The following is a 56,734-nucleotide window of genomic DNA, read 5'->3' as shown; positions in this document are numbered from 1 at the left end:
GGAAGCGAACAGAGCTGTCTCTTGTCATTCATTTCTTTAAGACCTGGTTCAACACCGAGCATATCGATCGCGGCATTCTCGTTCGCGAATGGGCTGCCGGTAACCGAATTAGCAGCGTGCAGCGTACTGATGTCGGCACAAATGCAGGTGGCGGAAATGAGACAGATCGTAATTCAGGCTATACACATACGCTCGATACACTCGACAGTGAAATAGCTCTGGCCACCCTGCCTGATGATTTCAATATCTACGATATCCCCGGATCTGTTTACCGTAGGGCGAAAGAAATCGTCGCAGCTAAAGAAAGCCCATTCAAGGAGTGGTCTGCCGCTCTTCGCAATACCCCTGGCATTCTCGACTATTCACGCGCATCAATCTTCGCGCTTATCAGAAGCGCACACCCGGAATATTACAAAAACCCGGGGCGCCTCAGCGGATACATCAGTGCCAATCTGACTGAAAGCGATCATGGAAAACCAACAGCCGAAACGCTGGCTGCAGCGCGGCACAATCCAGAGGAGAGCTGGGAAAGTGAAGTTAACGAGCAGATTGAAGCGGAAAAAGCATCGTTAGCAACGCAGCCGCAGGTCACGAACTTTGGCGATGACATGTTCACTATCGATAACCTGATGAACGAAAAACAAACACAGAACGATGACCGTTCACCGGTTACAGCGGAGACCACCAGCGATGTGCAGATGGAAACGACTCAGCCAGAGAAAGTCGAAAATACTGATCCGGTACAACCAGGCGAAGGCGCTGATGCAGCTAATACGCAAGCAGTTACCTTAGCGCCGGAAGAGCAGCAGTCAGAGCCAGTAATCGAATACCCGGCTTACTTCGAGCCTGGCCGCTACGAAGGTCTGCCGAATGAGGTTTATCACGCAGCAAACGGTATTAGCTCAACCCAAGTAAAAGATGCCCGCGTCAGCCTGATGTACTTCAACGCGCGCCATGTGGCTAAAACTATCCCGCGCACAACATCTAAAGTGCTGGACATGGGGAACCTGGTGCATGCCCTTGCATTGCAGCCGGAAAACCTCGAAGCAGAATTCAGCGTAGAACCTGAGATCCCGGAGGGAGCTTTCACCACCACCGCAACTCTGCGCGAGTTCATCGAAGCGTACAACGCCAGCCTGCCGGCGCTGCTAAGCGCTGACGAGATTAAAGCGTTCCTTGAAGAACATAACGCGTCCCTTCCCGCTCCAGTGCCGCTTGGCGCCAGCCTGGAAGAAACGGCTCAAAGCTATATGTCTATCCCCGCTGAGTACCAGCGTATTGAAGAAGGCCAAAAACAAACAGCAACGGCAATGAAGGCATGCATTAAAGAGTACAACGCTACCCTGCCCGTGCCGGTTAAAACCAGCGGCAGCCGTGATGCGTTACTTGAGCAATTAGCAATCATCAATCCAGACCTGGTGGCGCAAGAAGCGCAGAAACCGACACCGCTGAAAGTGTCAGGCAGCAAAACGGACATGATCCAGGCTGTTAAGTCGGTTAAGCCCGATGCCATATTCGCCGACGAGCTGTTGGATGTCTGGCGCGACAACCCCGGCGAAAAGATTCTGGTTACCCGCCAGCAGTTGGCCACAGCGCGAGCAATTCAGTCCGCACTACTGGCGCACCCGACCGCGGGCATGCTGCTGACACATCCAAGCCGCGCCGTTGAAGTGAGTTACTTCGGCTTTGACGACGAAACCGGATTGGAAGTGCGTGTACGCCCGGATCTCGAAATCGAATTGGATGGCGTGCGTATCGGTGCTGACCTGAAAACCATCAGCATGTGGAATGTGAAGCAAGAAAGCCTGCGCGCCAGGCTGCATCGGGAAATCATTGACCGGGACTACCACCTCAGTGCGGCTATGTATTGCGAGACCGCGGCGCTGGACCAGTTCTTCTGGATTTTCGTCAACAAAGACGAGAACTACCACTGGATCGCCATCATTGAGGCGTCCACCGAACTACTGGAACTGGGCATGCTTGAGTACCGCAAAACAATGCGCGCCATTGCCACAGGTTTCGACACGGGCGAGTGGCCAGCACCAATCACTACCGATTACACAGAAGAACTGAACGATTTCGACCTGCGCCGCCTCGAAGCGCTGCGCGCTCAGGTTTAAGGGGGATTTATGCATAACACAAACGTTACCGTTGCTGACCAGAATACCGTTATTAACTCCAACGTGGCTTTGTTCGATTCCCAGTATCTGAACGCCATCAGCACGTTCGCGCAGATCATGGCCCAAGGCACCGCTACTGTTCCTAAGCACCTGCAGGGCAATCAGGCCGACTGCATGGCAGTTGCGATGCAAGCGGCACAGTGGCAGATGAATCCCTTTGCCGTGGCGCAGAAGACGCACCTGATTAACGGTGTGCTCGGGTATGAAGCTCAGCTGGTTAATGCCGTCATTTCACGAAGCGGCGTGCTGGCCAGCCGCTTTGAATATGAATGGTACGGGCCATGGGAAAAAGTAGTTGGAAAATTCCACATCCGTAAAGGCGACAAAGGCGAGTACCGCGTCCCGGGCTGGACCCTGGCTGACGAGGCTGGGATCGGCATCATTATCCGCGCAACGCTTAAAGGTGAAGATCAGCCGAGGGAACTTGATTTACTGCTGGCTCAGGCCCGAACCCGAAACTCTACCCTTTGGGCTGACGACCCTCGCCAGCAGCTGGCGTACCTGGCCGTCAAACGCTGGGCGAGACTGTTCTGCCCGGATGTGATTCTGGGCGTTTACACCCCTGATGAGCTCGATGATCGACGAGAAGAACGAGAGGTAAACCCGGCACCGGCGCAGCACGTTAGCCTCGCAGACATTTCAGGTGACAACGTAACTACCACTCAAACGGCTCAGGAATCTGCTCAAAACATCGATGCTCTTGCTGATGATTTTCGTGACCGCATCGAGGCGGCTCAGGATGTGGATAGCGCTAAAGCTCTTCGCGCAGATATTGAAACCGTGAAAGCAACCCTGGGTTCTGCCCTGTTCACTGAGCTGAAAAACAAGGCCGTGAAGCGTTATTACCTGGTGGACGCACGCAACAAGGTTGAGGCCGCTATTAACTCCCTGCCCCAGCCTGACGAGCCGAATGCCGCCGAACGGTTCGCGGAAGCCGAGCGCGTACTGGCATCTTCAAAGCGTCACCTAGGCGACGAGCTGCACGATCAATTCAGCATCACCCTGGCGGATATGAAACCAGAATACGTGGACTAACGAGATCGGGAGGGGAAACCCTCCCTCAAGGAGAAGAAATGCGACTGATTAATCGAGGCAGTAAGCAATCCCCTTTAGCTCGCCAGGCATGTGAAATCGCACTCGCAGCCCACCAGCAAAGATATGGTGACTATGGGCGCAGCAAGATGAAAGAGACCTATACGGTGAAAGTGGAAGGCGTGAAGGTCTGGGTTGAAGTGGTCAACTGCAAGGCAAGCTACGTGGCCACAGCAATGACCGGCATGCGCCGACTGCGTTCCCTGCCCGGCCAGGCAAACTGAAACTGAAATATCAACGACTAAAGACCGGCATATCTATACTCATGCCGGTTACCTGAGGTGAACCATGTCGCAGGTAATTTACGATTCAGAATGGGGCGTTGCTTCAAAACTAAAAGAGAAGACAGGCCTTACCGATCGTCAGATTAAAAGCTATCGCCAAACCTCCTGGGTAGAAGGTGTTCATTTTAAGAGAATCCCATTGGATGGAAGCAGCTCCGAAGAGCGAGGACTTGTCTGGTACAACATCCCAAACATTAATAGGTTTGTGAAGGAGGCATAATGGCTGTAATGCCAACGGGTGTTGAGATCCACAACAATAAAATACGAATTAGTTTCAAGTTTAAGGGCGTTAGATGCCGAGAAACATTGAAAGGATGGATCGTAAATGCTTCGAATCTCAAAAAAGCCGGGAATCTAAGGGCCAAAATTGTAAGCGAGATTCAGTTGGGCACTTTTGACTACCGGGGCGTGTTTCCGGAGTCAAAGGTAGCTGCAAAGTTTTATGCATCTAAAAATATTACGACTTTCGCCGAACTTGCATCAACCTGGTATGAAAACCATAAAATCGATCTCTCGCCTAATGCCACAAGAAGCTATGGGATAGCTGTACGAACGTTAACAAAACTAATTGGCCCTGAAACGCTGGTTGCATCCATCACCAACAGCGACATTCTGGGCTGGAGAAAAGAATTACTGACTGGCGAGACTAACTATGCTCCCGAAAAGAGGAGAAATAAAACCGGCCGCGCTGTTAGAACAGTAGATTATTATCTGGCCATCCTGCGACAAATCCTCGACTATGCGGTTAAAAATAAAGTCATTTCATATCAACCATATGTCGGGATAAAAAGGCTTCGCAAAGGGCAAACAAAACCAGATCCGCTTCTGAGACATGAGTTTGAGCAGTTGAAAGAGACTGCTCCGGCTCAGCAGAAAAACATGTGGCAATTTTTCGCTTATACCGGCGTTCGGCCCGGGGAGCTTTGCGCTCTTGCCTGGGAGGATATCGATCTTAATTCCGGCGAAGCTAACATCGCGCGCAATCTAACTCAGGAAGGCTTGTTTGGACCACCCAAAACCGAAGCTGGATACCGGACGATAAAGTTACTTGAGCCGGCTCTGGAAGCTTTGCGAGCTCAAAAGGAACTTACCGGGAGTGCCCCTAAGGTACCAATCACTTTTCACCACCGGGAGTTCGGTAAAACGGAAACGCAGAAACTGCACTTTGTGTTTATGCCTCGACCTCAGAAAGGCAAGCAAGCTGCGTACTATTCAGTCAGCTCAATTGTGTCACTATGGGATATTACCGTAAGACGATCGGGCATTCGCCGCAGACGCCCCTATCAGCTGCGTCATACATACGCGTGCTGGATGTTGTCGGCAGGTGCTAATCCTGCTTTTATAGCGAATCAGATGGGTCATGAGAATGCAGAGATGGTCTTCCATGTATACTCTGCGTGGATAAATGCTCTCGATAGCGATCAGGTATCATTTTTGAATCAGCGCTTTGGCGGATATGCAAATGCCCCTATAGTGCCCCTGAAGGTAAAAACAAAGTAGTTAATTACTTGATTTTACGGTGATATTTAATGAAAAAGCTGTTTGTGCAGTTTTATCTTTTGCTGTTTGTCTGCTTCCTGGTCATGACCATGCTGGTCGGGCTGGTCTATAAATTCACCGCCGAACGTGCGGGCAGGCAGTCGCTGGACGATCTGATGAAAAGCTCGCTCTATCTGATGCGCAGCGAGCTGAGAGAGATCCCGCCGCACGACTGGGCGAAAACCCTCAAAGAGCTCGATCTGAACCTGTCGTTCGATTTACGCATCGAGCCGTTAAAAGATTTTGAGCTGGACCCGCCCGCCATGCAGCGTCTGCGCGACGGGGACATCGTCGCGCTGGATGAGAAATACACCTTTATCCAGCGTATTCCGCGCAGCCATTACGTACTGGCCGTCGGGCCGGTGCCCTATCTCTACTATCTGCACCAGATGCGTCTGCTGGACATGGCGCTGATGGCTTTTATCGCCATTTCGCTCGCGTTTCCGGTCTTTATCTGGATGCGCCCGCACTGGCAGGACATGCTGAAGCTGGAATCCGCCGCGCAGCGTTTTGGCGAAGGGCATTTTACCGAACGCATTCACTTCGACAGCGGTTCCAGCTTTGAACGTCTGGGGGTGGCCTTTAACCAGATGGCCGATAACATCAATGCCCTGATCGCCAGTAAAAAGCAGCTGATCGACGGGATTGCCCACGAGCTGCGCACGCCGCTGGTTCGCCTGCGCTATCGCCTGGAGATGAGCGAGAATCTGACGGAAGCGGAGTCTCAGGCGCTTAACCGCGACATCGGCCAGCTTGAGGCGCTGATTGAGGAGCTGCTGACCTACGCGCGCCTCGATCGTCCGCAAAACGAACTGAACCTCAGCACGCCGGACCTGCCTGCCTGGCTGCAAACCCACATCGATGACGTTCAGAGCGTGAACCCGCAGCGCACGCTGTTAACGCGCGTCACGCCGGGTGATTACGGCGCGCTCGATATGCGCCTGATGGAGCGCGTGCTGGACAATCTGATGAACAACGCCATGCGCTACAGCGAAAGCACGCTACAGATTGGGCTGGATTTGGAGGGCAATCAGGCCAGCCTGACGGTGGAGGATGACGGTCCGGGGATTGCCCCGGAAGCGCGAGAAACCGTGTTTGAACCGTTTGTCCGACTCGACCCCAGTCGCGATCGCGCCACCGGCGGATGCGGCCTGGGGCTGGCGATTGTTTACTCTATCGCGCAGGCGATGGGCGGCACGGTGCATTGCGAAGAGAGCGAGCTCGGCGGCGCGCGCTTCTGCTTTAGCTGGCCGGTATACCATAACATCGCCCTTCCCGTCCCTGCCTGACTTCAACCGCACGCTGGCCTGACCCGGCGTGCTGTGCTATATGATAAGTATGTTGTAACTAACGAGAGTGCTTATGGCGACCTACGATCTCCTCGAACGGCTGAACAGCACGTTTCGGGAAATAGAACACGAGCTCCTGACCCTGACAGAACGTTTGCAGAGCTGCCGTCTGCTGGCCGCGCGCGTCTTTACCCTGCCCGAGGTTGCCAAAGGGGCCGAGCACGACCCGCTGGACACCATCGCGGTTGAACAGCACATCGGCAGCGCCGCCCTTGAGCTGACGCTGAAGCACTATCGCCGCCTGTTTATCCAGCAGCAGTCAGAAAACCGCAGCAGTAAGGCCGCCGTGCGTCTGCCCGGCGTGATCTGCCTGCAAACCGATGCGACAACGCGCGACGCGCTGGAAAGCCAGATTACCCACATCAACACCCTGAAAGCGGCCTTTGAAAAGATCGTTACCGAAGAGTCCGGCCTCGCCCCTGCCGCCCGGTTTGAATGGGTGCACCGTCAGCTTCCGGGGCTGATTACCCTGAACGCCTATCGCACGCTGACGGTACTGCGCCACCCCGCCACGCTGCGCTTCGGCTGGGCGAATAAGCACATCATTAAAAACTTCACCCGGGATGAGATTCTGGCGCAGCTGGAAAAAAGCCTGAAGACGCCGCGCACCGTCGCGCCGTGGTCGCGCGAGCAGTGGATTGAGCGCCTGGAGCAGGAGTACCACAGCATCGCCTCACTCCCGGCGGACGCGCGCCTCAAGATAAAGCGTCCGGTGAAGGTACAGCCTATCGCCCGCGTCTGGTATTCCGGCCAGCAAAAACAGGTTCAGTATGCCTGCCCTACGCCGCTGATTGCGCTCTATGATGCCGATCGGGGGGCCATCGTGCCGGATATTGGTGAGCTTTTGAATTACGATGCGGACAATGTCCAGCACCGTTACAGACCTCAGGCGCAGCCGCTGCAGCTGATTATTCCGCGGCTGCACCTGTACGTGGCGGGATGACTATTTCAGGCTGCCGACCATCGCTTCCGGGCGAACCCAGGCGTCGAACTCCGCCTCCGTCAGATAGCCCAGCACCAGGGCGGAGGCTTTCAGCGTCAGCCCCTCTTTGTGCGCTTTTTTAGCGATCTCGGCGGCCTTGTCGTAGCCGATATGGGTATTCAGCGCCGTCACCAGCATCAGGGATTCATTGAGCAACTGGCTGATACGTTCGCGATTCGGCTCAATCCCTACCGCGCAGTGCTCGTTAAAGCTCTCCATTCCGTCCGCCAACAGACGAATCGATTGCAGAACGTTGTGGATCACCATCGGGCGATAGACGTTCAGCTCGAAGTTGCCGGACGCACCGCCCAGGTTGACGGCTACGTCGTTGCCCAACACCTGACAGCAGAGCATGGTCATGGCTTCGCACTGGGTCGGGTTCACTTTACCCGGCATGATGGAGCTGCCCGGCTCGTTTTCCGGAATACTGATTTCACCGATGCCGCAGCGCGGACCCGAGGCCAGCCAGCGCACGTCGTTGGCGATTTTCATCAGCGAGGCCGCCAGCCCTTTCAGCGCGCCGTGGGTGTGGACCAGCGCATCGCAGGTCGCCAGCGCTTCGAACTTGTTGGGCGCCGTGACGAACGGCTGCCCGGTGATGTTTGCCAGCTCCTCCGCCACGCGCACCGCGTATTCTGGATGGGTGTTTAACCCGGTCCCGACCGCCGTCCCGCCGAGCGCCAGCTCCGCCAGGTGCGGCAGGCTGTACTCAATATGCTTCAGGTTATGTTCCAGCATCGCCACCCAGCCGGAAATCTCCTGGCCGAGCGTCAGCGGCGTGGCGTCCTGCAGGTGCGTACGGCCAATTTTGACGATGTCGCGGAAGGCCTGCGCTTTCTCGTTGAGCGTGGATTTCAGCACGTTGAGCTGCGGGATAAGCTGCTCGCGGATAGCAATCACCGCCGCCACGTGCATCGCCGTCGGGAAGACGTCGTTAGAACTCTGGCTTTTGTTGACGTCATCGTTCGGATGGACCTTACGCTCCATGCCGCGCACGCCGCCCAGCAGTTCGCTGGCCCGGTTCGCCAGCACTTCATTCATGTTCATGTTGCTCTGGGTGCCGGAACCGGTCTGCCAGATGGCGAGGGGGAATTCGTCGGGATGCTTGCCCGCCAGCACTTCGTCGGCGGCGTTGATGATGGCGGTCGCTTTGTCTGCCGTCAGCAGGCCTAAATCCTGGTTCACTTTCGCGGCGGCGCGTTTGGTGAGCGCCAGCGCCTGAATCAGCGAGACGGGCATTTTTTCGGTCGAAATACGGAAGTGCTCCAGCGAACGCTGGGTTTGTGCGCCCCAAAGCTTGTCGGCCGGGACGTCGATGGCGCCCATCGAGTCTTTCTCATGGCGTACCGTGGTCATTACTTTCTCCTTGATAACAAAAGAGGGATTGCTCACATGCTTAAGGGATAAGTATTGATGACTTCTGAGAAACGATATGGCGCTTTGTGCGCTCTTTTTGATATAGGGTGGCGCAGCCGCCACCCGTCAATTTACAGAATTACTTCACGCACGCCGAACACTGGGACGACTGGATCTGCTTGAAGAAGTCGTTGCCTTTGTCATCCACGAGGATAAACGCCGGGAAATCTTCCACTTCAATTTTCCAGATCGCTTCCATACCCAGTTCCGGGTATTCCACGCACTCCAGGCTCTTGATGCTGCCCTGCGCCAGAACCGCAGCCGGGCCGCCGATGCTGCCGAGGTAGAAACCGCCGTGCTTGTGGCAGGCGTCCGTCACCTGCTGGCTGCGGTTGCCTTTCGCCAGCATGATCATGCTGCCGCCGTTGGCCTGCAGCTGGTCAACGTACGAGTCCATGCGCCCTGCCGTGGTTGGGCCTAACGAGCCGGACGCGTAGCCTTCAGGCGTTTTCGCCGGGCCTGCGTAGTAGATCGGATGATCTTTAATGTACTGCGGCAGCCCTTCGCCGTTGTCCAGACGCTCTTTCAGCTTCGCGTGCGCGATGTCGCGACCCACGATGATCGTGCCGTTCAGCGAGAGACGGGTCGAGACCGGATACTGCGAAAGCTGCGCCAGAATCTCCTTCATCGGACGGTTCAGGTCGACGCGAACCGCTTCACCCTCACCCGCTTTGCGCAGCTCTTCCGGGATGTATTTGCCCGGATTGTTTTCCAGTTTTTCGATCCACACGCCTTCGCGGTTGATCTTCGCCTTGATGTTGCGATCCGCGGAGCAGGACACGCCCATCCCGACCGGACAGGAGGCACCGTGACGCGGCAGACGGATCACGCGCACGTCGTGGGCAAAGTATTTGCCGCCAAACTGCGCGCCGAGGCCCAGGTTACGCGCTTCTTCCAGCAGTTCCTGCTCAAGCTGCACGTCGCGGAACGCCTGGCCGTGCTCGTTACCTTCGGTAGGCAGGCCGTCATAATATTTGGTTGAGGCCAGCTTGACGGTTTTCAGCGTGCTTTCCGCCGACGTACCGCCAATCACAAACGCGATATGGTACGGCGGGCACGCCGCGGTGCCGAGGGTGCGCATCTTCTCAACCAGGTAATTTTTCAGCTTGCCCGGGGTGAGCAGCGCCTTGGTTTCCTGGTAAAGATAGGTTTTGTTGGCTGAACCGCCGCCTTTGGCGATACAGAGGAATTTGTACTCGTCACCGTCGACGCTGTAGAGATCGATCTGTGCCGGCAGGTTGGTGCCGGTGTTGACCTCTTTGTACATATCCAGCGCCGCGTTTTGCGAGTAGCGCAGGTTATCTTCGGTGTAGGTGTTGTAGACGCCGTGCGCCAGGGCCGCTTCGTCACCGCCGCCGGTCCAGACGCGCTGGCCTTTTTTACCGACGATGATCGCCGTGCCGGTGTCCTGACAGGTAGGCAGAACACCTTTCGCCGCGATGTCTGAGTTACGCAGGAACTGCAGGGCAACGTATTTATCGTTTTCGCTGGCCTGCGGGTCGCTGAGAATATCGGCAACCTGCTGCTGGTGCGCTGGGCGGAGCATAAACGAGGCGTCGTGGAAAGCGTGCTGCGCCAGCAGCGTCAGCGCCTGCGGATCCACCTTGAGGATCTCTTGTCCTTCAAACTCAGAGACGGAGACGTGATCGCGGGTTAACAGGTAATACTCGGTCCGATCCTTACTGAGGGGGAAAGGATCCTGATAATGGAAGGGTTTATTCGACATTGGTCTCTCACTTACTGCTTCGGTCTGTTTATTCAGGGCAGATGTTCCGCTGCCCGGCTTAAAAGCGAGTCAGCTTATCCTACACAATTTTTTAACAAAAACTGAGACTAGTACGACTTTTTACATCCACAGGTTACTTCCATGAGGTTTATTGCTTTAATACCTGGAGTTAATTCCACAATTGAATCAGGGCTTGATAATGCAAAAACTCATTAACTCAGTGCAAAACTACGCCTGGGGAAGTAAAACTGCGTTAACGGATCTCTACGGTATCGCGAACCCGAACAACCTGCCGATGGCAGAACTGTGGATGGGGGCGCACCCGAAGAGCAGCTCAAAAATTGAAGACGCCAGCGGCCAGGTTCGCAGCCTGCGTGACGTGATTGACGCCGATAAAGCCGCGCTGCTGGGCGACAAGGTGGCTCAGCGCTTCGGCGAACTGCCGTTCCTGTTCAAGGTGCTGTGCGCCGACCAGCCGCTCTCCATCCAGGTTCACCCGAACAAGAAAGCCTCTGAAATCGGCTTTGCCAAAGAGAACGCGGCGGGAATTCCTTTAGACGCCGCCGAGCGTAACTACAAAGATCCTAACCACAAGCCGGAGCTGGTCTTTGCGCTGACCCCGTTCCTCGCGATGAACGCGTTCCGCGAGTTTTCAGAGATCGTTTCCCTGCTGCAACCGGTCGCGGGTGCCCACAAGGCTATCGCCCACTTCCTTGAAAACCCGAACGCGGACGCGCTGAGCCAGCTGTTTGCCAGCCTGCTGAATATGCAGGGTGAAGAGAAATCTCACGCGCTGGCGGTGCTGAAAGCGGCTCTGGGCAGCCAGCAGGGTGAACCCTGGGAGACTATCCGCCTGATCTCCGAATTCTACCCGGACGACAGCGGCCTGTTCTCCCCTCTGCTGCTGAACGTGGTGAAGCTCAACCCGGGCGAAGCGATGTTCCTGTTCGCTGAAACCCCGCACGCCTACCTGCAGGGCGTGGCGCTGGAGGTAATGGCCAACTCCGATAACGTGCTGCGCGCGGGCCTGACGCCGAAATACATCGATATTCCTGAGCTGGTTGCCAACGTGAAGTTTGTGGCGAAACCTGCCGCGGAGCTGCTGACTCAGCCGGTGAAAAACGGCGCAGAGCTGGACTTCCCAATTCCGGTTGAGGATTTTGCTTTTTCCCTGCACGACCTGAGCCAGGCCGAAACCGTCATAGCGCAGGAAAGCGCGGCGATTCTGTTCTGCGCCGAGGGCGAAGCGACGCTGCGCAAAGGCGAACAGCGTCTGGTGCTTAAGCCCGGTGAGTCAGCATTCGTTGCAGCCAATGAATCTCCGGTCAGCGTAAGCGGCGCCGGTCGCCTGGCGCGCGTTTTCAATAAGCTTTAAGCACTTACTGAATTTTTTAACAACTCTTGCTAAGCTAGTTGCAGGCTTAATATCTCCAGGCGGTTTTTACCGCCTGGTTTCATTTTAGGGATAGTCGCAATGAAAAAATCGGTCGTAGCGGTTGGAGTGATTGTAGCGTTAGGCGTGGTCTGGACGGGGGCCTCCTGGTTTACCGGGAAACAGCTGGAAGGCCGTCTGGCTGAGATGGTGGCGCAGGCTAACGGAGAGATTAAGCGCAGCGCGCCGGAGGCGGGCCTGGAGCTGAGCTACCAGAATTATTATCGCGGCGTGTTTACCAGCCGTATGCAGCTGGTGGTAAAGCCAGTGGCCGGTGCTGAAAACGGCTGGCTGAAACCGGGTCAGAGCGTGGTGCTGGACGAGGTGGTGAGCCACGGTCCGCTGCCGCTGGCGCAGCTGAAGTCCTTTAACCTGATCCCGTCGATGGCGTCCGTTCATACCGTGCTGGTGAATAACGACGTCACCAAACCGCTGTTTGACCTGGCAAAGAATGAATCGCCATTCGACATTAATACCCGCATCAGCTATGCCGGTGACACGAGCTCCGATATTGCTCTGAAAGCGCTGAACTACGAGAAAGAGAATGAGAAAGTCGCCTTCAGCGGCGGTCACTTCAAACTTGACGCTGACCGCGACGGAAACGTGTTCTCCCTGACGGGTGAAGCGGAAAGCGGCCTGGTCAATGCCGTGAACGAATATAACCAAAAGGTTCAGCTCACCTTCAGCAACCTGAAAGCCGACGGCAACAGCCGAATGACCGATTTCCAGGAGCGTATCGGCGATCAAAAACTGTCTCTCGACAAGGTTGCCATTGCGGTTGAAGGAAAAGAGATGGCCGTGCTGGAAGGTATGGACGTCAACGGCAAATCCGACGTTTCCAAAGACGGTAAAAGCATCAACACGCAGCTGGATTACACGCTGAAGAGCCTGAAAGTGCAGAATCAGGATCTGGGCACCGGCAAGCTGTCGCTGAAGATCGGCAATATCGACGGCCAGGCGTGGCACGAGTTTAGCCAGAAATACAGCAAAGAGAGCCAGGCGCTGCTGACCGATGCCGCACTCCAGCAGAACCCTGAAGTGTACCAGCAGCAGGCGATGGCGGTGCTGTTCAACAACCTGCCTGTCCTGCTGAAAGGCGAGCCGGTGATCACCGTTGCGCCACTGAGCTGGAAAAACAGCAAAGGCGAAACCAGCTTTAACCTGTCTCTGTTCCTGAAAGATCCGGCAACCGCAACGGGCGAGCCGCAGACGCTGGCCCAGGAAGTGGATCGCAGCGTGAAGTCGCTCGACAGCAAGCTGACCATCCCGATGGATATGGCGACCGAGTTTATGACCCAGATTGCGAAGCTGGAAGGCTACGGCGATGAAGACGCTGGCAAGCTGGCGAACCAGCAGGTGAAAGGTCTGGCGGCCATGGGCCAGATGTTCCGCATCACCAAAGTGGAAAACAACACGATTTCCACCAGCCTGCAGTATGCCAACGGCCAGGTAACGCTCAACGGCGACAAGATGCCGCTGGAAGACTTCGTCGGCATGTTTGGTATGCCGACGCTGGGGATGCCGGAACCGGCTGAACCGGCAGCGCCAGCCGAACCGGCGGCACCGCAGCAGTAAACGGCAAAACCCCTCGCATGAGGGGTTTTTTATTGCCGGGTGGTGCTGACGCTTACCCGGCCTACGATCCCGAGCCGTTGTTGGCCCGTGCAAGCGCAGCGCCGCCGGGCGATGTGCAGCGGAGATTATTTCACCGTCACCAGCCGCGCCGCCACAATCTGGTGTCCGGCCTGAACGTCCGTGTTGTCGATGCGCTGCATGATCCTGTCCGCCAGCGTGTAGCCCATCTCTCGCGCAGGGGTGGTAGCCCATACGATCGGCAGATCGTCGAGCGCGTTTTCACCGACATCGGCGAACGCTCCCAGCGCCACCTGATGGCCGAAGAAGGTTTCCACCCCGCCCTCGCCGCTCTGACGCCCGGCGCGGATCAGGCCAAACCAGGCGCCCATAGCAATCACGTCGTTGTAGCAAATCACGGCGCTGATCGTCGGACTGCTGCGCAGCAGCGCGCCTATCGCTTCCGCCGCTTTCTTCTGGCTGGATTCACATTCCACGACCCATTCGCTGTGGAACGGCAGGCCGTATTTTATTAGCGTCGCGCAGTAGCCGCCGACCCGTTCGGCGCGCGTCAGGGACGAGCTTTTCCCACCCAGCCAGGCAATGCGCTGATGCCCGCGACGAATAAGATGCTCGGTCAACATTTGCGCGGCCTGCATGTTATCCGGTCGCAGCGTATCGGCCTCGTCCAGATAGCTGGCACGCGAAGCAAACACCAGCGGCACGCCTTTTTCGGCGGCGCGCTCGCACAGCTCGCTGCCCACGCCCGACGCTCCGGCGACGATTACCCCGTCAACACCCTGATTCAGCAGCATATCGAGCCGGGAGAGAAGCTGATCGGCCTCGCGACCGCCGTGCAGAAGAAAGACCATCCGCCCCTGCGCTTCAAGCGCTTCGGTTAACCCGGCGGTCAGCTCCGCATAGAAAGGTGACGTCAGGTCGCGGACAATCAGGCCAATCACCCCGCTTTGCCCGCCGCGCAGCGCCGACGCCTGACGGTTACGGACAAAACCCAGCTGCTCAACCGCCTCGTTCACCCGCTGACCGGTCGCAGGAGAGATGCGCCCTTTTCCGCTTAGCACCAGAGAAACGGTGCTGACGGAAACGCCCGCCGCCAGCGCGACATCGTTGATGGTGATTTTTTTCGCTACAGCCATGTGTTGGCGTGACTCCCTGAAATGAGATCGGTAAAACGTTTTATCAATACGTTATCTTTATACTACCAGTCAAAGCCTGAGAATGTGATTTAGCGCGCACTAAACTTTGATAAAACGTTTTATCTTCTCGCAGCATTGAAGCAGGCAAACTGATTTTAACAATAAAGGAGTCGTTTTATGACGGCGAAAGCAGCACAAAAAATATCGCTGTGGGAATTTTTCCAGCAACTGGGCAAAACCTTTATGCTGCCCGTGGCACTCCTCTCGTTCTGCGGGATTATGCTCGGGATCGGCAGCTCGCTGAGCAGTAAAGACGTCATCACGCTGATCCCGTTCCTCGGTGCCCCGGTGCTGCAGGCGATCTTCATCTGGATGAGTAAAGTCGGCTCCTTTGCGTTTAGCTTCCTGCCCGTCATGTTCTGTATCGCTATCCCGCTGGGCCTGGCGCGCGAGAACAAAGGCGTCGCGGCGTTTGCCGGGTTTGTGGGCTACGCCGTGATGAACCTGGCGGTTAACTTCTGGCTGACCGCGAAAGGCATTTTGCCGACCACCGACGCTGCCGTACTTAAAGCCAACAACATTCAGAGCGTGATCGGTATCCAGTCTATTGATACCGGGATCCTCGGGGCGGTGATCGCGGGTGTGATTATCTGGATGCTGCACGAGCGCTTCCACAATATCCGGCTGCCGGATGCCCTGGCCTTCTTCGGCGGTACCCGCTTTGTACCGATTGTTACCCTGGTAGTGATGGGTCTGTTCGGTTTAATCATTCCGCTGATCTGGCCGGTCTTTGCGATGGGCATCAACGGTATTGGCCGCATCATCAACGGCGCGGGAGATTTCGGTCCGATGATCTTCGGCACCGGCGAGCGTCTGCTCCTGCCGTTTGGCCTGCAGCATATCCTGGTGGCCCTGATTCGCTTCACCGAAGCGGGCGGTACGATGGAGGTGTGCGGTCACGACGTGAGCGGCGCGCTGACCATCTTCCAGGCGCAGCTGAGCTGCCCGACCACACACGGCTTCTCCGAAAGCGCCACCCGCTTCCTGTCTCAGGGTAAAATGCCTGCCTTCCTCGGCGGCCTGCCGGGTGCCGCGCTGGCGATGTACCACTGCGCGCGCCCGGAAAACCGTCATAAAATTAAAGGTCTGCTGATTTCCGGCGTGATCGCCTGCGTCGTGGGCGGTACCACCGAACCAATCGAATTCCTGTTCCTGTTCGTCGCACCGGTGCTGTACCTCATCCACGCGGTGCTGACCGGTCTGGGCTTTACCGTGATGGCGGTGCTGGGCGTGACCATCGGCAACACCGACGGCAACGTGATCGACTTCGTGGTGTTCGGGATCCTGCACGGCCTGTCCACCAAGTGGTACCTGGTGCCGGTCGTGGCGGCTATCTGGTTTGCGGTTTACTACGGCATCTTCCGCTTCGCCATCACCCGCTTTAACCTGAAAACGCCTGGACGCGATACCGATACGGCGAGCAGCGTTGAACAGGCGGTTGCCGGGACCGTGGGCAAATCCGGCTATAACACACCGGCCATTCTGGCGGCGCTGGGCGGCGCGGATAACATCACCTCGCTGGATAACTGCATCACCCGCCTGCGTCTGTCGGTGGCGGATATGTCAAAAGTGGATACCAACGCCCTGAAAGCCAACCGGGCCATCGGCGTGGTACAGTTAAATCAGCACAATTTGCAGGTGGTTATCGGCCCGCAGGTCCAGTCGGTGAAGGATGAGCTGGCAACCCTGATGCGAACAGTTGAAGCCTGATGCCTCAGCCCCCTCTCATGAGGGGGTTTTACTTTAAGGACTCACGTCATGTTTGATTTTTCTACCGTCGTGGATCGACACGGCACCTGGTGTACGCAGTGGGACTACGTCGCCGACCGCTTTGGCGCGGCCGATTTGCTGCCTTTCACCATCTCGGATATGGATTTCGCCACCGCGCCCTGCATTACCGACGCGCTGCATCAGCGCATCAATCACGGCGTGCTGGGCTACAGCCGCTGGAAGAACGATGAGTTTCTCGCCGCCGTCGCACACTGGTTCCAGCAGCGCTTTAACAGCCAGATTGATACGGAAACCGTCGTTTATGGTCCTTCCGTTATCTACATGGTGTCAGAGCTGATTCGTCTCTGGTCACACCCCGGCGACGGCGTAGTGGTGCACACCCCGGCATACGACGCGTTTTACAAAGCCATTGAAGGGAATGCGCGTCATGTGGTGCCCGTGGAGATGGAAAAGCACGCAGCAGGCTGGCAGGGAAATATGGTGGCGCTGGAAGCGGCCCTGGCGAAACCTGAAAACAAAATTTTACTGCTTTGCAGCCCGCAAAACCCAACCGGCAAGGTCTGGACGCGGGACGAGCTGACGCACATGGCTGGACTGTGCGCACGCTATGACGTGGCGGTTATCAGCGATGAAATTCATATGGATATGGTGTGGGGAGAGCATCGTCACACGCCGTGGAGCGCGGTGGCGCGCGGCAAATGGGCGCTTCTCACCTCCGGCTCGAAAAGCTTTAATATTCCGGCGCTGACGGGCGCTTACGGACTGATTGGCGATGAACAGAGCCGTAACGGTTATCTCAGCGCGCTAAAAGGCCGGGACGGACTCTCTTCCCCTTCCGTGCTGGCGCTGACGGCGCATATTGCCGCCTATCAGCATGGAGCGCCGTGGCTGGATGCCCTGCGGGGGTATCTGGAAGAGAATCTGTTGTATATCGCGCAGGAAGTAAACCGCGCCTTTCCAAAACTGAACTGGCAGCCGCCCGAAGCAACCTATCTGGCCTGGATTGACCTGCGCCCGCTGAATATTGACGATCGGGCGCTGCAAAAAGTACTGATCGAGCAGCAAAAAGTCGCCATCATGCCGGGATATACCTACGGCAAAGAGGGAAATGGCTTTGTTCGCCTGAACGCTGGCTGTCCGCGCAGCAAGCTTGAACAAGGGGTGCAACGCCTCATTGCCGGGATTAACACGCTCCTGTAATCAATTTGCGCAACGGAATATTCCCTTGCGCAAATAGCTTTTTACCCCGTTTTGTTTTTATAATATGGCGCACTTTAACCAGAAAAGAGTGCGACCATGATTGATACACGCCTGCCTTTAACTGATATTCATCGTCACCTTGACGGTAACATTCGTGCCCAAACCATCCTCGATCTTGGCCGCCAGTTCAATTTAACGCTTCCTGCGCAGACGCTTGAGTCGCTGATCCCTCACGTACAGGTAACTTCCAATGAACCGGACCTGGTCAGCTTCCTGAGCAAACTCGACTGGGGCGTGAAGATGCTGGCCTCGCTGGATGCCTGCCGCCGCGTGGCGTTTGAGAACATTGAAGATGCGGCCCGTAATGGCCTGCATTACGTCGAGCTGCGCTTCTCGCCGGGCTATATGGCGATGACCCACAGCCTGCCCGTTGCAGGCGTGGTGGAAGCAGTGATTGAAGGCGTGCGCGAAGGGTGTAAAACCTTCGACGTTCAGGCCCGTCTGATTGGCATTATGAGCCGTACGTTCGGCGAAGCCGCCTGCCTGCAGGAGCTTGAAGCGCTGCTGGCCCATCGCGATGCCATCACCGCCGTCGATCTGGCCGGTGACGAGCTGGGCTTCCCGGGCAGTCTGTTCCTCTCCCACTTCAACCGCGCGCGCGATGCCGGCTGGCACATTACCGTGCATGCGGGCGAAGCGGCTGGCCCGGAAAGCATCTGGCAGGCCATCCGCGAGCTGGGCGCCGAGCGTATCGGCCACGGCGTGAAGGCGGTAGAAGATCGCGCCCTGATGGATTTCCTGGCGGAGCAGCGTATCGGGATTGAGTCGTGCCTGACGTCTAATATTCAGACCAGCACCGTGGCAACGCTGGCGCATCATCCGCTGAAAACGTTCCTCGAGCACGGCGTGCTGGCCTCGCTGAACACTGACGACCCGGCGGTTCAGGGCGTGGATATCATCCACGAATACAACATCGCCGCACCGCAGGCGGGTCTGAGCCGCGAACAGATCCGTCAGGCGCAGATCAACGGGCTGGAGATCGCCTTCCTGACGCCCGAAGAGAAGCAGGCGCTTAAAGATAAAGTGGCTCGCGGTTGAGCATTTGCCGGGTAGCGGCTACGCCTTACCCGGCCTACAACAGCCCTTAAAGCTTATGCCAGACAGAGCGTGGCGCGATGTTTGGCAGATTCAATACCCAGCTCAATCAGCTCCATAATCTGAATCGCCTGGCTGGCCGGAACCGGATTTTCGCCCGTGCCGTTCAGCGCATCGCGAATGCCCGCATAATAGGCCGGATAGTTGCCCGGGATCGTCAGCAAGGTCTCCTCTACCAGTTCCTCACCTTCCACCCGCGTGACCACGCCGTCGCGCATATCATAGCCCCAGTCTTCCTGCGGCAAACGTTCACCGCTTTTCAGCCGGTCCTCCTGCGGATCGAGGCCAAACTTCACGTAGCTCCCGCGCGTGCCGTGAATGATGTAGCGGGCAGATTCCGCGGCCGCGACCATCGTGCCGTGCAGCACAATCCGCCGCTGCGGGTAGCTGAGCACCGCGTGGAAGTAATCGGTCGTCTGCGCTCCGGGCCGGAGCTGGGCCAGATCGACCGTCATGCTCACCGGCAGACCAAAAAGATTGACGGCCTGATCCAGCAGATGCGGGGCTAAATCGTACCAGATGCCGCTGCCCGGACCGGCCTGCTCGCGCCAGCGGTTTCGTACCTGCGGACGGAAGCGGTCAAAGTGCGATTCAAAAAAGAGGATCTCCCCTAGCGTGCCTTCACTGAGAAGCCTTTTTACCGTCAGAAAGTCGCTGTCCCAGCGGCGGTTATGGAACACCGACAGCAGCCTGCCCAGGCTCTTTGCCAGCGCATCCAGCTCGCGAGCCTGAGACAACGTGACGGTAAAGGGCTTATCGACCACCACGTGCTTACCGGCGTCAAGCGCGGCCTTTGCCAGCGGGAAGTGGGTGTCGTTCGGGGTGGGGATAACGATTAAATCAATATTCGGATCGTTGAAAAGGTGTTTTGGCTCAGAGACAACCGGCACGGAAGGCCAGTCGGCATGGACTTTAGCGGCATCGCTGCTGGATACCGCAGCCAGGGTCATCCCCGGCGTCCCGGCTATCAGAGGCGCATGAAACGTTTTGCTTGCATACCCGTAGCCGATAAGCCCAACGCGGATATTATCACTCATAGTGCCGTCCTCTTTTATGACGTTCTTATTTCACACTGGCTAGCCTGGCATTGCCACAGATTAATAATGTGCCATATGACTTAAAATAGCAGGTTGTACGGGTTGTTTTTGTTACATAGTATTAACCCACTGATTTTGTTTAAGGGAACCGTTCCCAAAGCGCTTGCCGTCGGGGAAACGTCGCTGTAACATTTGCGACCTGTATTTATGGATAAAGTACAACTACGAATCATGACGTCAATTATTAATCGAATCATTGAATTAGCGGGATGGATTGTCCTTGGGGTTTCGGTCATTTTGCTGGGCGTTGCCAGCCATATCGATAACTACCAGCCGCCGGAGCCTGTCACAGTCGCCCAACCTAAGTAACCGGTTACTGCAATAAAGAGTGACATAATATGTCAGTTACTTATTGCCAGCCCTGGTGAACACGGTTAACCTTCTCTTCCAGGCATCGTCTGATGCCTGAATTTCAGCAAAGAAAACTCCTAATTTCGTCGCGTTACCTGAGTGGGCTGTTTACGTCTTTATTAATCCGTTTATTATTCGAACGAATTACCTTAACTGGTATTACTCACTTTTATATGGAAACTTATTAATATGACAGTTCAGGACTATTTATTAAAATTTCGCAAGATCAATTCGCTTGAGAGCCTGGAAAAACTGTTTGACCATCTGAACTACACCCTGTCGGATAATCAGGACATCATTAATATGTATCGCGCCGCTGACCATCGCCGTGCGGAGCTGGTTTCCGGAGGTCGTTTGTTCAACGTGGGTGAAGTGCCTAAGTCCGTATGGCGTTACGTTTTATAAGAAAGTAGCCATCCGCGCGAAATGTTATATACTCTCCGCCCTGCAAACTGGCTGTACAACATTTCGCGCAGATTATGGGAGAGTTCATGACCGCAACGCCTGGAGAACGCATTGGAGGCTGGTTAATCGCCCCACTGGCATGGCTGCTGGTTGCCTTATTAAGCGCATCACTTGCGCTGCTGCTGTATACCACCGCACTGATTACCCCTCACGCTATCCAGACCCTGATGTCGCAAAGCGTGCTGAATATTGCGATGTGGTTTGTGTCGTTCGTTTTCGCGATTGGTATGTGGTACTACACCCTGTGGTTGACCATTGCCTTCTTTAAGCGCCGCAAAAGTGTACCTAAACACTACATTATCTGGCTGCTGATTTCGGTTCTGCTGGCGGTTAAAGCGTTTGCTTTTTCGCCCGTATCAGACGCTCTGGCCGTTCGTCAGCTGCTTTTCCCGTTACTGGCGGCCGCGCTGCTGGTCCCCTATTTCAAGCGTTCGACGCGGGTAAAAAACACCTTCGTGAACCCGTAATAACCTTACAGATAACCTGTTGTCGCCTGCGTGAGTTTGTCCGATAATAGGCGGCTTTTTTATTTCAGGCTAAATAATGACCGATTACTTACTGCTCTTTGTCGGCACCGTGCTGGTTAACAACTTCGTTCTGGTGAAGTTCCTTGGCCTGTGCCCGTTTATGGGCGTGTCCAAAAAGCTGGAAACGGCGATGGGCATGGGGCTGGCGACAACCTTCGTCATGACGATGGCGTCCATCTGCGCGTGGTTGATTGATACCTGGATCCTCATCCCGCTGGGGTTAATCTATCTTCGTACGCTGGCTTTTATTCTGGTCATTGCGGTTGTTGTGCAATTTACTGAAATGGTGGTGCGTAAAACCAGCCCGGCCCTCTATCGCCTGCTGGGTATCTTCCTGCCGCTGATCACCACCAACTGCGCCGTTCTCGGCGTTGCGCTGCTGAACATCAACCTTGGCCATAACTTTATGCAGTCGGCGCTGTACGGTTTTTCCGCCGCCGTCGGTTTCTCATTTGTTATGGTCCTGTTCGCGTCGATTCGCGAGCGTCTGGCGGCAGCGGATATCCCTGCGCCCTTCCGCGGTAACGCGATTGCGCTGGTGACCGCGGGTTTAATGTCTCTGGCCTTTATGGGCTTTAGTGGTCTGGTGAAGTTGTAATGAATGCTATCTGGATTGCCATCGCCTCTATCAGCGTCCTGGGGTTGGTGTTTGGCCTTATCCTGGGTTACGCCTCCCGCCGTTTCGCGGTAGAGGACGATCCCGTTGTTGAAAAAATTGATGAGCTTTTGCCGCAAAGCCAGTGCGGGCAGTGCGGCTACCCGGGCTGCCGTCCCTACGCTGAAGCGGTAGGCATTCAGGGTGAAAAAATTAACCGCTGCGCCCCCGGCGGCGAAGCGGTGATGCTGAAAATCGCGGACCTGCTTAACGTCGATCCGCAGCCCGTTGATGGCGATGCGGAGGTGCAGGAGCCGGTTCGCGCCCTCGCCGTGATCGACGAAGCCAACTGCATCGGCTGCACCAAATGTATTCAGGCCTGCCCGGTTGACGCCATTGTGGGCGCCACCCGCGCCATGCACACCGTCGTGGCGGACCTCTGCACCGGCTGTAACCTCTGCGTGGCCCCCTGCCCGACGCAATGTATTGAGTTGCGCCCGGTTGAAACGACTACCGAAAGCTGGAAGTGGGAGCTTCAAACCATTCCGGTTCGCATCATTCCTGTGGAACAACATGCTTAAGTTATTTTCTGCTTTCAGAAAAGAGAAGATTTGGGACTTTGACGGCGGTATCCATCCGCCAGAGATGAAAACCCAGTCCAACGGCACGCCGCTGCGTCAAATTCCGCTGGCGACGCGTTACGTCATGCCGCTCAAACAGCATATTGGTGCTGAGGGCGAGCTGTGCGTGAAAGAAGGCGATACGGTTCTTCGCGGTCAGCCGCTGACCTTTGGCCGTGGGCGAATGCTGCCGATACACGCCCCCACCTCCGGTAAAGTGGTGGCGATTGCCCCTCATACGGTGGCTCATCCGTCCGCGCTGTCGGAGCTGAGCGTGATCATTGAAGCCGACGGCGAAGACCGATGGATCGATCGTGACGGCTGGAGCGACTACCGCTCCCACAGCCGCGAAGCCCTTATCGAGCGAATTCATCAGTTCGGCGTCGCCGGGCTGGGCGGCGCGGGCTTCCCGACTGGCGTTAAGCTGCGCGGCGGTGGCGATAACATTCAGACGTTGATTATCAACGCCGCCGAGTGCGAGCCGTATATCACCGCCGACGATCGTCTGATGCAGGACTGTGCCGCTCAGGTAGTGGAAGGCATCCGCATCCTGGCGCACATTCTGAAGCCGCGGGAAGTGCTGATTGGTATCGAAGACAATAAACCACAGGCCATCTCGATGCTGCGCGCCGTGCTGGCGGGCAGTCATGATATTAGCCTGCGCGTTATCCCGACCAAGTACCCTTCTGGCGGCGCAAAACAGCTGACGCAAATTCTGACCGGCAAGCAGGTCCCGCACGGCGGACGCTCTTCGGATATCGGCGTGCTGATGCAAAACGTCGGCACCGCCTATGCGGTGAAGCGCGCGGTGATTGACGGCGAGCCGTTGACCGAGCGCGTGGTGACGCTGACCGGGGAATCGATTTCTCGTCCGGGCAACGTCTGGGCGCGTCTGGGTACGCCGGTGCGCCATCTGCTGGAACAGGCTGAATTTTGCCCGGCCAGCGACCAGATGGTGATCATGGGTGGCCCGCTGATGGGCTTTACGCTGCCGTGGCTGGACGTTCCGGTAGTGAAAATCACTAACTGTCTGCTCGCTCCTTCCCCCACCGAAATGGGTGAAGAGCAGGAAGAGAAAGGTTGCATCCGCTGCAGCGCCTGTGCCGATGCCTGTCCGGCGGATCTGCTCCCGCAGCAGCTGTACTGGTACAGCAAAGGCCAGCTGCACGACAAGGCAAAATCCCATAACCTGGCCGACTGCATTGAATGCGGCGCCTGCGCCTGGGTCTGCCCAAGCAACATTCCGCTGGTGCAATACTTCCGTCAGGAGAAGGCCGAGATTTATGCCATCTCCATGGAAGAAAAACGCGCCGCAGAAGCCAAGGCACGTTTCGAAGCGCGTCAGGCGCGACTGGAGCGCGAAAAAATCGCCCGTCAGGAACGCCATAAGCAGGCCGCCGTTCAGCCTGCCGGGAAAGATCAGGATGCGATCAACGCCGCACTGGCGCGAGTTCGCGAGAAAAAAGCCGATGCCGCCCAGACGGTGGTGATCCAGGCCGGGGAAAAACCGGATAACAGCGAAGCGATTGCCGCCCGCGAAGCGCGAAAGGCTGCGGCTCGCGCGCGTCAGGCGGAAAAAGCGCAAACGGTTCAGGCAGATACTGAGATCGACCCGCGTAAAGCGGCCGTTGAAGCGGCGCTAGCCCGGGCCAAGGCCCGCAAAGCTGGAGAGCAGCAGGTAGTCGTCGAGCAAGAAGCGGTCGACCCACGCAAAGCCGCCGTTGAAGCGGCGATTGCCCGCGCCAAAGCCCGCAAGGCTGCGCAGCAAGCGCCAGAGGCAGTATCAGAAGCAGAAGCACCACCGGTCGACCCGCGTAAAGCCGCCGTCGAAGCAGCGATTGCCCGCGCCAAAGCCCGTAAGGCTGCGCAGCAGGAAGAGCAGCCGCAGGCCGCCAACGATGACCCGCGCAAGGCCGCCGTCGCCGCCGCCATTGCGCGCGTTCAGGCGAAGAAAGCCGCACAGCAAGCCGTAAACGAGGATTAAATGGTTTTCAGAATCGCAAGTTCCCCTTACACCCACAACCAGCGTCAGACATCGCGCATTATGATGCTGGTCTGCCTGGCCGCGCTGCCGGGCATTGCCGTTCAGTGCTGGTTTTTCGGCTGGGGAACCCTGTTCCAGATAGCCCTGGGCTGCGCCAGCGCCGTCGCGGCGGAAGCACTCGTCCTGAAGCTGCGTAAGATGGCGGTGTCACGCATTCTGGCTGACAACTCCGCGCTGCTGACCGGCCTGCTGCTCGCCATCAGTATTCCGCCGTTTGCCCCGTGGTGGATGGTCGTGCTCGGTACCGTGTTTGCCGTGATCATTGCCAAACAGCTGTACGGCGGGCTCGGCCATAACCCGTTTAACCCGGCGATGATTGGCTACGTGGTGCTGCTAATCTCCTTCCCGGTGCAGATGACCAGCTGGCTGCCGCCGCACGAGATTGCGGCCACGGTTCCGGGCTTTATGGATGCCCTGCACGTTATCTTTACCGGCCATACGGCGCTCGGCGCTGATATGAACGCCCTGCGCATGGGCGTGGACGGTATCAGCCAGGCGACGCCTCTCGATACCTTTAAAACGTCCCTGCATGCCGGGCACAGCGTTGATCAGATCATGAAATCCGCGATTTACAGCGGCATGCTGGCGGGTGCAGGCTGGCAGTGGGTCAACCTGGCGTATCTTCTGGGCGGCCTGTTCCTGCTGCAGCAAAAAGCCATTCGCTGGCATATTCCGGTCAGCTTCCTCGTGACGCTGACGGTTTGCGCGACGCTGGGATGGGTCTTCTCTCCTGAATCACTCGCCAGCCCGCAGATGCATTTGCTCTCCGGTGCGACCATGCTAGGTGCCTTCTTTATCCTGACGGATCCGGTCACGGCGTCAACGACTAACCGCGGCCGCCTGATCTTCGGCGCGCTGGCGGGCCTGCTGGTATGGCTCATCCGCAGCTTTGGCGGTTACCCGGACGGCGTCGCGTTTGCCGTCCTGCTTGCCAACATTACCGTTCCGCTCATCGACTATTACACGCGTCCGCGCGTGTACGGCCATCGCTAAGGGTTTCGCCATGTTAAAAACGATGCAAAAGCACGGCGTCACGCTGGCTGTCTTCGCCGCGGTCCTGACCGGGCTGACGGCCCTGGTTAACACGTTAACCAAAACGACCATCGAAGAGCAGGCTTCAAAGCAGCAAAAGGCGCTGTTCGATCAGGTGATCCCGTCAGATTTCTACGATAATGACCTGCAAAAGAGCTGCTTTGTGGTAGACGCGCCGCAGCTTGGGAAAGGCGCGCACCGCCTCTTTATTGCCCGCAAAGGGGATAAACCGGTAGGCGCGGTGATGGAAGCGACGGCGCCCGACGGCTATTCCGGCGCCATTCAGCTGCTTGTCGGCAGCGATTTCTCCGGCACTATTCTGGGTACTCGCGTGACGGAACATCATGAAACGCCGGGCCTGGGCGATAAAATTGAAACCCGTCTGAGCGACTGGATTTTGCACTTTGCCGGTAAAGTTATCCATGGCGAAGGGGATACCGCGTTTGCGGTGAAGAAAGATGGCGGCGAGTTCGACCAGTTCACCGGCGCGACCATCACGCCGCGCGCCGTGGTGAACGCCGTAAAACGAGCCGGGCTGTATGCCGAAACGCTGCCCGCGCAAATCAACAATCTTCCGGCCTGTGGGGAGTAATCATGAGCCAGGTTAAAGAGGTTATTGTCCAGGGATTGTGGAAGAACAACTCCGCGCTGGTCCAGCTTCTGGGGATGTGTCCCCTGCTGGCGGTAACGTCCACCGCCACCAACGCGCTCGGTCTGGGTCTGGCAACCACGCTGGTGCTGACGCTGACCAACCTCTCCATCTCCGCCCTGCGACGCTGGACGCCTTCGGAAATTCGTATTCCGATTTATGTCATGATCATTGCGTCGGTGGTCAGTATCGTCCAGATGCTGATTAACGCCTACGCGTTTGGCCTGTACCAGTCGCTCGGGATCTTTATTCCCCTTATCGTGACCAACTGTATCGTCGTTGGCCGTGCGGAAGCGTTCGCGGTGAAAAACAGCCCCGCCATGTCGGCGCTGGATGGTTTTTCCATTGGAATGGGCGCCACCTGCGCCATGTTCGTGCTGGGCTCGCTGCGCGAGATCCTCGGTAACGGTACGCTGTTTGACGGCGCAGATGCGCTGCTGGGCGGCTGGGCCAAAGCGCTGCGCGTTGAAGTGTTCCACACCGATACGCCATTCCTGCTGGCAATGCTGCCCCCTGGCGCGTTTATTGGCCTTGGCATGATGCTGGCGATAAAATACCTGATTGATGAGAAACGTAAGCGCCGCGCGGCTGAGCGTAGCGTTCTGGAAGGGACACCCGAGAAGGCTTCATGAATAAAGAAAAGCGCATTGCGATCCTGACCCGTCTGCGGGACGAGAACCCGCACCCGACGACGGAGCTGAATTTTACCTCCCCGTTTGAGCTGCTGATCGCGGTGTTGCTCTCTGCACAGGCGACCGATGTGAGCGTCAATAAAGCCACTGCCCTGCTCTATCCGGTCGCCAATACGCCAAAAGCCATGCTGGAGCTGGGCGTGGAAGGCGTGAAGTCCTATATCAAAACCATCGGCCTGTTTAACAGCAAAGCCGAGAACGTCATTAAGACCTGCCGGATCCTGCTGGAACAGCACGGAGGCGAAGTACCGGAAGATCGCGCCGCGCTGGAAGCCTTACCGGGCGTGGGGCGTAAGACCGCGAACGTGGTGCTCAACACCGCGTTTGGCTGGCCGACCATCGCCGTGGATACGCATATTTTCCGCGTCTCTAACCGGACTAACTTCGCGCCGGGGAAAAATGTTGAGCAGGTCGAAGAGAAGCTGTTAAAGGTGGTTCCGGACGAATTTAAGGTTGACTGTCATCACTGGCTGATTCTGCACGGCCGCTATACCTGTATTGCCCGTAAGCCTCGCTGCGGCTCCTGCATTATTGAAGATCTCTGCGAATACAAAGAAAAAGTGTATCCCTGATCGTCACAAACCCTTACCAAAAGAAGGGCTACCAGACACCCTTCTTTTGGCCGTTATTTGTCCGTCTTTCATTCCCCCTGACCTGTCACTTGTTCGGTTGTTTAACGCTCAAACAGGTTAATACTTTTTTCATAGCCAAAAATTTCTATACATCTGTGATCGCGATCACCCTGATAACTTCATGTTGAATTTTTGTTGTCAAAATCCGCCTAAACCCTTTGTCTGACAAGATACTCTCCTTCCACCACCGAAGATAAGACCAGCTATTTTTCAGAATATGGCCCATATCACTGCATTAAGCGGCAAATAGCAGAACATATCGCCAAAACCCGGTCGTGGTGGGTTATTGCCAGTCGAAAAAACTACCTTTACTCATCGTATGAAATTTAACGCTGAATAACATTTATATGAACCGACGATTATACCACTTCAGATATATGTAACAGATTATTACAAACGTATTGCCAGATGGGGCAGGATAGTGAACATTACCCGCCGTTTCTCCTCCCAATATAACTATAAGGCGTATGGACTACGGCCATCGCGCTATGAACACCCCCGTTAATATGGGATGTAAAAAAAGAGGTATATGTGTCTACTGCAAACAATAAACCAACAGATGAAAGCGTGAGTCTTAACGCTTTTAAACAGCCTAAAGCGTTCTATCTCATCTTCTCTATCGAGTTATGGGAGCGTTTTGGTTATTACGGCCTGCAAGGGATCATGGCGGTTTACCTGGTAAAACAGCTGGGTATGTCCGAAGCCGATTCCATCACGCTGTTCTCTTCCTTTAGTGCTCTGGTGTACGGTCTGGTCGCTATTGGCGGCTGGCTGGGTGATAAAGTCCTCGGGACTAAACGCGTCATCATGCTGGGCGCCATTGTCCTGGCGATCGGCTATGGTCTGGTTGCATGGTCAGGGCATGATGCCGCTGTCGTGTATATGGGTATGGCGACGATTGCCGTCGGTAACGGTCTGTTCAAAGCGAACCCGTCCTCCCTGCTTTCTACCTGCTATAACAAAGACGATCCGCGCCTGGACGGTGCATTTACCATGTACTACATGTCCATCAACATCGGTTCGTTCTTCTCGATGCTGGCAACCCCATGGCTTGCGGCGAAGTTCGGCTGGAGCGTGGCGTTTGCGCTGAGCTTCGTGGGCATGCTGATCACCGTGGTCAACTTCCTGTTCTGCCGCAGCTGGGTTAAAGACTACGGTTCAAAACCTGACTTCGAGCCTGTGCATATGGGCAAACTGCTGGCCACCATCGTGGGCGTTGTTGTCCTCGCGGCAATCGCCACCTGGCTGCTGCACAACCAGGGTATCGCCCGTGCCGTTCTGGGCGTGGTTGCGCTGGGTATCGTGGTTATCTTTGCGAAAGAAGCGTTCGCCATGCAGGGTGCTGCCCGTCGCAAGATGATTGTGGCGTTCATTCTGATGCTGGAAGCGATTATCTTCTTCGTGCTGTACAGCCAGATGCCAACCTCACTGAACTTCTTCGCCATTCGTAACGTTGAGCACTCAATTCTGGGCATCGCGTTCGAGCCGGAACAGTATCAGGCGCTGAACCCGTTCTGGATCATGATTGGTAGCCCGATTCTGGCCGCTATCTATAACAAGATGGGCGACCGTCTGCCAATGCCGCACAAGTTTGCTATCGGTATGGTGCTGTGCTCCGGCGCGTTCCTGGTGCTGCCGCTGGGTACCAAATTTGCCACCGACGCGGGTATCGTGTCCGTTAACTGGCTGATCCTGAGCTACGCGCTGCAGTCTATCGGTGAACTGATGATCTCCGGTCTGGGTCTGGCGATGGTTGCACAGCTGGTGCCGCAGCGTCTGATGGGCTTCATTATGGGTAGCTGGTTCCTGACCACTGCCGGTGCGGCAATCATTGCGGGTAAAATTGCGAACCTGATGGCTGTGCCGGAAAACGTCACTGACCCACTGGTCTCCCTGAACGTCTACGGTACCGTGTTCATGCAGATTGGTATCGCGACTGCGGTTATTGCAGTTCTGATGCTGCTGACCGCGCCGAAACTGAATCGTATGACTCAGGACGACGACAAGACGGCTGAAGCGACCAAAACCGCTACCGCGTAAGATTATTGAGAAACGACAGAACAGAAGCCGCTAATGCATTAGCGGCTTTTTTTTTGTCCGTTGGCGCACTAACATAGCTGAAACCTCAGCAAAAAGGAGTTACCGATGAAACTGTTCTACAAACCGGGCGCGTGCTCTCTTGCTTCCCACATCACCCTGCGCGAGAGCGGCAAAGATTTCACGCTGGACGGCGTTGATCTGATGAAAAAGCGTCTGGAAAATGGCGATGATTTTCTTGCCATTAACCCCAAGGGACAAGTTCCGGCGCTCTTGCTGGATGACGGTACTCTGCTGACCGAAGGCGTCGCGATTATGCAGTTCCTGGCCGATAGCGTACCCGATCGCCAGCTGCTGGCACCGGTGAGTACCATTTCTCGCTATAAGACGCTGGAATGGCTGAACTACATTGCAACCGAGCTGCACAAAGGATTTACGCCGTTGTTCCGCCCGGATACGCCAGAGGAGTTCAAACCAACCCTGCGTGCGCTTCTTGAGAAAAAGCTGCAGTACGTTAACGAATCGCTGAGAGACGAACAGTGGATTTGTGGTTCGCGCTTCACGATTGCCGATGCGTATCTGTTTACCGTGCTGCGCTGGGCGCGCGCGGTTAAGCTGAACCTGGAAGGGTTAGACCATATCGCATCGTATATGAAACGCGTGGCGGAGCGTCCTGCAGTGGCTGCGGCGCTGAAAGCGGAAGGGTTGAACTAACCGAGCGGCCTGTGTTGCCGGGTGGCGCTAACGCTTACCCGGCCTACACGTTTTGGCTGGCTATAACCGGGTTGCGCTGAAATAGTGCTCCGGCTTCGCGATACGATCCTGTGCCGCAACCACCTGCAGTTCATATTCCTGCATCTCTTTCGTCGCAATCATGATTTCGTACACCGCCGCGGTAACGTGTTCCAGCGCGTCGCGCATCGTCGCCCCCTGCAGTAATTTCACCAGCAGCAGACCACTCGTAACATCTCCGACCCCAACCGGCTGGCGCAGGCCGAAATCCACCAGCGGACGGCTAATATGCCAGGCGTCATCTTTCGTCACCAGAAGCATCTCAAAACGGTCCTGACTCAGCCCTGCGCGGGCGAGATGTTTTACCAGCACCACCTCAGGCCCCTGAGCGATCAGTTCGCGAGACGCGCTTACCGCCTCTTCTACGCTGTTAACCGGACGCTCGCAGAGAATTTCGAGCTCGACCAGGTTTGGCGCAATGATATCGCTGGCGGGCAGCGCGTGGCGGACGTGAAACTCTGCGACGCCTGGCGCCACGATACAGCCTTTCTCCGGATGGCCCATGACGGGGTCGCAGAAGTATTTTGCCGCCGGGTTTGCGGCTTTCACCTGACGTACGATGCCGAGGATATGCTCCCCCTGCTCCGCTGAGCCGAGGTAGCCGCTCAGCACGGCGTCACAGCGTCTGAGCTGGTCGATATCGGCAATCCCCTGCACAACCTCGGTGAGGTGCGAAGGCGGCATTACGCAGCCGGTCCATTTGCCGTATTGCGTGTGGTTAGAGAACTGCACGGTATTAAGGGGCCAGACGTTGACGCCGAGGCGACGCATCGGGAATTCCGCGGCGCTATTGCCAGCGTGTCCAAAAACAACGTGGGACTGAATGGCGAGGATGTTCTTCATTTTTTTCTTACCAAACCCTGAAAAAACAAAAGGGGCGTGGTTTCCCACGCCCCTGGAGACTGTTAATTATTTCCAGCAGACAAGGCAGTAGTTTTTCTTACCGCGACGCAGCAGCGTGTAGCGACCATACAGACGGTCACCGTCAACGAAGGTGTATTCCGGGTCGGCCTGTTTCTCGCCGTTGATGGTAATAGCGTTAGACGCGATGGTTTTACGCGCCTGACCGCGCGAAGGCTGGAGCTCAGAGTCCACCAGCGCCTGCATCAGGTCAGCCCCTTTTTCCATCTCAACCATTGGCACGCCGTCCTGCGCCAGCTGTTCGAAGTCCGCTTCGCTCAGATCGCTCAGGGTACCGTTGAACAGGCTTGCGGTAATACGTTTTGCCGCGGCCAGACCTTCTTCACCGTGAACCAGTTTGGTGACTTCGTCCGCCAGCACGTACTGGGCGCGCGGTGCTTTACCGCTGTTTTTGTCTTCTTCTTCCAGCGCGTTGATGTCTTCGATGTCCATAAAGGTGAAGAACTTCAGGAAGCGGTAAACATCGGCATCCGCCGTGTTGATCCAGAACTGGTAGAATTTGTACGGGCTGGTTTTCTTCGGATCGAGCCATACCGCGCCGCCTTCGGTTTTCCCAAATTTGGTGCCGTCTGCCTTGGTGATCAGCGGAACGGTCAGACCGAAGACCTGGTTCTGGTGCAGACGACGTGTCAGGTCGATACCGGAGGTGATGTTACCCCACTGATCGGAACCGCCAATCTGCAGGGAAACGCCGTGCAGCTTGTTCAGGCAGGCAAAGTCATAGCCCTGCAGCAGGTTGTAGGAGAACTCGGTAAAGGAGATACCCTGGTCGTCACGGTTCAGACGCTGCTTCACGGCCTCTTTGTTAATCATCTGGTTAACAGAGAAGTGCTTGCCGATGTCGCGCAGGAAGGTCAGCACGTTCATGCTGCCAAACCAGTCGTAGTTGTTCGCGGCAATGGCAGAGTTTTCACCACAGTTGAAGTCGAGGAATGGTGCAACCTGTTTGCGGATCTTATCCACCCACTCCTGCACGGTATCTTCGGTGTTCAGTTTACGCTCAGCGGCTTTAAAGCTTGGGTCACCAATCAGGCCGGTCGCGCCGCCCACCAGCGCAACAGGCTTATGGCCCGCCATCTGGAAGCGTTTCAGGCATAACAATGGAACAAGATGCCCCAAATGCAAGCTGTCAGCGGTGGGATCGAAGCCGCAATAGAGCGCGATCGGGCCTTGCGCCAGTCGCTCTGCTAACGCTTCCTCGTCCGTCACCTGGGCCACGAGGCCCCGCTCTTGCAATTGTTTAATCAAGTTACTGCTTGCCATCAAATTCTCCATGTATAAACGACTGCACCTTTGCCGGTACACGACTTTTCGCCTGATGCGAAAGGACAATAGAATAAAGCGCAAGCGCGGTGTGCGCTAGCGCTTAAATCAACAAATTTCGGGGATTACGGTGCCAGTCTGTCGATTTTCCAACCGCCATTCTCGCGCTGGTATAAAAAGCGGTCGTGCAGGCGATGTTCGCCCCCCTGCCAGAACTCCATCTGCTCAATCGGGATGCGGAAACCGCCCCAGAAGCTTGGCAGAGGAATTTCACCCTGCTGGAACTTCTGTTTCAGCTCCAGGAATTTACTTTCCAGCACGCCGCGGGCAGAAATTCGGCTGGACTGTTTTGATACCCAGGCGCCAATCTGGCTGTCACGGGGGCGGCTGTGAAAATACTTCACCACTTCCAGCGTCGAGAGACGTTCCGCCTTGCCGGTGACCATTACCTGACGTTCCAGCATGTGCCAGGGGAACAGCAGGCTGATACGCGGATTGTTTTCTAAATGGTGCGCCTTGCGGCTGCCGAGGTTGGTATAGAACACCAGCCCTTTCTCGTCATAATGCTTGAGCAATACGATGCGCTGATACGGTTGGCCGTTTTCATCCACCGTCGCGACAACCATGGCGGTTGGGTCGGCGAGTTTCGCTTCGCAGGCCTGTTTCAGCCAGCGTTCAAAAAGCACGAGGGGTTCAGCGGGGAGATCCTGGCGACGCAGGCCGCCTTTAGTGTATTCACGGCGCAGATGCGCAATTTGCTGCAGTTCGTCGTTATCTGACATGGCGTTAGCTGACATTGAGAGTGGGTGGCGCTATTGTGCGCCGCCCCTGTAAAAATCTCAACGCTTCGGATTTTCGAGCTGGCAATTGTTCAGCACAATGCGGTCGCGTTTGTAGACCGTGGCGCTGTCGCCTTTTGACCAGAAGACGTAAATACCGTCGGTATAACGCGCGCCGGAGGCTGACATCCCCTGCTTCAGCGTCAGCAATTTATTGTCATAAACAAAGCTGGCTTCCTGACGTGGGTTATTCAGCTTGACGGTCAGCGGTTTTTCATCGCAGCGATACTCCAGCGTATCGGTCTGCATGCGCTCAAGGAGCTGGTTATAGACGCTGCATCCTGACAGCAATAAAGGCGCGGCAATAAGAAGAAGTTTTTTCATGGGCGTATTCCGAAGACTTTCCTGGTCCTGGAGGGCATGGCTGCCCTCCTGTTTCGTTCCATTCTAACGATGACGCGCCGCGCTGAATTTCAGTTAACTCTGATTATGACGAGGATTTGCCGGGAAAATCGCCCCGAGGACGCTCGCCTCACGCGCGCCGGTTACCGACGGCAAGTTGCCCGGCAGTCCGGCAATGGTGCGCCAGGCGAGCCAGGCGAAGGCCAGCGCCTCCATATCATCCCCGCTGATGCCTGCCTCATCGGTCGTGGTCACTTCGGTCCCCGACAGTAGCCCCGCAAGACGCGCCATCACCAGCGGGTTGCGGCCTCCTCCGCCGCACACCAGCAGGCGTTCACATCCGCCGCTGAGCAGAACCTGTTCGGAGATCGACACGGCCGTCAGCTCGGCAAGCGTCGCCTGGACATCCTGCGGCGCGAGCGCCGGGAATGGCGCCAGCTGACGCTCAAGCCAGCCCAGGTTGAAGTATTCACGCCCCGTGCTCTTAGGGGCCGGCAGGGCAAAATAAGGATCGCTCAGCATCGACTGCAGCAGCGGAATAATCACTTTTCCCCCGCTCGCCCACTCGGCGTTTTTATCATACGGTTGTCCGCGCTGCCGCCAGATCCAGGCATCCATTAACATATTGCCCGGGCCGGTATCGTAGCCGCGGACGGGCTGCCCCGGGATGAGCATCGACAGGTTGGCAATCCCACCAATATTGAGCACCATGCGACGTTCTGTAGGGTGCGCCAGTAACGCCTGATGGAACGCGGGTACCAGCGGCGCGCCCTGCCCACCAAGGGCGATATCGCGACGACGGAAATCGCCTACCACCGTCACGCCCGTCTTCGCCACAATCTGGTTGTTATCGCCGATTTGCAGGGTATGCGGGGCATCTCCGCCGGGCTCATGCCAGACCGTTTGTCCGTGACACCCGATGGCCACCACATCCTGCGGGCGAAGATGTTCTTTTTGCATCAAAGCCTGCACCGCATCCGCAAACAGCGCCCCCAGGCGAACATCAAGCTGTCCAAGCTGGGAGAGGGTCAGCTGCTGCCCCTGACAGATACTCAGAATATCCTCTTTCAGTGAAATGGGGATTGGCCAGGTCAGGCTCGCCTGCTGCGCCACCATGTTTTCGTCAATGGCGGCCAGAACGACATCTACCCCATCCAGACTGGTGCCTGACATCACACCAATGTAGCGACCCGATTTCATGCGCTTTCCTTACGTTGCGTGGGCTAAGGATATCCACTCAACCATAAACGGCGCAGCTTTGCCATCCGGCGATAATATTTTTTAACAATGTCAGACGGGTAACATGGGCGGATCCTGTTTATGTCTCGTTAAGTCAAATTCAAGTACAATTTTCTTATTGTTAGTGCAAAGATATGAACTATGGCCCCTTATGCCATATAATTTAGCCATAACGGATGCCCCCAATCGGGCGTTTTTGGTGAACAGGAGATTCAAATGATTTTACGTGTACTGGGCGTTTCGCTGATTGGTTTAACTCTGGCTGGCTGTGTGAATGACAGTTCACTTTCTGGCGACGTTTACAGCGCTTCTGAAGCGAAACAGGTTCAGAACGTGACTTACGGTACCGTTGTTAACGCACGCCCTGTACAGATCCAGGGCGGTGATGAAAACAACGTGATGGGCGCAATCGGCGGTGCCGTGCTGGGTGGTTTCCTGGGTAATACCGTCGGCGGCGGCACTGGTCGCTCTCTGGCAACGGCCGCAGGCGCCGTTGCGGGTGGTGTAGCCGGCCAGGGCGTTCAGGGTGCGATGAACAAAACCCAGGGCGTAGAGCTGGAAATTCGTAAAGACGACGGCAGCACGATCATGGTTGTTCAGAAACAAGGCAGCACTCGCTTCTCTGCAGGTCAGCGCGTTGTTCTGGCAAGCAACGGAAGTCAGGTGACCGTTTCACCACGTTAATTAAAAATGGATGTGGCCATCAGGCCACATCCATTTACATTATTTATCACTCCCACAAATATATTTACAAAATACATTCACCCTACCTATTATTAACCACGCCATATATTGTTTCTGCGCAAAGTATTTAGCGTGCTAATTGATTACACTCTCCGCAATACCCTCCCCTTAATTCATTATAAAGTCATTAAAACCATATATGTTTGCGAATCGCCGTTCTTTAAAGGGCCGTTATATCTCGTTCTGTCTAGGTTGTATTGCTGTTATCGGCATATTACACGCCCTGTTTTCAAAAATTGCCGAATGGGTTCCTACCTTTTCGTCTCACTTGTTCCCTACGCTCACCATTTTTTTACTGGTGTTTGATCTGTTTATTGCCTGTTTTATGGCAATGAAATACTGGTGTGACCGAAAACGGTTGTATCTGGTATCGCTCGCTTTTGCCTTTGCCGGGTCGGCATCGCTGATGGTCGGAACGCTGTGCAGCTTTCCCGCCTGGCTGGACCTCTATCAGTTCAACGCGGTGAACTACAACGATGCGATGATTTTCTATATGTTCCGCCATCTCTTAATGGCGGTGCTAATAATCGTTTCGTCAATACTCTATACCACGCGCAATTGTCCCCTTTCGCGGCTGGCACATATCGCTATTGTGAGCGGCGAGTTTCTGTTTACCGTCTTTGCAGTAGGTTTGGCCTGGATGTATTCCAGTCATTCTTCCTTTTTATCCATTGATCTTGTTGATAATGAAACCCGTGAGTTTATGGTTCTCTGGAGCCACTTTATTAATATTGCATTGATTGCACTCTGGGTGGTCACATTAGCCACGCTGATGTTTATTACGCGTATACGCAACTTATTTTGGGTGGGCGGTAATTTTCTGTGCGTCTGCTATATCGTCACGCTCTCAATGCTGTTAGTGGGTGGACATGTTGAAGATGTCTCCTGGTATCGCGCTCGCTTATTTGAAACCGTCGCCACGCTGATGATCATTTTTGTTCTGCTCTACGATGTTTTCAGGCTGTATCGCGACTCGCACGTTAAGTATCAGCAGTCTTACCAGAACTCCATTCGCGACCCGCTGACGCGCCTGTATAACCGCAGTTATTTTTATGAAACATTAAAGCAGGCGCTGGATATCGCCAAACCCAGCCGCCCGGTTTCCGTCATCGTCAGCGATCTCGATCGCTTCAAGCGTATCAACGACACCTACGGGCATCTTCAGGGCGACAAGGTCCTGCAGTTTGTCGCTAATCTGCTGATGGATTCCGTGCGCCCCCAGGACATCGCGGCCCGTATCGGTGGTGAGGAGTTTGTTCTGATGCTGGCCAACACCTCATCAGACGCGGCGTACCAGGTGGCGGAACGCATACGGTTAAATCTGAGCAGCTTCGATAACGCCAGCAGCGGCGGTCAACTACCGGAGCCAATCACCATCAGCATGGGGGTGTTTACGGCAACGTCACCCGCAATAGCCGCAGAAACGTGCGTGGAAAATGCCGACAAAGCGATGTATGAAGCGAAGGAGACGGGCCGTAACCGCGTGGTCGTCTTTAGGTAAAAAAAGGCCTTGCTGCTGCAAGGCCTTGTTGTTTGTCAGTCGCGCGACTGTAGCTCATGGATGTTTTGCTCAAGGCGCCCAATGAGGCTGATGAGCATTTCCAGCTCCGCCGGTGAAACGCCTGACAGGATTTCACCGCGCGTCTTAGTGATCACGGCTTCCATTTCCGTGATGATAGGCGCCGCTTTCTCGGTGAGTTTAATCCGCTTGGCGCGACGATCGCTGGCGCAGGTTTGCCGCGAGATCAACCCCTTCTCTTCCAGCTGGTCAAGCGTGCGCACCAGCGACGGTTGCTCAATCCCTATCGCTTTTGCCAGTTGAATTTGCGACTGTTCGGGCGGCAGCTGATGAATGTTGTGCAGCGTGACCCAATGCGTCTGTGTGAGTTCCAGAGGTTTCAGGCGATGGTCAATCAGAGCACGCCAGACGCGTACCAACCTTGCCAGATCAGAACCTAATGGCGATTCCAATTTCATCTCCTTATAATTAGCTTGCTAAGTTATTATACTGATTTTAGAATAGTGTGCAGCATTTGTATTGCCAAAACAAATGCAATACTGCATTCATCGAACTTAAAAGTATGACTTACACTGAATTGTGATGCTTCATCATACTAAGACAAGCCAACGCGGCATTCTGTTCACTGCAAAGGATTTCTGCCCGTGACGTTTTTTCATCGCTCAGAGGGTTTACCCCTTCAGGACCTGATCTTCGGTGCGTCAGTCTACTTTCCTCCCCTGTTTAAGGCCGTTCTGGTGGGCTTTATCCTCTGGCTCATCGCGCATCGTCTGCTTCGCGACTGGATGTACTCCGGCGAAATCTGGCATCCCATGCTGATGGATCTTTCCCTGTTTGCCCTTTCCGTATGCCTGGGCCTTGCCGTTTTGACTGTGTGGTGAATATGTCCCTTAAAACGCTAAAGTACTTTTCCACCCTGTTAGTCCTTGCCCTCGCGCTGGTTGCGGGCTGGTGGATGTGGAATTTTTATATGCAGTCGCCCTGGACGCGTGACGGCAAAGTCCGCGCCGAGCAGGTCAGCATTACCCCTCAGGTGTCGGGAAGTATTACGACGCTGTTGGTTAAGGATAACCAGTTCGTCAAAAAGGGAGACATTTTATTCCGCATCGACGACACCCCGTACCACATTGCGATCCTGAACGCCCAGGCGCAGCTGGCTAAAGCCCAGTCGGATCTGGCAAAGGCCAACAACGAGGCCAACCGCCGCCGCCACCTGTCGCAAAACTACATCTCAGCGGAAGATTTAGACACCGCCAATATCAACGTTAAGGCGATGCAGGCTAGCGTCAACGTGGCGGAGGCGACGCTGAAGCAAGCGCAGTGGCAACTGACCCAAACCGTGATTACGGCACCTGTTGATGGATGGGTGACCAACCTCTCGGCCCGCGTGGGGAATTATGCCACCACGGGACAACCGATATTCGCCCTCGTCGACAGCCACTCCTTCTACGTCGTGGGCTATTTCGAAGAGACCAAGCTTCGGCATATTCGCGAGGGTTCGCCAGCCGCAATAACGCTTTACAGCGGCTCTAAAAAGTTACAGGGTCACGTTTCCAGCATTGGCCGCGCCATTTACGATCAGAGTGTTGAAACGGATTCAGGCCTGGTGCCGGACATAAAGCCGAACGTTCCCTGGGTGCGTCTGGCCCAGCGCGTTCCGATTCGCGTGGAGTTTGACCGCTTGCCGGAGGACATTACCCTGGTATCCGGCACCACCTGCACTGTCTCCATCGGAAACCGGTGATGAAGCTGCAGGGTCTCTCCTGGCAAAACACGCCGTGGATGAAAGCAACGCGTCCCCAGTGGCGCTACGCGCTGCGTAACGGCATTGCCATGTGTCTTGCGTTGACTGTGGCTTATTACCTTAACCTGGATGAGCCCTACTGGGCGATGACGTCTGCGGCGGTGGTCAGTTTTCCGACGGTAGGCGGAGTGATCAGTAAAAGCCTTGGCCGCATCGCGGGCAGCCTGCTGGGCGCCACCGCGGCGTTAATTATCGCGGGCCATACGCTGAACGATCCGTGGCTGTTCATGCTGAGCATGGCGGCATGGCTGGGGTGCTGTACCTGGGCCTGCGCCCATTTTACCAATAACGTCGCCTACGCGTTTCAGCTGGCGGGCTATACCGCCGCCATCATCGCCTTTCCGGTGGTTAACGTGCTCGACACCACCGAGCTGTGGGATATTGCCCAGGCGCGCGTCTGTGAAGTGATTGTCGGGATCCTCAGCGGCGGCTTTATGATGATGATCCTCCCCAGCACATCCGACGGCACCGCGCTCATCACCGCGCTAAAAACCATGCATACCCGATTACTGGAACACGCGAGCCTGCTGTGGCAACCGGATTCCAGCGACGATATCCGCCTCGCGCATGAAAAGGTTATCGGACAGATCCTGACGATGAATCTGTTGCGCATTCAGGCGTTCTGGAGCCACTACCGCTTTCGCCGCCAGAACACACTTCTTAACTATCTGCTGCACCAGCAGCTGCGCATGACCAGCGCCATCTCCAGCCTGCGCCGGATGCTGCTCAACTGGCCGACGCCGCCTGAAAATACCCGGGCCGTGATTGAAACGCTGCTCGCGGCCCTTGCGCGCCCGGATGCGGACATTTACACCGTAGCGCGGATTATCGCCCCACTCGCCCCGGTTGATGAGTACGACTACCGCCATCGCGCCTTCTGGCAGCGCCTGAATTACTTTTGTCGGCTGTACCTGCGCAGCAGCCGCTGGATTACGGCCGTCGAAAACGCGACCCCATTGACGGAGTTCAACGTCCCCGGCAGCCCGGCACTTGCGCGCCATACCGACTATCTGGAAGCGCTGTGGAGCGGTTTTCGCACCTTCTGTGCGCTGATGCTGGTGGGGGCGTGGAGCATTACCACGCAGTGGGAGTCCGGTACGGCGGCCCTGACGCTTGCCGCCATCAGCTGCGTGCTTTATTCCGTCGCGGCCTCGCCGTTCAACTCGCTTACGCTGCTGCTGCGCACGCTGGTGCTGCTGTCGCTGTTCAGCTTCGTGGTGAAGTTTGGCCTGATGGTGCAGATAAGCGATCTGTGGCAGTTCCTGCTGTTCCTGTTTCCCCTGTTAACCACCATGCAGCTTCTGAAGCTGCAAATGCCTAAGCTGGCGGGCCTCTGGGGACAGCTGATTGTCTTTATGGGCTCGTTTATCTCCGTGACGAATCCACCGGTTTATGATTACGCCGATTTTCTCAATGATAACCTGGCGAAGATCCTCGGCGTGGGGCTGGCGTGGCTGGCTTTTGCGGTGTTACGTCCCGGCTCCGATGCACGCAAGAGCCGCAGGCATATCCGGGAGCTACGCAGAGGGTTTGTCGACCAGCTCAGCCGTAAACCGCATCTGAGCGAAAACGAGTATGAATCGCTGGTCTATCATCACGTCAGCCAGCTGAATAACAGCCAGGACGCGCTGTCCCGGCGCTGGCTGCTGCGCTGGGGCGTGGTGCTGTTAAACTGCTCGCACGTGGTCTGGCAGCTGCGCGCGTGGGAAACGCGTTCCGATCCGCTGTCGCAGGTTCGTGATGTTTGCATCTCCCTGCTGCGCGATGTAATGAGCGAGCGCGGTGTCCAGCAGAGGCCGCTGGAAGCCACGCTGAATGAACTGCAGCGGATCTGCGATACGCTGGCACAGCATCATCTGCCCGCAGCCCGTGATTTGGCCTCAATAATCTGGCGCCTGCACTGCTCGCTGTCGCAGCTGGAACAGGCACCGCCACCGGGAACGATTGGGGATCAGATCACGCCGCACGCATAGCGTGCTCCGCCGCCGCCAAGCGGTTTAGGCCGATCGGACATATTGTCGCCGCCGACATGGATCATCAGCGCCTTGCCTTTCACCTCATCCAGCTTTTTCAGTCGCGGCGCGACAACAGGATCGGTGGCTTTACCGTCGTTATTCACCACCAGCACAGGCAGATCGCCTAAATGCCCCATTCCTTCAGGGCCTTCATGCTTGCCGGAATGCTGCGGATCGAGGTGCCCTCCTGCCGCTTCCGCCGCAGACGGTTTACCTTCTTTTAAAGCGGGCTGACAGCTGCCTTTGGCATGAACATGGAAACCATGTTCACCGGGAGGGAGGGCTTTGAGGTTGGGGGCGAACTCCAGCCCTTTATCGGTTTCAGTGATTTTCACCGTTCCGATGGACTGACCCACACCCTGTGGGGTGACGAGATTCATTTCCACTTCGTCACTGGCTGCCTGCGCCCCTGCGCAAACAACCAGCGTGACCAGTGCCAGAGCAAAACGCTTCATAGTGACCTCCGCGGGTTATTTTTTGCCCCTTAAGTGTATACCAGGGGCAAAGATTTCACCGGAAAGCCACCTTCAGGCGGTTTATGGTACGTCGTAACCCAGCGCGGCCTTACGGATGCGGAACCACTGCTGACGGGTCATCTGCAGCTCTTCAGCGGCCAGTGCAGAACGCACGCGTTCTATTTTGCCGGAGCCGATAATGGGCAGCGGTTTTGACGGCAGGCGCAGGATCCATGCGTAGACCACCTGTTCGATGCTCTCCGCGTTCAGTTCGCGGGCGATGGTTTCAAGCTCGTTGCGCAGCGGCTGGAATTCCTCATCATTAAACAGACGTCCGCCCCCCAGGCAGGACCACGCCATCGGGCGAATGCGCAGCTGCTGCAGCTGGTCGAGGGTACCATCCAGCAGCAGCGGCTGGTGTACCGGGGAGATCTCAACCTGGTTGGTGGCGAGGGTGAACGGCAGACGAGACTGAAGCAGCGCAAACTGTGCCGGGGTAAAGTTAGACACGCCGAAGTGACGCACTTTTCCACTCTGATGCAGGTTCAGGAAGGCTTCCGCTACCTCATCGGCATCCATCAGCGGGTCGGGGCGGTGGATTAACAGCAGGTCGATACGATCGGTCGCCAGATTGACCAGCGACTGCTCGGCGCTCTTGATGATATGCGCGCTGTCGGTGATGTAATGACCGAGGGCATGTTCAGGTTTTGCCGTGGTGGCAATCCCACACTTCGTGACGATCTCCATGCGGTCGCGCAGGGCCGGAACCAGCTTAAGCGCCTCGCCGAACGCGGCCTCGCACTGGTAGCCACCGTAAATATCCGCATGATCGACCGTGGTGATGCCTAAATCGAGGTGCTCTTCAATAAAGCTCGCCAGCTGGAGCGGGGACATATTCCAGTCCATCAGACGCCAGTAGCCCATCACAAAACGGGAGAATTCTGGCCCCTGGGGGGCAAGGGTAATTCGCTGAACCATAACATTTTCCTCAAGGACGTAATGTCATGAGTATACGCAATTACTGTGTTAAAAAAGTGAAGGTTGCTGGGGTTCTTCGGTCTCACCCGCTTTGTTTGCGCGTATTTTGCGCAGAAGACGCTGTCGGCAGAGGCGTAACACCTCCTGCTTTTGCGTGTCGCTAAAGTTTTGCCAGTTAAAACGCTCATCGCGGGTACGCATGCACCCGCGGCAATATCCACGTTCATCGACCTGACAAATACCCCGGCACGGGCTCTGGATGGGGAAAAACTCCAGCTGCTCTGCCACACTCACCTCCCGATAGCTACTCTCACCTACAGTGAAGACGTTAATCGCGCCGCGTGCAAGGCCGTATCACAGATTTGTGGCATTAAGGTTTCACTAATCTTCCCTCTCTATACTCGGCCCATCATGACAATAACGGGTTTACCGATCGATGTGGTTAATCAGAAAGTTACAATGTAACGACATTAAATTTACTCTGGGCTGTGCACTCTTTTTTACTCTGCTGAACGGGCTGTTTATCCAGCGCAGCTGGGCCATTATCGGCCCAGTGCATCTGCACGACTTCCTCTTTGCCGCCTCCGTCCCGCTGGTGCTGTTTTGCGGCTGGGTGATTGTTTTTAGCCTGCTTAATATCCCGTATCTCCGCAAGCCGCTGCTGATTGTATTGACGATCGGATGCGCCGCGGCGACCTATTTCATGTATACCTACGGCGCGGTGATCGATCAGAACATGATTGTGAACGTGTTCGAAACCAACTCTCAGGAAGCGACCGCCCTGGTGACCCCGCAGATGATTCTGTGGATTGTCATAGCCGGCCTCGTGCCTTCCGTGGTGCTGGCCTTGACCCGGATTCGTACCGGAAAATGGTGGTACGCGCTGCTGACGCGCGTTGCCGCGATGCTCGGCGCTCTGCTGGTGATTATCCTGATTGCCGCGCTGTTTTATAAAGATTACGCGTCGCTGTTCCGCAATAACAAAAGCATCGTCAAAATGGTCACCCCGGCGAACTATGTCAGCGCCGTGGTGAAGTACAGCAAGATGCGCTGGTTTGCCGGCGATCAAACGCTGGTGCGCATTGGTGAAGATGCCCATAAAGGGTCACTGATTACCGGCCAACAAAAGAAAACCGTTCTGGTGCTTGTCGTCGGCGAAGCCTCTCGCGCGGCAAACTACTCCCTGAACGGTTACGAACGCGAAACCAACCCGGAGCTGAAAAAGCAGGACGTGATTAACTTCCCGCAGGCCTCCTCGTGTGGTACCGAAACCGCGGTTTCCGTTCCGTGCATGTTCTCCGGCATGACGCGCAGCAAATACGATGCCGACCTGGCTCACCATCGCGAGGGACTGCTCGACGTGCTTAAGCATGCGGGTATCAACCTGCTGTGGCGCGACAACGACGGCGGCTGTAAAGGTGCCTGCGATCGCGTGCCACATACCGACATGACGCAGTGGCAGCTGGATCAGTTCTGCAAAGACAAATCCTGTATTGACGATGTGAACTTCTACCGTCTGGACAACGTGCTGGATGGCGTGAAGCAAGATACGGTGCTGGTTATCCACCTGATGGGGAGCCACGGCCCGGCCTACTATCGCCGTTACCCGGACAACTTCCGTAAATTCACCCCAACCTGCGACACCAATGAAATTCAGGATTGCGACCATCAGGCGCTGATCAATACCTATGACAACACTATCCTCTATACCGACAGCATGGTCAGTAAAACCATTGATGCGCTGAAAGCGCGCCAGTCGAGCATGAACACCGCGCTGATTTATCTCTCAGATCACGGTGAATCGCTGGGCGAAAGCGGTATTTATCTGCACGGCACGCCGTACATGCTGGCTCCGGAGCAGCAAACGCATATTCCGTTTATGTTCTGGCTGTCACCGGATTACGCGAAAAACTTTGGCATCAACGAACAGTGTTTGCGTGACCATGCAGCAAAAAATGCGGTTTCCCAGGACAATTTATTCTCAACCGTATTGGGTATGATGGACGTGAAATCAACGGTTTATCAACCACAGCTGGATATACTGAGCGCATGTCGTCAGTAAACTCGCTTGCATTAGACCGAACGGTCTATTAGAGTGCGGCCATGAGCAGAAATACTGAACACGATACCCGCGAACATTTACTGGCAACCGGCGAGCGACTTTGCATGCATCGCGGGTTTACCGGTATGGGGTTGAGCGAGCTATTAAAAACCGCTGAGGTACCGAAGGGGTCGTTTTATCACTACTTCCGGTCCAAAGAGGCTTTTGGCGTAGCGATGCTGGAGCGTCATTATGCTGGCTACCACCAGCGTCTGGCGACCCACTTTGCGTCGGGTGAAGGTAACTACCGGGATCGTGTTCTGAACTACTATCAGGAAACGCTGAACCAGTTCTGTCAGCAGGGCATTATCAGCGGATGCCTGACCGTTAAACTGTCTGCAGAAGTGTGCGATCTATCTGAAGATATGCGCACGGCGATGGATAAAGGTGCCCGCGGCGTTATCGCCCTGCTGGCCCAGGCGCTGGAGAAAGGCCGCGATGAAAAAACGCTGGCCTTTTCCGGCGAGCCGTTAACCCAGGCGCAGGTGTTATATGCGCTCTGGCTAGGCGCTAACCTGCAGGCAAAAATTTCGCGCAGTGCCGTGCCGCTGGAAAGCGCGCTGGCACATGTGAAAAACAGCATTACTGCGCCTGGCATTTAACAGGCGTTTTTATTTACCTAACTACTAGTCGACTGGTCTACTCAGGAGTCTTTATGTCCGCTGAAAAATTATTTACCCCACTGAAAGTGGGTGCCGTCACTGCGCCAAACCGCGTGTTTATGGCTCCGCTTACCCGCCTGCGCAGCATTGAGCCGGGCGACATCCCAACCCCACTGATGGGTGAATACTATCGTCAGCGCGCAAGCTCTGGCCTGATCATCACGGAAGCCACGCAGATTTCCGCTCAGGCTAAAGGGTATGCGGGTGCGCCGGGTCTTCACAGCCCGGAGCAGATCGCCGCATGGCAGAAAATCACCGCGGGCGTTCACGCTGAAGAGGGTCGCATTGCGGTCCAGCTGTGGCATACCGGTCGTATCTCCCACAGCAGCATTCAGCCTGGCGGCCAGGCTCCGGTCTCCGCTTCGGCCCTGAGCGCAAATACCCGTACGTCCCTGCGTGATGAAAACGGCAATGCGATCCGCGTGGATACCTCTATGCCGCGCGCGCTTGAGCTGGATGAAATTCCGGGTATCGTGAACGACTTCCGCCAGGCCGTGGCCAACGCTCGTGAAGCCGGTTTTGACCTGATTGAGCTGCACTCCGCGCACGGCTACCTGCTGCACCAGTTCCTGTCACCGTCTTCTAACCACCGCACCGACCAGTACGGCGGCAGCGTCGAAAACCGAGCTCGCCTGGTGCTGGAAGTGGTTGACGCCGTATGCCAGGAGTGGAGCTCGGATCGTATAGGGATCCGCGTCTCCCCAATCGGTTCTTTCCAGAACGTCGACAACGGTCCGAACGAAGAAGCCGATGCCCTGTATCTGATCGAAGAACTGGCTAAGCGTGGCATCGCATATCTGCACATGTCAGAGCCGGACTGGGCTGGCGGTAAGCCTTACACGGACGCTTTCCGTCAGAAAGTGCGCGAGCGTTTCCACGGGGTGATCATCGGTGCGGGGGCTTATACCCCGGAGAAAGCCGAAGACCTGATCGGCAAAGGGCTGATCGATGCCGTCGCGTTTGGCCGCGACTACATCGCCAACCCGGATCTGGTTGCCCGCCTGCAGAAAAAAGTGGCCCTGAATCCGCAGCGCCCGGAAAGCTTCTACGGCGGCGGCGCGGAAGGCTACACCGACTACCCTTCTCTGTAATCTCGCCATTGTTCATTGATAGCGGCGATACTTCGCCGCTATACTAAAACATCGTTTCTGTTCAAAAAGACAGTCTATTCCATTGGTTAATGAGGAAATTATGCGCCTACTTCACACCATGCTGCGCGTTGGCGACCTGCAACGTTCCATTGATTTCTACACTAACGTCCTGGGCATGAAGCTGCTGCGCACCAGCGAAAACCCGGAATACAAATACTCGCTGGCGTTCGTGGGTTACGGCCCGGAAACGGATGAAGCGGTGATTGAGCTGACCTACAACTGGGGCGTGGACAGCTATGAGCTGGGCACCGCCTACGGCCACATCGCGCTGGAAGTGGACAACGCGGCCGAAGCGTGTGAACGCATTCGCAGCAACGGCGGTAACGTTACGCGCGAAGCGGGTCCGGTAAAAGGTGGCACCACCGTGATTGCGTTCGTGGAAGATCCCGACGGTTACAAAATCGAACTGATTGAAGCCAAAGACGCGGGTCGCGGTCTGGGCAACTGATCCCTCAGGGCGCAACATGCGCCCGTAGTTTTACTGCATCACCCTGCAAAATTTGCCATAATGCGCTCTGCTTTTTCCCCTTGTAAGAGACCCTGATGTCCGATAACGCTCAATTTAGCGGTCTGTGCGACCGTTTTCGTGGTTTTTATCCCGTTGTCATTGATGTAGAAACAGCCGGATTTAACGCTAAAACCGATGCGCTGCTCGAAATTGCCGCCATCACGCTGAAGATGGATGAACAGGGCTGGCTTACACCGGACACCACGCTGCATTTCCATGTTGAACCTTTCGAAGGGGCAAACTTACAGCCGGAAGCGCTGGCGTTTAACGGTATCGACCCGCACAACCCGCTGCGTGGCGCAGTCAGTGAATATGATGCGCTGCACGCCATTTTTAAAATGGTGCGTAAAGGCATGAAAGAGAGTAACTGCAGCCGCGCCATTATGGTGGCCCATAACGCCACCTTCGATCACAGCTTTACCATGGCCGCCGCGGAGCGCGCCGCGCTCAAACGCAACCCCTTCCATCCTTTTGTGACCTTCGACACCGCTGCGCTGAGCGGCCTGGCTCTGGGACAAACGGTGTTATCAAAGGCCTGTATTACGGCCGGCATCCCGTTCGACGGCACGCAGGCGCACTCCGCTTTATACGACACGGAGCGCACCGCAGAGCTGTTCTGTGAGATCGTTAACCGCTGGAAGCGTCTTGGCGGCTGGCCGCTGCCGATGGGCGACAGCGAAGAATAAAAAAAAGCGACCTTATCAGGTCGCTTTTTTATTTGCGCAGAAAATTACTCTGCGTCCGGCTCTTCAGTTTTGTACTTCGCCGCCGTCTCTTTGATCAGCTGCTGCAGTTCGCCGCGCTGATACATTTCAATCAGGATATCGCAGCCGCCAACCAGCTCACCGTCTACCCACAGCTGTGGGAAAGTCGGCCAGTTAGCGTACTTAGGCAGCTCAGCGCGGATGTCCGGGTTCTGCAGGATATCAACGTAAGCAAAACGCTCACCACAGGCTGACAGCGCCTGAACCGCTTGTGCGGAGAAGCCGCAGCTTGGCAGCTTCGGAGAACCTTTCATATACAGCAGAATTGGGTTTTCAGCGATCTGGCGCTGGATTTTTTCAATAGTGGTGCTCATGTCTTGCTTCCTTTAACTTCTGTTACGGCATTCGTCTGACATTGTAGCGGTTCAGACTGGCATCGGAAAATAACATTTTTGTCACGTTTATACATTCTACCCCGAGTCACGAAAAGTTGCATTGCAAATGGTGTTTCCCCCTGCGACGGTCAGGGTTTTGCTTAGGGAGTGGGCAAATGTGCGACAGAACGATGAATTTTTTTGCACTTGCTAACGAAACAGGATTGTAGATTGAAAAATGCTATTAACTTTCTGGGTTTTTATAGATTAGAATCGACGGGCTTTGTAAATCACACGCGGGTATTATTGATGACCTGCATTTATCAGGGGACTGCCCAGTGGCGCGGATAAATAAAATCTCGATCACGCTCTGTGCTTTACTGTTTACTTCACTCACTTTCACGCCAGTGGCAAACGCCTCTCAGCAGGCGCGGCATTCTGCTGTACAAAAAAACCATCTGGTGAAAGCCACAGAACGTAAGAAAAAAACCACCGCTAAGAACGACAAGAAAAAAACACCGGCTCAGACGAAACAGACCGCTTCCAGCAAGACGAAAACAAAACCTTCCCGCACTGCCCACTCCGCTAAAAGTAAAGCTTCGCAAACCGCCGCTAACCTCGTTACTGAAAAATGCATCACGCGTAAAGGCCACAAGGCGAAATGCACGAAGGTCACGAAAATAGCGGAAGTGCATAAAGTGCGCGTACAGAAAGCGCAAAAAACCGCGATGAACAAACTGATGGGGCAGATTGGCAAACCTTATCACTGGGGTGGCAGCTCGCCGCGCACCGGGTTTGACTGCAGCGGCCTCGTCTATTACGCCTATAAAGATCTGGTCAAATTCCGCATTCCTCGTACCGCCAATGAGATGTACCACCTGCGCGATGCCTCACCGGTTGACCGCGGTGAGCTGGAAAACGGCGATCTGGTCTTCTTCCGCACCCAGGGTCGCGGCACGGCTGACCACGTCGGCGTGTATGTCGGCAACGGGAAATTCATCCAGTCTCCCCGTAGCGGCCAGGATATTCAGATCACTTCTCTCAGTGAAGACTACTGGGTACGCCACTACGTCGGCGCGCGTCGCGTGATGACGCCAAAAACCATTCGCTAACCTCTGCCCTGCCGCATCCGTGGCAGGGTAAGTTCCTCTTTTGCATACCCTTTCAATTTGCTATCCTGTCCATGTTGTCTGTGTGGTTATTGGCAACACAAAATACAATAAGGAGAGAAGCAATGTCGTTCGAATTACCTGCACTACCGTATGCAAAAGACGCCCTGGCACCGCACATTTCTGTGGAAACCCTGGAATATCATTACGGCAAGCATCACCAGACGTACGTCACCAACCTGAACAATCTGATCAAAGGCACCGATTTTGAAGGCAAAACGCTGGAAGAGATCGTCCGCAGCTCAGAGGGTGGCGTATTTAACAACGCCGCTCAGGTGTGGAACCACACCTTCTACTGGCACTGCCTGGCGCCAAATGCCGGCGGTGAACCTGTCGGTGAACTGGCTACCGCTATCAACGCCGCATTTGGCAGCTTCGCGGATTTCAAAGCGAAATTTACCGATGCAGCCATCAAGAACTTCGGTTCTGGCTGGACGTGGCTGGTTAAAGAGGCGGATGGCAAACTGGCTATCGTGTCCACCTCTAACGCGGGCACCCCGCTGACCACCAGCGCTAAGCCGCTGATGACCGTGGACGTGTGGGAACACGCTTACTACATTGACTACCGCAACGCGCGTCCGAACTACCTGGAGCACTTCTGGGCACTGGTTAACTGGGACTTTGTCGCGAAGAACTTCGCCGCGTAAGAGACACGCAGAAGGGTTCGCCCTTCTGCGTTTTTGGTTTATTCCGCAGCGCAGGCTGCTTCAGGCTGTTTACGACCCGACATCATTACCAGCAGCAGGCCGAGCGCGGCAATAATCGCCCCCATCACCGGCACAAAGCCGTATCCCAGACCACCTGAAATCACGGCCCCACCGGCCGCGGCGCCCAGGGCATTACCCAGGTTAAACGCACCGATATTCACGGAAGATGAAAGTCCCGGCGCCTCGTGCGCGACACGCATCACGCGCATCTGCAGCGGCGGCACCACGGCGAAAGTGGCGGCTCCCCAGACGACCATCGCAATCGCGGCCCCGAACTCATTACGCGCCAGCCACGGAATGGCAACCATGATGACAATCAGCAGGGTTAAGAAGCCCTTAAGCGTCCCGCTCACGGAACGGTCGGCAAATTTCCCGCCGAGATAGTTGCCGATCGAGAAGCCCACGCCAATCAGCACCAGCATCGCGGTAACGAAGAGAGGCGTTGCGTGGGTGATATCATGAAGTACCGGTGAAATATAGGTGTAGAGGGTAAACATCGCCCCTGCCCCCAGCACGGTGGTGAGCAGCGCGGAGAGCACCTGCGGACGCATCAGCACCGCCAGCTCTTTACGCACTTCCGGACGTTCTCCGGCGCTTCCTTTCGGCAGGGAGAAGAACAGCGCCACCATTGCAACCACGCCCAGCCCGGCCGTCGCCAGGAAAGACATACGCCAGCCGATCGCTTCTCCCAGCCAGGTTGCCGCAGGCACCCCGCCGATATTGGCAATCGTCAGCCCCATAAACATGGTTGCCACGGCGCTCGCCTGCTTGTGTTTTGGCACCACGCTGGCAGCCACGACCGACCCCAGCCCAAAGAACGCGCCGTGGTTAAGGCTGGTCAGAATGCGCGACAGCATCAATGTGGTGTAGTCCGGCGAAATGGCCGAAAGCACGTTGCCCAGGGTGAAAATCGCCATCAGGAAAATCAGCGCATTGCGGCGCGCGCGGTGCGAAAGAAGAAGGGTCATCAGCGGCGCCCCTACCATCACGCCGATAGCGTAGGCGCTGATTAACATCCCTGCCGCAGGGATAGAGACATCTACGCCCCGGGCAATAACAGGAAGTAACCCCATCGGGGAGAATTCAGTGGTGCCAATCCCAAAAGCGCCAATCGCCAGGGCCAGCAGGGGAAAATTGATTTTCATGCGTCAACTCCGGATGCCGTGTCATGTGGTGACACAGAACAAAGAAGCGGAAAGCATGACATCAATCACAAAAAATGAGAAGTTAACAAAATGGCAAAAGATTTTTGCCAGAGAAGTAACAATCCGGGGAGTCGGGAGGGAGAAGGCTCTCCCTCCGCGTAAATCAGTGCAGCGCAGCCGTCAGACCGGCCGCAACAATCAGAGCCAGCACAACAATGGTGGTGAACAGCGAAAACTTAAGATCGGAACTCATCATTTTTTCTCCTTTTAATCCCCACACGAAAAGTGAGCTTGCTCATTTTTGCACAGATTACGTCAAAAATCTTCCTGGATTTATACTGATAACCACTTTACCTCTTCCCCTTTTCATCAAGATAGGACAAAATTCCACGCTAAATTTATTAGCGTACCGGCCATTGACCCCCTCCTGACGTCCCGTGTCGTTTTCCCGGCGTGCCGCAATTCAAGATTGCGAGATAAGGGTGAGAGAAGGCAAACGTTTACCTTCAAGTTTTTCAGGAGCTTAGGATATGGTCTGGAGTGACATTTAATGGCAACAATTAAAGACGTAGCAAAACGCGCAAACGTTTCCACTACAACCGTATCACATGTAATTAACAAAACCCGCTTTGTGGCGGAAGAGACGCGCAACGCCGTCTGGGCAGCGATCAAAGAGCTGCACTATTCGCCAAGTGCGGTTGCGCGTAGCCTCAAGGTTAATCACACCAAGTCCATTGGATTGCTGGCGACCAGCAGTGAAGCGGCCTATTTTGCCGAGATCATTGAAGCGGTCGAAAAGAACTGCTTCCAGAAAGGCTATACCCTGATTCTGGGCAACGCGTGGAACAGCATTGAAAAACAGCGCGCCTACCTTTCGATGATGGCGCAAAAGCGCGTTGATGGCCTGCTGGTGATGTGTTCCGAGTACCCGGAATCCGTGCTGTCGATGCTGGAAGAGTATCGCCATATTCCGATGGTGGTGATGGACTGGGGCGAAGCGCGCGCGGACTTTACCGATTCCGTTATCGATAACGCCTTTGAAGGCGGCTATATGGCCGGCCGTTATCTGATCGAACGCGGTCACCGCGAGATTGGCGTGATCCCCGGTCCGCTGGAGCGCAACACCGGCGCGGGCCGTCTGGCCGGTTTTATGAAAGCGATGGAAGAAGCGTTGATCAACGTGCCGGAAAACTGGATTGTGCAGGGCGACTTTGAGCCGGAATCGGGCTACCGCGCGATGCAGCAGATCGTCTCCCAGCCGCACCGTCCGACCGCCGTGTTCTGCGGGGGCGACATCATGGCCATGGGCGCGCTCTGCGCTGCCGACGAGCTGGGCCTGCGCGTACCGCAGGATATTTCCGTGATCGGCTATGACAACGTGCGTAACGCGCGTTTCTTCACTCCGGCGCTGACCACCATTCACCAGCCGAAAGATTCGCTGGGCGAAACGGCCTTCAATATGCTGATGGACAGGATCGTCAACAAGCGCGAAGAGTCGCAGTCTATTGAAGTTCACCCGCGTCTTATCGAACGCCGTTCCGTTGCGGATGGTCCGTTCCGCGACTACCGTCGTTAATCGCTTTACGGGGCCAGCTATGCTGGCTCCCGTAACCATTCCCGGTTCAGCGTTTCGCTGTCTCCCAGATAATCCAGCAGCCAGGCCATCGCAGGCGAGACGTCATTTTGCTGCCAGGTGAGGCAGCAGGCCGCATCCGGGAACGGATTCTCCAGCGTCAGCTCAACCCACTCTCCGGTATCGATGCGCGGACGCGCGAAATGAACGGGCACCATCGCGACGCACAGCCCGGCGCTGAGGCACGTCGCCGACGATTCCCAGTCAGGGGCCACCACCCGCCGCTGGTTGTCCAGAAGCCAGGTAATACGCTTGGGCAATGAACGGGACGTATCCTCCAGCACCAGCGACGGCCAGTTGCGCAGCGTGTCATCGCTGAGCGGCCCTTCCATCGACGCCAGCGGATGATCGCTTGCCACCACGCATTTCCAGCTCAGCATCCCCATATCGCGAAAGGCGTAACGTCCCCCGACCGGGATCGCCTGCGTAGCCCCAATCGCCATCTCTGCCCTGCCGTCCGCCAGCGCATCCCAGACGCCGTTAAACACCTCCTGCGAGACCCGCAGCTCGACGTCAGAGAAATGACGGTAGAAATCGACGATCATCTGCCGGGTGCGTTCCGGCTTAACGATGTTATCCACCGCGATGGAAAGATGTCCCCGCCAGCCGTTAGCGATCTGCTGACACTGTTCGCGGGTGATCTGCATTTTTTTGATAACAGAACGCCCTTCCTTCAAAAACCACGCGCCTGCGGGCGTTAATTCCACATCACGATGCCGCCGTTCAAACAGCGGAACCGCCAGCCACTCCTCCAGCTGGCGCACCGTGTAGCTTATTGCCGAAGGGACGCGGTGCAGCTCCTGCGCCGCACCGCTGAAGCTGCCGTTACGCGCAACAGCATCGACCACTTCAAGAGAATAATCTGACCACATTTTCTGCCTGCAAATTTTTTGAATGCACCAGCCAAATATTAGCGTTTCACAAGCGGCATTGCACTCCCTACACTCAGCGCCAATGTATACCTGCCTCCTCAGGAGAATAAAATAATGCAACCCAGGAACGGTTTTTTAGTCTGGCTCGGCGGCTTAAGCGTGCTGGGCTTTTTGGCCACCGATATGTACCTGCCGGCGTTTGCCGCCATGCAGGAAGATTTACAAACGCCGGCTGCCGCCATCAGCGCCAGCCTGAGCTTATTCCTCGCCGGCTTTGCCTTCGCACAGCTGCTCTGGGGACCGCTCTCGGATCGCTTTGGTCGTAAACCGGTGCTGCTGCTGGGCCTGGCCATTTTTGCCGTGGGCTGCCTGGGAATGTTATGGGTTCGCGATGCCACCTGGCTGCTGGTGCTGCGTTTTATTCAGGCCGTGGGCGTCTGTGCCGCGGCCGTGACCTGGCAGGCGCTGGTCACCGACTATTACCCGGCTAACCGCACAAACCGTATTTTCGCTACCATCATGCCGCTGGTGGGCCTCTCACCTGCCCTCGCCCCTCTGCTGGGCAGCTGGATCCTCGCGCATTTCGACTGGCAGGCCATTTTCGCCACGCTGTTTGCCATTACCCTGGTACTGATGCTGCCGGCGTTCGCCCTCAAGCCCGCGCATAAAAAGGAAGCGCATGCAGACGCGAAGCCGATTACCTTCACTTCCCTGCTCAGCGCGAAAACGTATCGCGGGAATGTCCTGATCTATGCCGCCTGCTCGGCAAGCTTCTTCGCGTGGCTCACCGGCTCGCCGTTCATTCTGCACGATATGGGCTACAGCCCGGCAGCCATCGGCCTGAGCTATGTTCCGCAGACCATCGCGTTCCTGGTAGGCGGGTACGGCTGTCGCGCGGCGCTGCAAAAATGGGAAGGTCAGCAGATGCTGCCGTGGCTGCTGGTGCTGTATGCGCTGAGCGTCATCGGGACCTGGGCCGTTGGCTTTATTCCGGGTGCCGGTCTGGCCGAAATTTTGATCCCATTCTGCGTGATGGCCGTTGCGAACGGAGCGATTTACCCTATCGTTGTAGCCCAGGCGCTGCGTCCCTTCCCGCAGGCGACAGGCCGCGCCGCCGCGCTGCAGAACACCCTACAGCTGGGGCTGTGCTTCCTGGCAAGCCTGGTTGTATCGGCGCTGATTGCCACGCCGCTCCTGACCACCACCAGCGTGATGCTGGTGACCGTTGCGCTGGCGGTGTTGGGCTATCGCATGCAGGCCTCCGCGCAGCGTGAGCATGAAAAGAGTGCTCAGGTTGAAACGTCACATGCCTGATTGCGCCGGAAATCATGTTAATTTTCAGTGATTAGGTTGCTAAGAATTTTCTATTGAATCACCAAATTTTGAGGCCTATACTAAATTTGGTTCGATTAAATACGATAAATATTAATTGTTAACGGGAGCCGGAGTGCTCCCGTTTTACCATGGAAGGCATTTCGGCAAGGGTTATCTCCCTTCCTCTGTTCTACGTCGGATACTAGCCTCGCGGTATTTACCGTGAGATTTCTCACAAACCAAAAAAAGCGTCTACGCTGTTTTAAGGTTCTGATCACAGTAGGGTGATGGAGAAGCTATGAGTTCATCGTGTATAGAAGAAGTCAGCGTTCCGGACGATAACTGGTCCCGGATCGTCAGTGAACTGTTAGGTCGAGCAGGCATCACTATCAATGGATCATCGCCATCCGATCCTCAGGTTAAACATCCCGACTTTTTTAAACGCGTGCTGCGAGAGGGATCGTTAGGCCTGGGAGAAAGCTACATGGACGGCTGGTGGGAGTGCGAACGTCTGGATACCTTTTTCGCCAGCGTGCTGCGTGCCGGTCTTGAAAATCAACTCCCTCGCAATCTGAAAGACACCCTGCGCGTCGCCTCTGCCCGACTGTTCAATCTGCAAAGTAAAAAACGCGCGTGGATCGTAGGCAAAGAACACTACGATCTTGGCAACGACCTGTTCAGCCGTATGCTGGACCCTTTCATGCAGTACTCCTGCGCCTACTGGAAAGAGGCATCGACGCTTGAAGAGGCCCAGCAGGCCAAGCTGCGTCTGATTAGCGAGAAGCTGCAGCTCCAGCCGGGTATGCGCGTGCTGGATATCGGCTGCGGCTGGGGCGGGCTGGCGTATTTTATGGCGAAACACTATGGCGTCAGCGTCGTCGGCGTCACGATTTCAGCGGAACAGCAAAAAATGGCGCGGGAACGCTGCCAGGGCCTCGATGTGGATATCCGACTGCAGGATTACCGTGACCTGAACGAACAGTTTGACCGGATCGTTTCCGTCGGCATGTTCGAGCACGTCGGGCCGAAAAACTACGCTACCTATTTTGAGGTGGTGGATCGGAATCTGAAACCGGACGGCATCTTCCTGCTGCACACCATCGGCTCTAAGCGAACCGACAATAACGTCGACCCGTGGATCAACAAATACATCTTTCCGAATGGCTGTTTACCGTCCGTCCGCCAGATTGCCAACGCCAGTGAACCCCATTTTGTAATGGAAGACTGGCATAACTTTGGCGCGGATTACGACACCACGTTGATGGCCTGGCATGCGCGTTTTCAGGAGACCTGGCCAGAAATTGCGGACAACTATTCTGAACGATTCAGGCGGATGTTTAGCTATTATCTTAATGCCTGCGCGGGGGCGTTTCGCGCACGGGATATTCAGCTCTGGCAGGTGGTATTCAGCCGTGGGATTGAACACGGATTACGTGTCGCACGCTAAAAAATAACCCCGGATGCCCGGGGTTATTTTTTATTCTTCTTCTGCGGTGGTCTTTATTATTGCCGCTTCTTTTGCTGCCAGCACGCGTTCAACCGTATCCACCACCGCCTGGGTTTGCGGATCGATTTCAATATTCACGCGATGCCCCAGTTTTTTGGCGCCCAGCGTGGTGCGCTGCAGCGTTTCAGGAATTAAATGCACGCAAAAACGCGTTGGCGTTACTTCACCCACCGTCAGGCTAATCCCGTCAATGCCAATAAATCCTTTATAAAGGATGTATTTCATTAATGAAGGATCCTGCATTTTAAACCAGATTTGACGGTTATTTTCCGAGGTCACGATTTTTGCCACTTCAGCGGTGGTCATGATGTGACCGGACATCAGGTGGCCGCCAATCTCATCGCTGAACTTTGCCGCCCG

The 56,734-nt window shown here is 55.8% G+C and carries 57 protein-coding genes (2 of these 57 running past the window's edge); 39 read left to right on the top strand and 18 right to left on the bottom strand.

Going from position 1 to position 56,734, the window contains the following annotated elements; translation table 11 throughout:
* The 7 genes from SPH27_RS00560 to tus all read left to right on the top strand — a co-directional run.
* A protein-coding gene (locus SPH27_RS00560) for a RecE family exodeoxyribonuclease (protein WP_182071198.1) crosses the window boundary here: on the top strand, positions 1 to 2,120 show its 3' portion. 601 nt of this gene lie to the left of the window's left edge; only the last 2,120 of its 2,721 coding nucleotides appear in the window; the start codon falls outside the window, past its left edge; the stop codon is at positions 2,118 to 2,120.
* 9 nt (positions 2,121 to 2,129) lie between these two features.
* Positions 2,130 to 3,215, top strand: coding sequence for a RecT family recombinase (locus SPH27_RS00555; protein WP_182071197.1), 1,086 nt, complete (start codon positions 2,130 to 2,132; stop codon positions 3,213 to 3,215).
* Positions 3,216 to 3,253: 38 nt separating this feature from the next.
* Positions 3,254 to 3,496, top strand: coding sequence for a DUF4060 family protein (locus tag SPH27_RS00550; protein WP_048979543.1), 243 nt, complete (start codon positions 3,254 to 3,256; stop codon positions 3,494 to 3,496).
* Between the two features lie 64 nt (positions 3,497 to 3,560).
* Complete coding sequence (gene xisR / locus SPH27_RS00545) at positions 3,561 to 3,776, top strand: excisionase family protein (protein WP_047647992.1); 216 nt, start codon at positions 3,561 to 3,563, stop codon at positions 3,774 to 3,776.
* On the top strand, positions 3,776 to 5,056 hold the full coding sequence (locus SPH27_RS00540) for a site-specific integrase (protein ID WP_182071196.1): 1,281 nt from the start codon (positions 3,776 to 3,778) through the stop codon (positions 5,054 to 5,056). Before xisR ends, SPH27_RS00540 begins: the two co-directional genes overlap by 1 nt.
* Before the next feature lie 29 nt (positions 5,057 to 5,085).
* On the top strand, positions 5,086 to 6,384 hold the full coding sequence (gene rstB / locus SPH27_RS00535; protein WP_182071195.1) for a two-component system sensor histidine kinase RstB: 1,299 nt from the start codon (positions 5,086 to 5,088) through the stop codon (positions 6,382 to 6,384).
* A gap of 73 nt (positions 6,385 to 6,457) precedes the next feature.
* Positions 6,458 to 7,387, top strand: coding sequence for a DNA replication terminus site-binding protein (gene tus, locus SPH27_RS00530; RefSeq protein WP_033145343.1), 930 nt, complete (start codon positions 6,458 to 6,460; stop codon positions 7,385 to 7,387).
* Here the strand turns inward: tus and fumC are convergent, their stop codons facing one another.
* Entirely contained in the window at positions 7,388 to 8,782 is a 1,395-nt protein-coding gene (gene fumC, locus SPH27_RS00525) for a class II fumarate hydratase (RefSeq protein ID WP_182071194.1), read from the bottom strand.
* Positions 8,783 to 8,921: 139 nt separating this feature from the next.
* Complete coding sequence (gene fumA / locus SPH27_RS00520) at positions 8,922 to 10,568, bottom strand: class I fumarate hydratase FumA (protein WP_029740299.1); 1,647 nt, start codon at positions 10,566 to 10,568, stop codon at positions 8,922 to 8,924.
* Between the two features lie 199 nt (positions 10,569 to 10,767).
* Between fumA and manA the strand changes: the two genes are divergently transcribed.
* Together manA and SPH27_RS00510 are read left to right on the top strand one after the other, a co-directional pair.
* Entirely contained in the window at positions 10,768 to 11,943 is a 1,176-nt protein-coding gene (manA, locus tag SPH27_RS00515) for a mannose-6-phosphate isomerase (RefSeq protein WP_182071193.1), read from the top strand.
* A 99-nt stretch (positions 11,944 to 12,042) separates the two neighbouring features.
* Positions 12,043 to 13,575 (top strand): YdgA family protein, encoded by a 1,533-nt coding sequence (locus SPH27_RS00510; RefSeq protein ID WP_182071192.1) that lies wholly within the window; start codon positions 12,043 to 12,045, stop codon positions 13,573 to 13,575.
* A 125-nt stretch (positions 13,576 to 13,700) separates the two neighbouring features.
* Here SPH27_RS00510 and SPH27_RS00505 read toward each other — a convergent pair whose 3' ends face one another.
* Entirely contained in the window at positions 13,701 to 14,729 is a 1,029-nt protein-coding gene (locus SPH27_RS00505; RefSeq protein WP_023311457.1) for a Mal regulon transcriptional regulator MalI, read from the bottom strand.
* Between the two features lie 177 nt (positions 14,730 to 14,906).
* Between SPH27_RS00505 and malX the strand changes: the two genes are divergently transcribed.
* The 3 genes from malX (at position 14,907) to add (ending at position 18,818) form a co-directional block, all read left to right on the top strand.
* Positions 14,907 to 16,499 carry a maltose/glucose-specific PTS transporter subunit IIBC gene (gene malX, locus SPH27_RS00500; RefSeq protein WP_048979536.1) on the top strand — a complete coding sequence of 531 codons (1,593 nt, stop codon included), beginning with the start codon at positions 14,907 to 14,909 and terminating at the stop codon, positions 16,497 to 16,499.
* 48 nt (positions 16,500 to 16,547) lie between these two features.
* Positions 16,548 to 17,720: a MalY/PatB family protein gene (locus tag SPH27_RS00495; RefSeq protein ID WP_182071191.1), complete on the top strand. Its 1,173-nt coding sequence runs from the start codon at positions 16,548 to 16,550 to the stop codon at positions 17,718 to 17,720.
* A gap of 96 nt (positions 17,721 to 17,816) precedes the next feature.
* Complete coding sequence (gene add, locus SPH27_RS00490) at positions 17,817 to 18,818, top strand: adenosine deaminase (protein ID WP_033145337.1); 1,002 nt, start codon at positions 17,817 to 17,819, stop codon at positions 18,816 to 18,818.
* A 53-nt stretch (positions 18,819 to 18,871) separates the two neighbouring features.
* Here add and SPH27_RS00485 read toward each other — a convergent pair whose 3' ends face one another.
* The gene (locus tag SPH27_RS00485) at positions 18,872 to 19,912 is read right to left on the bottom strand and encodes an oxidoreductase (RefSeq protein WP_039262316.1); all 1,041 of its coding nucleotides are present in this window, start codon (positions 19,910 to 19,912) and stop codon (positions 18,872 to 18,874) included.
* A 243-nt stretch (positions 19,913 to 20,155) separates the two neighbouring features.
* On the opposite strand from SPH27_RS00485, the gene blr reads away from it, so the two are divergent.
* The 12 genes from blr (at position 20,156) to gstA (ending at position 30,330) form a co-directional block, all read left to right on the top strand.
* Positions 20,156 to 20,281 carry a division septum protein Blr gene (blr, locus tag SPH27_RS00480; protein WP_168112406.1) on the top strand — a complete coding sequence of 42 codons (126 nt, stop codon included), beginning with the start codon at positions 20,156 to 20,158 and terminating at the stop codon, positions 20,279 to 20,281.
* A 231-nt stretch (positions 20,282 to 20,512) separates the two neighbouring features.
* Positions 20,513 to 20,728 (top strand): transcription modulator YdgT, encoded by a 216-nt coding sequence (ydgT, locus tag SPH27_RS00475; RefSeq protein ID WP_013096896.1) that lies wholly within the window; start codon positions 20,513 to 20,515, stop codon positions 20,726 to 20,728.
* A gap of 86 nt (positions 20,729 to 20,814) precedes the next feature.
* Positions 20,815 to 21,255, top strand: a complete 441-nt coding sequence (locus SPH27_RS00470) for a DUF2569 domain-containing protein (RefSeq protein ID WP_023311379.1) — start codon at positions 20,815 to 20,817, stop codon at positions 21,253 to 21,255.
* A gap of 76 nt (positions 21,256 to 21,331) precedes the next feature.
* Positions 21,332 to 21,913 carry an electron transport complex subunit RsxA gene (gene rsxA / locus SPH27_RS00465; protein ID WP_014883581.1) on the top strand — a complete coding sequence of 194 codons (582 nt, stop codon included), beginning with the start codon at positions 21,332 to 21,334 and terminating at the stop codon, positions 21,911 to 21,913.
* A complete protein-coding gene (rsxB, locus tag SPH27_RS00460; protein WP_182071190.1) occupies positions 21,913 to 22,491 on the top strand; it encodes an electron transport complex subunit RsxB in 579 nt (192 codons plus the stop codon). Before rsxA ends, rsxB begins: the two co-directional genes overlap by 1 nt.
* The gene (gene rsxC / locus SPH27_RS00455) at positions 22,484 to 24,514 is read left to right on the top strand and encodes an electron transport complex subunit RsxC (RefSeq protein ID WP_182071189.1); all 2,031 of its coding nucleotides are present in this window, start codon (positions 22,484 to 22,486) and stop codon (positions 24,512 to 24,514) included. The genes rsxB and rsxC overlap by 8 nt, the downstream gene beginning before the upstream one ends.
* Positions 24,515 to 25,567, top strand: coding sequence for an electron transport complex subunit RsxD (gene rsxD, locus SPH27_RS00450; protein WP_048979528.1), 1,053 nt, complete (start codon positions 24,515 to 24,517; stop codon positions 25,565 to 25,567).
* Between the two features lie 10 nt (positions 25,568 to 25,577).
* Entirely contained in the window at positions 25,578 to 26,198 is a 621-nt protein-coding gene (rsxG, locus tag SPH27_RS00445) for an electron transport complex subunit RsxG (protein WP_182071188.1), read from the top strand.
* Positions 26,199 to 26,200: 2 nt separating this feature from the next.
* Positions 26,201 to 26,887, top strand: a complete 687-nt coding sequence (locus SPH27_RS00440; RefSeq protein WP_023617347.1) for an electron transport complex subunit E — start codon at positions 26,201 to 26,203, stop codon at positions 26,885 to 26,887.
* A complete protein-coding gene (nth, locus tag SPH27_RS00435) occupies positions 26,884 to 27,519 on the top strand; it encodes an endonuclease III (RefSeq protein ID WP_033145331.1) in 636 nt (211 codons plus the stop codon). The genes SPH27_RS00440 and nth overlap by 4 nt, the downstream gene beginning before the upstream one ends.
* Positions 27,520 to 28,110: 591 nt before the next feature.
* Positions 28,111 to 29,619, top strand: coding sequence for a dipeptide/tripeptide permease DtpA (dtpA, locus tag SPH27_RS00430; protein WP_033145330.1), 1,509 nt, complete (start codon positions 28,111 to 28,113; stop codon positions 29,617 to 29,619).
* Positions 29,620 to 29,724: 105 nt separating this feature from the next.
* Entirely contained in the window at positions 29,725 to 30,330 is a 606-nt protein-coding gene (gstA, locus tag SPH27_RS00425) for a glutathione transferase GstA (protein WP_048979515.1), read from the top strand.
* 60 nt (positions 30,331 to 30,390) lie between these two features.
* Here gstA and pdxY read toward each other — a convergent pair whose 3' ends face one another.
* From pdxY to anmK, 5 genes are all read right to left on the bottom strand, one after another.
* Complete coding sequence (pdxY, locus tag SPH27_RS00420; RefSeq protein WP_033146525.1) at positions 30,391 to 31,251, bottom strand: pyridoxal kinase PdxY; 861 nt, start codon at positions 31,249 to 31,251, stop codon at positions 30,391 to 30,393.
* 66 nt (positions 31,252 to 31,317) lie between these two features.
* Positions 31,318 to 32,592: a tyrosine--tRNA ligase gene (gene tyrS, locus SPH27_RS00415; RefSeq protein WP_033145328.1), complete on the bottom strand. Its 1,275-nt coding sequence runs from the start codon at positions 32,590 to 32,592 to the stop codon at positions 31,318 to 31,320.
* A gap of 125 nt (positions 32,593 to 32,717) precedes the next feature.
* Positions 32,718 to 33,374, bottom strand: a complete 657-nt coding sequence (pdxH, locus tag SPH27_RS00410; protein ID WP_024909355.1) for a pyridoxamine 5'-phosphate oxidase — start codon at positions 33,372 to 33,374, stop codon at positions 32,718 to 32,720.
* Between the two features lie 57 nt (positions 33,375 to 33,431).
* The gene (gene mliC / locus SPH27_RS00405; protein ID WP_023335447.1) at positions 33,432 to 33,755 is read right to left on the bottom strand and encodes a C-type lysozyme inhibitor; all 324 of its coding nucleotides are present in this window, start codon (positions 33,753 to 33,755) and stop codon (positions 33,432 to 33,434) included.
* A gap of 93 nt (positions 33,756 to 33,848) precedes the next feature.
* On the bottom strand, positions 33,849 to 34,973 hold the full coding sequence (anmK, locus tag SPH27_RS00400; RefSeq protein WP_182071187.1) for an anhydro-N-acetylmuramic acid kinase: 1,125 nt from the start codon (positions 34,971 to 34,973) through the stop codon (positions 33,849 to 33,851).
* Positions 34,974 to 35,228: 255 nt separating this feature from the next.
* Between anmK and slyB the strand changes: the two genes are divergently transcribed.
* Entirely contained in the window at positions 35,229 to 35,696 is a 468-nt protein-coding gene (slyB, locus tag SPH27_RS00395) for an outer membrane lipoprotein SlyB (RefSeq protein WP_008500578.1), read from the top strand.
* Between the two features lie 199 nt (positions 35,697 to 35,895).
* Positions 35,896 to 37,257, top strand: coding sequence for a GGDEF domain-containing protein (locus tag SPH27_RS00390; protein ID WP_182071186.1), 1,362 nt, complete (start codon positions 35,896 to 35,898; stop codon positions 37,255 to 37,257).
* Positions 37,258 to 37,292: 35 nt separating this feature from the next.
* Here the strand turns inward: SPH27_RS00390 and slyA are convergent, their stop codons facing one another.
* Entirely contained in the window at positions 37,293 to 37,733 is a 441-nt protein-coding gene (gene slyA / locus SPH27_RS00385; RefSeq protein ID WP_033145325.1) for a transcriptional regulator SlyA, read from the bottom strand.
* 186 nt (positions 37,734 to 37,919) lie between these two features.
* Between slyA and SPH27_RS00380 the strand changes: the two genes are divergently transcribed.
* Genes SPH27_RS00380 through SPH27_RS00370 form a run of 3 tightly spaced genes read left to right on the top strand, consistent with a single transcriptional unit; the run spans position 37,920 to position 41,052 of the window.
* Positions 37,920 to 38,156 (top strand): DUF1656 domain-containing protein, encoded by a 237-nt coding sequence (locus SPH27_RS00380; RefSeq protein ID WP_032657739.1) that lies wholly within the window; start codon positions 37,920 to 37,922, stop codon positions 38,154 to 38,156.
* 2 nt (positions 38,157 to 38,158) lie between these two features.
* The gene (locus tag SPH27_RS00375) at positions 38,159 to 39,019 is read left to right on the top strand and encodes an HlyD family secretion protein (RefSeq protein WP_182071185.1); all 861 of its coding nucleotides are present in this window, start codon (positions 38,159 to 38,161) and stop codon (positions 39,017 to 39,019) included.
* Entirely contained in the window at positions 39,019 to 41,052 is a 2,034-nt protein-coding gene (locus SPH27_RS00370; RefSeq protein WP_039262329.1) for an FUSC family protein, read from the top strand. The genes SPH27_RS00375 and SPH27_RS00370 overlap by 1 nt, the downstream gene beginning before the upstream one ends.
* On the opposite strand, the gene sodC is transcribed toward SPH27_RS00370, so the two are convergent.
* The 3 genes from sodC to SPH27_RS00355 form a co-directional block, all read right to left on the bottom strand.
* A complete protein-coding gene (gene sodC, locus SPH27_RS00365; protein WP_047061660.1) occupies positions 41,031 to 41,549 on the bottom strand; it encodes a superoxide dismutase [Cu-Zn] SodC in 519 nt (172 codons plus the stop codon). The two genes, SPH27_RS00370 and sodC, sit on opposite strands and share 22 nt — an antisense overlap.
* Positions 41,550 to 41,630: 81 nt before the next feature.
* On the bottom strand, positions 41,631 to 42,527 hold the full coding sequence (locus SPH27_RS00360) for an aldo/keto reductase (RefSeq protein WP_032657749.1): 897 nt from the start codon (positions 42,525 to 42,527) through the stop codon (positions 41,631 to 41,633).
* A gap of 48 nt (positions 42,528 to 42,575) precedes the next feature.
* A complete protein-coding gene (locus SPH27_RS00355) occupies positions 42,576 to 42,815 on the bottom strand; it encodes a DUF1289 domain-containing protein (protein ID WP_008500587.1) in 240 nt (79 codons plus the stop codon).
* Between the two features lie 148 nt (positions 42,816 to 42,963).
* Between SPH27_RS00355 and eptA the strand changes: the two genes are divergently transcribed.
* From eptA to rnt, 5 genes are all read left to right on the top strand, one after another.
* Complete coding sequence (eptA, locus tag SPH27_RS00350; protein ID WP_064672350.1) at positions 42,964 to 44,589, top strand: phosphoethanolamine transferase EptA; 1,626 nt, start codon at positions 42,964 to 42,966, stop codon at positions 44,587 to 44,589.
* Between the two features lie 41 nt (positions 44,590 to 44,630).
* The gene (locus SPH27_RS00345; RefSeq protein WP_029739798.1) at positions 44,631 to 45,230 is read left to right on the top strand and encodes a TetR/AcrR family transcriptional regulator; all 600 of its coding nucleotides are present in this window, start codon (positions 44,631 to 44,633) and stop codon (positions 45,228 to 45,230) included.
* Positions 45,231 to 45,283: 53 nt separating this feature from the next.
* Positions 45,284 to 46,381: an alkene reductase gene (locus SPH27_RS00340; RefSeq protein ID WP_096150085.1), complete on the top strand. Its 1,098-nt coding sequence runs from the start codon at positions 45,284 to 45,286 to the stop codon at positions 46,379 to 46,381.
* 100 nt (positions 46,382 to 46,481) lie between these two features.
* Complete coding sequence (gene gloA / locus SPH27_RS00335; RefSeq protein ID WP_013096923.1) at positions 46,482 to 46,889, top strand: lactoylglutathione lyase; 408 nt, start codon at positions 46,482 to 46,484, stop codon at positions 46,887 to 46,889.
* A 95-nt stretch (positions 46,890 to 46,984) separates the two neighbouring features.
* Positions 46,985 to 47,635 (top strand): ribonuclease T, encoded by a 651-nt coding sequence (gene rnt, locus SPH27_RS00330; protein ID WP_023311355.1) that lies wholly within the window; start codon positions 46,985 to 46,987, stop codon positions 47,633 to 47,635.
* A 44-nt stretch (positions 47,636 to 47,679) separates the two neighbouring features.
* Here the strand turns inward: rnt and grxD are convergent, their stop codons facing one another.
* Positions 47,680 to 48,027, bottom strand: a complete 348-nt coding sequence (grxD, locus tag SPH27_RS00325; protein ID WP_003832760.1) for a monothiol glutaredoxin 4 — start codon at positions 48,025 to 48,027, stop codon at positions 47,680 to 47,682.
* Positions 48,028 to 48,365: 338 nt separating this feature from the next.
* Here grxD and SPH27_RS00320 point away from each other — a divergent pair, with 338 nt between their 5' ends.
* Both SPH27_RS00320 and sodB read left to right on the top strand, forming a co-directional pair.
* Positions 48,366 to 49,139: a C40 family peptidase gene (locus tag SPH27_RS00320; RefSeq protein ID WP_023311354.1), complete on the top strand. Its 774-nt coding sequence runs from the start codon at positions 48,366 to 48,368 to the stop codon at positions 49,137 to 49,139.
* A 122-nt stretch (positions 49,140 to 49,261) separates the two neighbouring features.
* Positions 49,262 to 49,843: a superoxide dismutase [Fe] gene (gene sodB, locus SPH27_RS00315; RefSeq protein ID WP_182071184.1), complete on the top strand. Its 582-nt coding sequence runs from the start codon at positions 49,262 to 49,264 to the stop codon at positions 49,841 to 49,843.
* A gap of 38 nt (positions 49,844 to 49,881) precedes the next feature.
* Here sodB and SPH27_RS00310 read toward each other — a convergent pair whose 3' ends face one another.
* Both SPH27_RS00310 and SPH27_RS00305 read right to left on the bottom strand, forming a co-directional pair.
* A complete protein-coding gene (locus tag SPH27_RS00310; protein WP_096150082.1) occupies positions 49,882 to 51,048 on the bottom strand; it encodes an MFS transporter in 1,167 nt (388 codons plus the stop codon).
* A gap of 163 nt (positions 51,049 to 51,211) precedes the next feature.
* Positions 51,212 to 51,301, bottom strand: coding sequence for a YnhF family membrane protein (locus SPH27_RS00305; protein WP_014883553.1), 90 nt, complete (start codon positions 51,299 to 51,301; stop codon positions 51,212 to 51,214).
* Positions 51,302 to 51,598: 297 nt separating this feature from the next.
* Between SPH27_RS00305 and purR the strand changes: the two genes are divergently transcribed.
* Positions 51,599 to 52,624, top strand: coding sequence for an HTH-type transcriptional repressor PurR (gene purR / locus SPH27_RS00300; RefSeq protein ID WP_023335431.1), 1,026 nt, complete (start codon positions 51,599 to 51,601; stop codon positions 52,622 to 52,624).
* A 17-nt stretch (positions 52,625 to 52,641) separates the two neighbouring features.
* Here purR and punR read toward each other — a convergent pair whose 3' ends face one another.
* Entirely contained in the window at positions 52,642 to 53,553 is a 912-nt protein-coding gene (gene punR / locus SPH27_RS00295) for a DNA-binding transcriptional activator PunR (protein ID WP_064672347.1), read from the bottom strand.
* A gap of 114 nt (positions 53,554 to 53,667) precedes the next feature.
* Between punR and punC the strand changes: the two genes are divergently transcribed.
* The gene (gene punC, locus SPH27_RS00290; RefSeq protein WP_182071183.1) at positions 53,668 to 54,867 is read left to right on the top strand and encodes a purine nucleoside transporter PunC; all 1,200 of its coding nucleotides are present in this window, start codon (positions 53,668 to 53,670) and stop codon (positions 54,865 to 54,867) included.
* A gap of 298 nt (positions 54,868 to 55,165) precedes the next feature.
* Positions 55,166 to 56,314, top strand: coding sequence for a cyclopropane fatty acyl phospholipid synthase (gene cfa / locus SPH27_RS00285; RefSeq protein ID WP_023335428.1), 1,149 nt, complete (start codon positions 55,166 to 55,168; stop codon positions 56,312 to 56,314).
* Between the two features lie 30 nt (positions 56,315 to 56,344).
* Here cfa and SPH27_RS00280 read toward each other — a convergent pair whose 3' ends face one another.
* On the bottom strand, positions 56,345 to 56,734 hold the 3' portion of the coding sequence (locus SPH27_RS00280) for a riboflavin synthase subunit alpha (protein WP_048977446.1). The gene runs 255 nt beyond the window's last position; the window shows 390 of its 645 coding nt (coding positions 256-645); its start codon lies beyond the right edge, outside the window; it ends in the stop codon at positions 56,345 to 56,347.

The sequence above is a fragment of the Enterobacter sp. A103 genome (genome assembly GCF_034427535.1).
GTDB classification, from domain to species: domain Bacteria; phylum Pseudomonadota; class Gammaproteobacteria; order Enterobacterales; family Enterobacteriaceae; genus Enterobacter; species Enterobacter asburiae_B.
Note: the sequence above shows the minus strand (reverse complement) of the source record. Positions and strands in the feature narration are given on the sequence as shown.

Bases quoted from the DNA above. Each gene is read 5' to 3' on its own strand.
- SPH27_RS00555 (WP_182071197.1), top strand. From the start codon at position 2,130: ATGCATAACACAAACGTTACCGTTGCTGACCAGAATACCGTTATTAAC.
- SPH27_RS00550 (WP_048979543.1), top strand. From the start codon at position 3,254: ATGCGACTGATTAATCGAGGCAGTAAGCAATCCCCTTTAGCTCGCCAG.
- xisR (WP_047647992.1), top strand. From the start codon at position 3,561: ATGTCGCAGGTAATTTACGATTCAGAATGGGGCGTTGCTTCAAAACTA.
- SPH27_RS00540 (WP_182071196.1), top strand. From the start codon at position 3,776: ATGGCTGTAATGCCAACGGGTGTTGAGATCCACAACAATAAAATACGA.
- rstB (WP_182071195.1), top strand. From the start codon at position 5,086: ATGAAAAAGCTGTTTGTGCAGTTTTATCTTTTGCTGTTTGTCTGCTTC.
- tus (WP_033145343.1), top strand. From the start codon at position 6,458: ATGGCGACCTACGATCTCCTCGAACGGCTGAACAGCACGTTTCGGGAA.
- fumC (WP_182071194.1), bottom strand. From the start codon at position 8,782: ATGACCACGGTACGCCATGAGAAAGACTCGATGGGCGCCATCGACGTC.
- fumA (WP_029740299.1), bottom strand. From the start codon at position 10,568: ATGTCGAATAAACCCTTCCATTATCAGGATCCTTTCCCCCTCAGTAAG.
- manA (WP_182071193.1), top strand. From the start codon at position 10,768: ATGCAAAAACTCATTAACTCAGTGCAAAACTACGCCTGGGGAAGTAAA.
- SPH27_RS00510 (WP_182071192.1), top strand. From the start codon at position 12,043: ATGAAAAAATCGGTCGTAGCGGTTGGAGTGATTGTAGCGTTAGGCGTG.
- SPH27_RS00505 (WP_023311457.1), bottom strand. From the start codon at position 14,729: ATGGCTGTAGCGAAAAAAATCACCATCAACGATGTCGCGCTGGCGGCG.
- malX (WP_048979536.1), top strand. From the start codon at position 14,907: ATGACGGCGAAAGCAGCACAAAAAATATCGCTGTGGGAATTTTTCCAG.
- SPH27_RS00495 (WP_182071191.1), top strand. From the start codon at position 16,548: ATGTTTGATTTTTCTACCGTCGTGGATCGACACGGCACCTGGTGTACG.
- add (WP_033145337.1), top strand. From the start codon at position 17,817: ATGATTGATACACGCCTGCCTTTAACTGATATTCATCGTCACCTTGAC.
- SPH27_RS00485 (WP_039262316.1), bottom strand. From the start codon at position 19,912: ATGAGTGATAATATCCGCGTTGGGCTTATCGGCTACGGGTATGCAAGC.
- ydgT (WP_013096896.1), top strand. From the start codon at position 20,513: ATGACAGTTCAGGACTATTTATTAAAATTTCGCAAGATCAATTCGCTT.
- SPH27_RS00470 (WP_023311379.1), top strand. From the start codon at position 20,815: ATGACCGCAACGCCTGGAGAACGCATTGGAGGCTGGTTAATCGCCCCA.
- rsxA (WP_014883581.1), top strand. From the start codon at position 21,332: ATGACCGATTACTTACTGCTCTTTGTCGGCACCGTGCTGGTTAACAAC.
- rsxB (WP_182071190.1), top strand. From the start codon at position 21,913: ATGAATGCTATCTGGATTGCCATCGCCTCTATCAGCGTCCTGGGGTTG.
- rsxC (WP_182071189.1), top strand. From the start codon at position 22,484: ATGCTTAAGTTATTTTCTGCTTTCAGAAAAGAGAAGATTTGGGACTTT.
- rsxD (WP_048979528.1), top strand. From the start codon at position 24,515: ATGGTTTTCAGAATCGCAAGTTCCCCTTACACCCACAACCAGCGTCAG.
- rsxG (WP_182071188.1), top strand. From the start codon at position 25,578: ATGTTAAAAACGATGCAAAAGCACGGCGTCACGCTGGCTGTCTTCGCC.
- SPH27_RS00440 (WP_023617347.1), top strand. From the start codon at position 26,201: ATGAGCCAGGTTAAAGAGGTTATTGTCCAGGGATTGTGGAAGAACAAC.
- nth (WP_033145331.1), top strand. From the start codon at position 26,884: ATGAATAAAGAAAAGCGCATTGCGATCCTGACCCGTCTGCGGGACGAG.
- gstA (WP_048979515.1), top strand. From the start codon at position 29,725: ATGAAACTGTTCTACAAACCGGGCGCGTGCTCTCTTGCTTCCCACATC.
- pdxY (WP_033146525.1), bottom strand. From the start codon at position 31,251: ATGAAGAACATCCTCGCCATTCAGTCCCACGTTGTTTTTGGACACGCT.
- tyrS (WP_033145328.1), bottom strand. From the start codon at position 32,592: ATGGCAAGCAGTAACTTGATTAAACAATTGCAAGAGCGGGGCCTCGTG.
- pdxH (WP_024909355.1), bottom strand. From the start codon at position 33,374: ATGTCAGATAACGACGAACTGCAGCAAATTGCGCATCTGCGCCGTGAA.
- mliC (WP_023335447.1), bottom strand. From the start codon at position 33,755: ATGAAAAAACTTCTTCTTATTGCCGCGCCTTTATTGCTGTCAGGATGC.
- anmK (WP_182071187.1), bottom strand. From the start codon at position 34,973: ATGAAATCGGGTCGCTACATTGGTGTGATGTCAGGCACCAGTCTGGAT.
- slyB (WP_008500578.1), top strand. From the start codon at position 35,229: ATGATTTTACGTGTACTGGGCGTTTCGCTGATTGGTTTAACTCTGGCT.
- SPH27_RS00390 (WP_182071186.1), top strand. From the start codon at position 35,896: ATGTTTGCGAATCGCCGTTCTTTAAAGGGCCGTTATATCTCGTTCTGT.
- slyA (WP_033145325.1), bottom strand. From the start codon at position 37,733: ATGAAATTGGAATCGCCATTAGGTTCTGATCTGGCAAGGTTGGTACGC.
- SPH27_RS00375 (WP_182071185.1), top strand. From the start codon at position 38,159: ATGTCCCTTAAAACGCTAAAGTACTTTTCCACCCTGTTAGTCCTTGCC.
- SPH27_RS00370 (WP_039262329.1), top strand. From the start codon at position 39,019: ATGAAGCTGCAGGGTCTCTCCTGGCAAAACACGCCGTGGATGAAAGCA.
- sodC (WP_047061660.1), bottom strand. From the start codon at position 41,549: ATGAAGCGTTTTGCTCTGGCACTGGTCACGCTGGTTGTTTGCGCAGGG.
- SPH27_RS00360 (WP_032657749.1), bottom strand. From the start codon at position 42,527: ATGGTTCAGCGAATTACCCTTGCCCCCCAGGGGCCAGAATTCTCCCGT.
- eptA (WP_064672350.1), top strand. From the start codon at position 42,964: ATGTGGTTAATCAGAAAGTTACAATGTAACGACATTAAATTTACTCTG.
- SPH27_RS00345 (WP_029739798.1), top strand. From the start codon at position 44,631: ATGAGCAGAAATACTGAACACGATACCCGCGAACATTTACTGGCAACC.
- SPH27_RS00340 (WP_096150085.1), top strand. From the start codon at position 45,284: ATGTCCGCTGAAAAATTATTTACCCCACTGAAAGTGGGTGCCGTCACT.
- gloA (WP_013096923.1), top strand. From the start codon at position 46,482: ATGCGCCTACTTCACACCATGCTGCGCGTTGGCGACCTGCAACGTTCC.
- rnt (WP_023311355.1), top strand. From the start codon at position 46,985: ATGTCCGATAACGCTCAATTTAGCGGTCTGTGCGACCGTTTTCGTGGT.
- grxD (WP_003832760.1), bottom strand. From the start codon at position 48,027: ATGAGCACCACTATTGAAAAAATCCAGCGCCAGATCGCTGAAAACCCA.
- sodB (WP_182071184.1), top strand. From the start codon at position 49,262: ATGTCGTTCGAATTACCTGCACTACCGTATGCAAAAGACGCCCTGGCA.
- SPH27_RS00310 (WP_096150082.1), bottom strand. From the start codon at position 51,048: ATGAAAATCAATTTTCCCCTGCTGGCCCTGGCGATTGGCGCTTTTGGG.
- SPH27_RS00305 (WP_014883553.1), bottom strand. From the start codon at position 51,301: ATGAGTTCCGATCTTAAGTTTTCGCTGTTCACCACCATTGTTGTGCTG.
- purR (WP_023335431.1), top strand. From the start codon at position 51,599: ATGGCAACAATTAAAGACGTAGCAAAACGCGCAAACGTTTCCACTACA.
- punR (WP_064672347.1), bottom strand. From the start codon at position 53,553: ATGTGGTCAGATTATTCTCTTGAAGTGGTCGATGCTGTTGCGCGTAAC.
- punC (WP_182071183.1), top strand. From the start codon at position 53,668: ATGCAACCCAGGAACGGTTTTTTAGTCTGGCTCGGCGGCTTAAGCGTG.
- cfa (WP_023335428.1), top strand. From the start codon at position 55,166: ATGAGTTCATCGTGTATAGAAGAAGTCAGCGTTCCGGACGATAACTGG.